This window comes from Belnapia sp., from assembly GCF_059504005.1.
Genome location: NZ_JCACHU010000166.1, coordinates 166,675 through 217,878, shown reverse-complemented (window position 1 = coordinate 217,878; position 51,204 = coordinate 166,675). Strand labels below are relative to the sequence as shown.

Here is a 51,204-nt window from a genome sequence, read left to right as displayed (position 1 = left end):
GACGGGGCGGTTGACGAAATGCGCCCCCGGCCCCTGCCGCACGCCCTCAACGGCCGCGCGGTACTCAGCTGACACCAGCGCCGCATCGGGCGGGAAGGCGGGCATGCCGCCGGCCGGCATGGCGGTGATCGCCACCACGTCGCCGGACTCCACGGTCAGCACCGGCGGCGTCGCCGCATCGAGCGAGCCCCAGACCAGCGTCTCGGGCGTTGCAGGAATTTCGTGTTGAGCAGGCATGGCGCAAACCTCGCTCTGCCTGCGCCCCGCGGCGGCAGGCTGACGCTGTCAGCCGCTACTGCATCTCTCCCCCGGCGATCATGGCCAACGGGCGCGCATCGCGCAAGCTACTGCGGCGCGCTCCAGACGAAGCGCTGCAGGTCGAGCGCGCAAAGCCCCGTCACGCCCCAATGGGCGGCATAGGCCTGCACCTGCGCCAGGTATTGCGGCTCCTCCGGGATCGCCTCGGGCCAGTAGGGCGGGTTGAAGGTGGATATGCCGTTGATCGTCGGCACGTGCCGCACCGCAGCCACCAGCATCGCCTCGGTGTTGTGGTTGTAGGGATCGGCAACCGCCTCGCCGAAGCGGCTGTCCTGCCGCGCGGCGGAGACATAGAAGGCCCGGCACGCCGCAGGCGCCGGCGGCACCGCTGCCAGCCGCCCCGCCTCCAGCGGCCGGTCGACGAAGCGGGGCGCATAGCCATTCGCCTCCTCCGCCAGCAAAAGCGCGCAGAGCAGGCCGACCGCCAGCCGCGGCAGGCGGCGCGCCTCGGCCGACAGCACCGCCATCGCCAGCACCACCACCGGCAGGGTGAGGAAGATCTGGTAGCGCGCCACCACTCGCGCCGCCTTCGCCCCCGGCACGAGGCCATAGACCAGCGACCATCCCGTCACGCCGCCGATCTGCAGGCTGAGCGCCCAGGTCGCCAGCACGGCGATAGCGAGCGCCCGCAGCATCGCCACGCGCCCCGGCGGCGCCTCGCCCCCGCCGCGCCAGAGCCAGAGCAGCGCGGCGACGAAGACCAGCAGCAGCAGCGGCGGCATTCCCGTCATCACCTCGGACCAGAAGGGAAAGCCCGGGCGGAACGCGCCGTTCATCGCCCGCACCAGCCAGCCCCACAGGTAATTCGCCTCGCCGACATGGATGATGTCGAGCGGGGAGGGGACATGCCTCAGCACATCCGCCCAGGGGTGCATCCCGGTCTCGGCCGCCTTCGGCAGGTAGAGCAAGAGGAACGGAATCTCGGCGGTCACGGCCAGAGCCGCAATCGCCGCCAGCGCCGCCGCCTGCGCCCGCATCGCACCGAGCAGCCGCCGCCGCGCCGGCCGCCCCGCGACCGCCAGCCAGGCCAGCAGCATCACCCCGCCGCACCAGGCGAAATACCAGGCCATGTAGAAGCCCGTCATCAGGCTGGCGGCGAAGCCCAGCGCGAAGCCCGCCCCCCAGCCCAGCAGCGCCCGCCGCCGCCCCTCGAGCAGCGCCGCCAGCGCGCCATGCAGCAGCAGCGCCAGCACCGGCACCAGCCCGACGCTGAAGAGCTGCGCATGGCTGCCGCGGATGAAGAGGTTGTTGCTGACCGTGAACAGCGCCGCCCCCAGCAGCGCCCAGCCCCAGCTGAGCCCGACCGCGCGACGTCCCAGCGCATAAGCGCCGAGGAAGCCGATCAGCCGCATCGCCATGTTGACCAGCTCGCCGCCGAGGAAGGGGTCCGCCCCTGCCGCCCGGAACCCGGCCTGCAGCAGGCCGAAGACGAGATAGCCGTCATTGTAGCCGAGCGTCCCTGGCACCGGATGGAAGTAGTCCGTCCGGTCCCAGGCCGAGCGCCCGGCCAGGACATTGACCCAATGCTCCAGGATCGACAGCTCGATCACCGCATCATGCCGGTCGCCCAGCAGCAGGGTGAAGCCGTCGCCGAGCTGGTTGCGGAAGACGAAACCGACCGACAGCAGCGCGACGAGGCCGACGACCAGCCCGCGCCTCACCGCGCCAGCCTCGCCTGCCAGAGGCAGAGCAGCGGCGTCACCACCAGCTCCATCACTAGCGCGGCCAGCATCGGCGTCCCCGGCACGCCCCGCACCATCAGCCCGAAGAGGCGCCCGACCCCGCCTAGCACCACGATCGCCGTCAGCAGCCGGAAGCGCCCCGCATGCCGGGCCGGATCGTCGAGCGTGCTCCAGAAGCCGAGCCCGATGCCGAGCAGCAGGCCGGAGAGGTAGCGGAAATGGCTGTCCTCATCCGCCCCCGCCTCGGCCCCGAGCATCGCCGGCCCGGCCAGCATCCCCCCGAGCCCGGCCAGCACCGGCACCAGCCCGCCCACCGCCACGGCGAGCCGGAACAGGGCCATCCCGCTCACAGGTAGCGTCCGCGTTCCAGGATCTCGAGCGTGTAGTCCTTGTAGCTCATGCCCAGCTCCTCAGCGCGGGTGAGCCGGCGAAGGGCGATCTCCCGCGGCGGCGTCTTCCAGGCGCGCTTGTGGGCCCGACGCCAGACATAACCGCGCCAGCTTTCTTCGGGGTCGAGCGGCGGGCCGCCATTGTGGCCGATGCGGGGAATGTCCATGCGCCATCGATAAGACGGGGCAGGGGGCGCGGGCAAGGCAGGGCGTGAGCGCCGGCGCGATCGCACCATCGCCCATGTTGGCAATCGTTAACGCTGCGGTAGAGGCGCCGGCAAATAGCGGGACGGCATACCGAGGCCATCGGCCAGCATCCGCCATGGCGATGATGGCAGGCGTTCAGGACGCGAAAGGTCGTCTCATGCCGCTTTCGAGGATCGCCGCAGCAGCGGCCGGGGCTCTCGTCATGGCTGGCCTGGCTTCGTCGGCGCAGGCTCAATGGGGCCCGCCTGGCTATGTCTACGCGCCGCCGCCGGGCTATTATGTCGTGCCGCCGCCGAGGGTCTACTATCCGCCGCCGGTCTACTACCGTCCGCCGGCCGTGGTCTATGCGCCGCCCCCGGTCTACTACGCACCGCCGCCGCCGGCCTTCGTCGTCCGTCCGGGCTTCAGCATAGGCTTCGGCTTCCGCTGAGGCCGGGCAAGGCTCTCTCTCGTAGCGGCCGGGACTTCCGGGATGCGGCTGGTTGGATGGCTCCGGCGGTTGGATTCGAACCAACGACCAACGGATTAACAGTCCGCTGCGCTACCGCTGCGCCACGCCGGATCAGCCAGTGGGCGGCGCCTATAGCAGGGCACCGCCGGCGATGAAAGCCCCCACGAGAGCCACCTTGGAGGTCCGGGGCGGAATTGAACCGCCGTAGCAGGTTTTGCAGACCTGTGCCTGACCACTCGGCCACCGGACCGCCGAGGCAAGCCTCGTGCGCCCCGCCTCTTTGGAGCCACAGCGGCAGCAGGTCAAGCGTGCGCCGCAACACGGCCGCTTGGCGCCGGGGGGGCGCCCCCCCTATAACCCCTCGGCCGAAAGGACCGCCCAGCGGCGGCGGCTGGAGATTGCGCCTCATGGACTACGCGGATGCGCGCAAGCGTATGGTGGACGGACAGCTTCGCCCCAACAAGGTGACCGATCCCCGCCTGCTGGAGGCGATGCGCGACCTGCCGCGGGAGCGCTTCCTGCCCCGCGCCGCCATGGCCCGGGCCTATACCGACGAGGACATCCCGCTGCCCGGCGGCCGGGCGATGATGGAGCCGATGGTGCTGGCCCGGCTCGTCCAGCTTGCCGCCCCTCGTGCCGGCGCCCGGGCCCTCGTCTCCGGCGCCGGCACCGGCTATGGCGCCGCCGTGCTGGCCCGGATGGGCGCCCGCGTCACCGCGCTGGAGACCGATGCGCCGCTGCTCGAGATCGCCCGGGCCGCGCTGCCGGCCTGCCTGCCCGCCGGCGCCGTGCGGCTGGAGCCCGCCGACCCGGCCCAGGGCTTCGCGGCAGGGGCGCCTTACGACGTCATTCTGATCGAGGGCGAGATCCCCGAGATTCCCGCCGTCCTCGCCGAACAGCTGGCCGAAGGCGGCCGGCTGGTGGCCGTGATCGGGGTCGGGCGGCGCCAGGGCAAGGCGGTGCTCGGGCAGAAGCTCGGCGGCAGCTTCAGCACGGTGACCGCCTTCGACTGCGCGACCGCGCCGCTGCCGGCCTTCGCTCGGCGCCCTGGCTTCGTCTTTTAGGCAGCCGCGACAGGCTCGCGACTGCTATAGCACCATATTAATCTTGCTCCGTAAGGATAGGCTCAAGATGAGTTCGACCCGCCTCTTTCCGGTGCTGACCGCCGCCCTGATCGTCCCAGCGGCCCTGGTGGCCCTGGCGCCGCAGGCCCGCGCCCAGACCCTGGCGGATGCCCTGGCCCAGGCCTATGCCAACAACCCGACTCTGCTCGCCGCCCGGGCCCAGCTCCGTGCGGTCGACGAGAACGTGCCCCAGGCGCTGGCCGGCTGGCGGCCGACCGTCTCGATCACCAACAGCTTCGGCTTCACGGACAGCCGGACCCGGACGCTCACTCAGGCACGAGACCCGGTAACCGGTGGCATCCGCGACGTCGGCATTTCCAACCACGTGGATCGGACGCCCGCCACCAACTCCGTCACCATCACCCAACCGATCTTCCGCGGCGGCCGCACCGTCGCCACCACCCGTCGCGCCGAGAACCAAGTGCTCGCCCAGCGCGCCCGCCTGCTGGCCACCGAGCAGCAGGTGATGCAGGACACGGTGACGGCCTATGTCGGCGTCATCCGCGACCAGGAGCTGCTGCGCCTCAATATCAACAACGAGCAGGTGCTGACCGAGCAGCTCCGCGCGACGAATGAGCGCTTCCGCGTCGGCGAGATCACCCGCACCGACGTCGCCCAGGCCGAATCGCGCCTCGCCGGCGCCCGGTCCCAGCGCGCCCAGGCCGAGGGCAACCTGCAGATCTCCCGTGCCACCTTCCAGCGCCTGGTCGGCCTGCCGCCGGGCACGCTGGTGGCGCCCCAGCCGCTCCGCGTGCCGCTCCGCACCGGCCAGGAGGTGGCCCAGGCCGCGGCCGCCAACAACCCCAATGTCGTCGCTGCCCTGTTCGATCAGGCCGGGGCGCAGGACAACGTCAACATCCAGCTCTCGGCCCTGTCGCCGACGCTCAGCGTGAACACCCAGGCCGGCCGCTCCGACAACCAGATCACCAACCACACCCGCCAGACCTTCGCCCAGGTCACGGCCAACCTCACCGTGCCGCTCTACCAGGGCGGTGCCGAGTACTCCGCTGTCCGCCAGGCCCGGCAGACCGCCCAGCAGTTCCGCCAGACGGTCGACGACCAGCGCCGCACGGTCGTCCAGCAGGCGACCGAGGCCTGGGAGCGGCTGCAGAGCTCGCGGGCCCAGGTCGACAGCGTCCGCTCGCAGATCCGCGCCGCGGAGATCGCGCTCGACGGCGTGCAGCGCGAGGCGATCGTCGGCAGCCGCACCACGCTCGACGTGCTGAATGCCGAGCAGGAGCTGCTGAACGCCCGCACCAGCCTGGTCCAGGCCCTGTCGACCGTTGTCCAGCAGTCTTACGCCCTGGCCGCCACCATCGGCCGGCTGACCGCGAGCGATCTCGGCCTTGCCGTCGAGCCCTATGACATGCGCGCCTACTACAACGAGGTGCGCAACCGCTGGATCGGCCTCGGCGACTACTCCGGCGTGGCGGAGCGCCGCTGATGGCCGAGGAGCGCCAGGCCCAGCCCGGTGGCCCGCCCGCCGATCCCAGCATGGAGGACATCCTGGCCTCCATCCGCCGCATCCTCAACGAGGACGAGCCCGGTCCGGCCGCCCAGCCGCCCGGCACCGAGCCGCTCACCCTGACAGAGGACATGTTGGTGCAGGAGCCGACTGCAGCCCCGCCGGCGCCTCCGCCGGAAGCGCCCGCCACCGCCCCGGAGCCCGAGCCGGCGCCGCCCGTCCTCGCCGTCCCGCCGCCGGAGCCCGTCCCCGACCCCCCGCCGCCGGCCGAGACGCTGGTCGCCCCCGCCGTGGCCGCCGCCGCGACGGCCGCCATCGGCAGCCTGCTGCGCGCCGTCTCCCAGGATCGCAGCGCCGCGGTCACCCGTGGCGGCCCGAGCATCGAGGATGTGGTCCGCGAGGAGCTCCGCCCCCTGTTGAAGGAATGGCTCGACCAGCACCTTCCCGGCCTGGTCGAACGGCTGGTCCGGGCGGAGATCGAGCGCGTCGTCGGCCGCGGCCTGAGCTGAACCCCGCACCGCCTTGCCTCCGGGCAGAGCGGGCGATGGAAGCCCGAAGGCGCCCTCGTCCGGGCCGATCGCGGGCCGGCCTGCGTCACCCCTTGACGGCGCCTGGCCGGCAGGGGACGGATGCGCCATGCTGGACAAGACCCTCACCCCGGGCAGTTTCGAGACCCGCCTCTACGAAGGCTGGGAGAGCTCGGGCGCCTTCGCCTGCGACCCGGCCTCGGCCGCCGCGCCCTTCACCATCATGATCCCGCCGCCGAACGTCACCGGCAGCCTCCACATGGGTCATGCGCTGACCTTCACCATCCAGGACACGCTGGTCCGCTGGCGGCGGATGCAGGGGCGCGACGCGCTCTGGCAGCCCGGCACCGACCATGCCGGCATTGCCACGCAGATGGTAGTGGAGCGCCTGCTCGCCACGGAGGGCAACCAGGACCGGCGCAGCATGGGCCGCGCCGCCTTCCTCGACCGCGTCTGGCAGTGGAAGGCCGAGAGCGGCGGCACCATCACCAAGCAGCTCCGCCGGCTGGGGGCCAGCCTCGACTGGCCGCGCGAGCGCTTCACCATGGATGAGGGCCTGTCAAAGGCCGTCCGCGAGGTCTTCGTCACCCTGCACAAGCAGGGGCTGATCTACCGGGACCGCCGCCTGGTCAACTGGGACCCCAAGCTGCAGACGGCGATCTCCGACCTCGAGGTCGAGAGCCGCGAGGTGAAGGGCAGCCTCTGGCACATCCGCTATCCCGTCGAGGGCGGCGGCGAGATCGTGGTGGCGACGACGCGCCCGGAGACCATGCTGGGCGACACCGCGGTTGCCGTCCATCCCGGGGATGACCGCTTCGCTGCCTTGGTCGGCAAGCAGGTGATTCTCCCGCTCACCGCCCGCCGCATCCCCATCATCGCCGACGAGTACTCCGACCCGGAGAAGGGCACCGGCGCGGTGAAGATCACCCCGGCGCACGACTTCAGCGATTTTGAGGTCGGAAAGCGGCACGGCCTGCCGATGCTCGACATTCTCGATGCGGAAGGGCGCATCGATCTCGGCGCGATAGGCTTTGACCTGTTCCTCGAAGGCACCGAGCGCGAGTTCCTCCAGCAGCTCGACGGCCAGGACCGGTTCGTGGCCCGGAAGGCAATTGTCGCCAAGTTGGAAGAGCTTGGTTTCCTGGTTCGGGTCGAGCCACATGTCCATCAGGTCCCGCATGGAGACCGCGGTGGCGTGCCGCTCGAGCCCAGGCTCACGGTGCAATGGTATGTCGATGCGGCGACGTTGGCGAAGCCGGCGATCGAGGCCGTGGAGTCCGGCCGCACGCAGTTCGTCCCGAAGCAGTGGGAGAACACCTTCTTCGCGTGGATGCGGGAGATCCAGCCATGGACCGTCTCGCGCCAGCTTTGGTGGGGACATCGGATCCCGGCCTGGTACGGGCCAGGCACTAGCGAGGACGGGTTCCGAGAAGTCTTCGTGGCGAGAACCGAAGCGGAGGCGCGGCAACTACTGGCTGAGAAATACGGTCCCGAATTCGCTGCCGGCTACGATCTTGAGCGCGACCCGGACGTGCTCGACACCTGGTTCAGCAGCGCCCTCTGGCCCTTCTCGACCTTGGGCTGGCCCGACAGGACGCCCGAGCTCGACCGCTACTACCCCGGCGACGTGCTGGTCACCGGCTTCGACATCATCTTCTTCTGGGTCGCCCGGATGATGATGATGGGACACCACTTCATGGGCGATGTCCCCTTCCGCCAGGTCTACATCCATGGCCTCGTCCGCGACGAGAAGGGCCAGAAGATGTCGAAGTCGAAGGGGAACGTCATGGACCCCCTGGAGCTGATCGATGCCTACGGCGCCGACGCGCTTCGCTTCACCATCTGCGCGCTCACCGGCCCCGGCCGCGACGTGAAGCTCGGCCGCAAGCGCGTCGAGGACTACCGCAGCTTCGCCACCAAGCTGTGGAATGCCGCCCGCTTCTGCGAGATGAACGGCATCGCGCCCCAGCCCGGCTGGGATCCCGCCGAGGCGCGGACGCCGCTCGCCCGCTGGCTGCTCGACGCCGCCAACACTGCCGTGGCGGAGGCGGATGCGGCCCTCGAGGCCTACCGCTTCGACGACTACGCGGCCGCCTGCTACCGCTTCGTCTGGGGCAGCTTCTGCGACTGGTTCCTCGAATTCGCCAAGCCCGTCTTCAACGGCCCGGACGGCGCCGAGAAGGACGAGGTGAAGGGCGCCGCGCAGCATGTCCTCGGCCTGATCCTCCGCCTGCTCCATCCGGCAATGCCCTTCGTCACCGAGGAGCTCTGGGACCGCTTCGGCTATGGCCCGGAGTGCAGCCTCATCCGTGCCCCCTGGCCGGCGCCGATGCCCGTCGCGGAGGCGGAGGCGGCGCGGGAGGAGCTGGACTGGATCGTCCGCCTCATCTCCGAGCTGCGTGCCGTCCGCGCCGAGGTGAACATCGCCCCCTCCATCACCACGCCGCTGCTGGTGAAGGACGCGGCGCCGGAAAACTTGGCCCGCGCCGCACGCTGGATCGAGGCGGTGCGCCGCCTGGGCCGCGTCACCGAGATCGTGCCGCTGGAGGGCGAGGTGCCAAAGGGCGTCGCCCAGGCCGTGCTCGGCGAGGCAACGCTGATCCTGCCGCTCGCCGGCGTCATCGACCTCGCCGCCGAGCGCGCCCGCCTCGCCAAGGACCGCGCCAAGGCCGAGGCCGAGGCGAGGAAGGTGGAGGCGAAGCTCGCCAATGCCGACTTCGTCGCCCGCGCCAAGGAGGAGGTGGTCGAGGAGAACCGCGAGCGCCTGGCCAATTTCCAGGCCGAGATGGCCCGCCTCGACGCCGCCATGGCGCGGCTCGCGGGGTAGCCCCTGCCGCATCGGGCCGAGGGTGCCGCCATGGCACCCTGGCCGGTGGCATCCCATGGCGTCCTATGCCAGCCTCGGGCCAACCGAGGAGGACCGCCGCCATGACCGAATGGGACAAGTCGAAGCTCCCCAGCCGCCACACCACGGTCGGCCCCGAGCGCGCCCCGCACCGCAGCTACTACTATGCCATGGGCCTAACCGAGGCCGAGATCGCCCAGCCCTTCGTCGGCGTCGCCACCTGCTGGAACGAGGCTGCGCCCTGCAACATCGACCTCCACCGCCAGGCGCAGAGCGTCAAGCAGGGCGTGAAGGCGGGCGGCGGCACGCCCCGCGAGTTCACCACCATCACCGTCACCGACGGCATCGCCATGGGCCACCAGGGGATGAAGTCCTCGCTCGCCTCGCGCGACGCCATCGCCGACACGGTGGAGCTGACGGTCCGCGGTCATTGCTACGATGCGCTGGTCGGCCTCGCCGGCTGCGACAAGTCGCTGCCGGGGATGATGATGGCGATGCTCCGGCTGAATATCCCCTCCGTCTTCATGTATGGCGGCTCGATTTTGCCGGGCACCTACAAGGGCCGCGACGTCACCGTGGTCGATGTCTTCGAGGCGGTCGGCCAGCACGCCGCCGGCAACCTCTCGGACGAGGAGCTGCACGAGCTCGAATGCGTCGCCTGCCCCTCGGCCGGCGCCTGCGGCGGCCAGTTCACCGCCAACACCATGGCGACGGTCTCGGAGGCGATCGGCCTCGCGCTCCCCGGCTCCGCCGGCACGCCGGCCCCCTTCGAGGAGCGCGACCGCTGGGCGGCGGAGTCAGGGCGGGCGGTGATGGAGCTGGTGCGCCGCAACCTCCGCCCGCGTGACATCGTCACGCTGAAGTCGCTGGAGAATGCCGCCGTCATCGTCGGCGCCACGGGCGGCAGCACCAATGCCGGGCTGCATCTGCCCGCCATCGCGCATGAGGCCGGCCTCCGCTTCACCATGGACGACGTTGTCGCCATCATGCGCCGCACGCCCTACATCGCCGACCTGAAGCCGGGCGGGAAATACGTCGCCTACGATGTCCACAAGGTCGGTGGCATCCCGGTCATCATCAAGGCGCTGCTGGATGCCGGCCTGCTGCATGGCGACTGCATGACCGTCACCGGCCGGACGCTCGCCGAGAACCACAAGGACGTCGTCTTCCCCGAGAACCAGGACGTCATCTACCCGGTGAGCCAGGCGCTCTCCCCGACCGGCGGCGTCGTCGGCCTCAAGGGCAACCTCGCCCCCGACGGCGCCATCGTGAAGGTCGCCGGGATGAAGACCCTCCGCTTCGAGGGCACCGCCCTCTGCTTCGACAGCGAGGAGGAGGCCTTCCAGGCCGTCGAGCAGCGCGCCTACAAGCCGGGCGACGTCATCGTCATCCGCTACGAGGGCCCGAAGGGCGGGCCGGGCATGCGCGAGATGCTCTCCACCACCGCCGCTATCTACGGCCAGGGCATGGGCGAGAGCGTGGCGCTCATCACCGACGGGCGGTTCAGCGGCGCCACGCGCGGCTTCTGCATCGGCCATGTCGGGCCGGAAGCGGCGGTCGGCGGCCCCATCGCCCTGCTCCGCAACGGCGACCGCATCGTCATCGACGCCGAGCGCGGCACGATCGACATGCTGGTCGAGGAGGCGGAGCTCGCCCGCCGCCGCGCCGCCTGGCAGCCCCGCCAAACGGACTACAATGCGGGCGCCCTCTGGAAATACGCCCAGTTGGTCGGCCCCGCCCATCTCGGCGCCGTCACACATCCGGGCGGCGGGGCGGAGACGCATTGCTACGCCGACCAGTAGCGCGTGCTGCGCCGGCGGGGACGCGCGGATGGCGGGAGTTTCATCGGCCATGCCCAGCTTTGGTCACAGAGTCCGCGTCTCAATTGGCGCATGTCACGAGGAATGGCCGCCATGAAACGAGCCCTGCTGCCGCTGCTGCTCCTGCCGGCGCTCGCCCTGCTGTCCGGCTGCGTCGTCGCCCCGGCCCGGCCCTACTACGCCAGGCCCTACTATTACGCGCCGCCCCCGCCGCCGCCGGCCGTCTATTACGGGCGTCCCTACGGGTACGGGTATGGCTGGCGTCGCTGGTAGGCAAGGGCAGGGATGCGGGCCTGAGCTGGCAGGCCCTAGCGCAGCTCCACCCAGACAGGCGCATGGTCGCTCGGCTGGTCCTCCGACCGGGCGACCGTGTCCACCCCGCAGCCCGCCAGCCGCTCCGCCAGCTCCGGGCTGAGCAGGGCGTGGTCGATGCGCAGCCCGCGGTTCATGTTGAAGGCCGGCCCGTAGTCCCAGTAGGTGAAGGGCGCTTCCTGCGGGTGCAGCGCCCGCAGCGAGTCCGTCATCCCGATATGGGTGATGGCACGGAAGTGGGCCCGGGTTTCGGGATGTACCAGCGCATCCGTGGCCGGCAGCGCCCCGGGCGAGAGGTCCGCCTCGGTCGGGCAGACATTAAAGTCGCCAAGCACCGCAACCGGGATGAAGGCGTCGAGCCGCGCCGCCACCCAGTCCCGCAGCCGTTCCATCCAGCGCAGTTTGTACTGGAAGCCGGCCCCGCCGCCCGAATTCCCGTTCGGCAGGTAGATCCCGGCCGCCTCCATCCCCGCCGCCCGGACGGCGACGAAGCGGGCATGGTCGTCCTCCGCCTCGCCCGGCAGGGACTCGCCCGTGACCTCGAACTCCACGCGGCCGAGCACGGCGACGCCGTTGCGCCCGCCCGGCTGCCCGATGGCCTGGATGCGGTAGCCGCTGCCCTCGAAGTCGCCCTGCGGGAACTCATCGGACCTGCATTTCAGCTCCTGCAGGAAGAGCAGGTCCGGCTGATGCCGCTCGAGGAAGCGCCGCACATGCGGCGCCCGGCGGCGGATCGAGTTCACGTTGAAGCTGGCGAGGCGAAGCATGGCCCCACCATCGCCGGAAGCGGAGCGCTTGGTAAGGGGGAAGGGGCGGCCTCTACCCGACCGCGAAGCTCACCCCGCAGCCGCAGCCCGAGACCGCCTGCGGGTTGCGCACCACGAAATGCGCCCCGATCAGCGCATCGTTCCAGTCCAGCTCGGACCCTGCCAGCAGGTCGAGCGAGACGCTGTCGACGAAGACCCGGACGCCGGCGGCCTCCACCACCAGGTCGTCCGCCGCCGGGCCCTCCTCCAGCGCGAAGCCGTACTGGAAGCCGGAGCATCCCCCGGCGCTCACCGAGACGCGAAGCCCCGCCTCCGGCCGACCCTCGCGGCGGACGATGTCGGCGACCTGGGCGGCGGCGCGTGGGGTCACACGGAAACGGGGAAGGTCAGCACCATCGGGCATGAGCAGGGTCTCGATCAGCTTCGCCCCCAAGATAAGGTCGCCGGGCCCTGATTTCCAACCTTGCCCCCGCACATGCTAGGCAGCGCCATGCCCCCCGAATCCCGCGCAGCCTGGGCCGTCGATCCCCGCCACTCCCGCGGCCGGCTGCATCCGGAGCCCGCCGATGCCCGCTCCCCCTGGCAGCGCGACCGCGACCGCATCATCCACACCGGCGCCTTCCGCCGGCTGCAATACAAAACCCAGGTCTTCATCTTCCACGAGGGCGACTACTTCCGCACCCGGCTGACCCACAGCCTCGAAGTCGCGCAGATCGCCCGCAGCCTGGCCCGCCGCCTCCGCCTCGACGAGGATCTGGCGGAGGCGCTGGCGCTGGCCCATGACCTCGGCCACCCGCCCTTCGGCCATGCCGGGGAGGAGGCGCTCGACAGCCAGATGCGCCCCTATGGCGGCTTCGACCACAACGCCCAGTCGCTGAAGGTCGTGACCACGCTCGAGGCCCGCTATGCCAGCTTCGACGGCCTCAACCTGTCCTGGGAAACGCTGGAGGGCCTGGCCAAGCACAACGGGCCGCTCCGCCGCCCCTCCGCCTTCATCGCCGAGTACGACCGCCGCCACCCGCTCGACCTCACGACACACGCCTCGGCCGAGGCGCAGGTCGCGGCGCTCGCCGACGACATCGCCTACAACAACCATGACCTCGACGACGGCATCCGTGCCCGCATCCTGACCCTCGACGACATCGCTGGCCTTCCGCTCATCGGCGACGCCTATCGGGAAGTCCTCGCCCTCCATCCCGGCCTCGCCCGCGACCGGCTGGTGACGGAGACCGTCCGGCGCGTCATCAACCTGATGATCCAGGATGTGGTGCAGGAGGCAGGCCGCCGCATCGCCGCCGTCGCCCCCCAGAGCGCCGACGACATCCGCGCCGCGGCCGAGCCGGTCATCGCCTTCTCCCGCCCCATGGCCGAGGCGAACCAGGCGATCCGCGACTTCCTCTTCACCCGCATGTACCGGCACTGGCGGGTGAACCGGGCGATGCAGAAGTCGAAGCGGGTGAGCCAGCTGCTCTTCCAGCTTCTCCATGGCGGCCCGCAGATGCTGCCGGACGACTGGCGGGCGAGGGCAGGGGAGGCGGGCAGCCCCACCTGCGCCCGCGTCGTCTGCGACTACATCGCCGGCATGACCGACCGTTACGCGCTCGAGGAGCACCGGCGGCTGACGGACCCCAATATCCCGGGCTGATCCCGCAAGGCGCATGGCAAGCCGCCCCGCCCCGCGCTAAACCGCAGCGCAGCATGACCAGCACCGACATCTTCGCGGCCCTCCGCGCCCGCACCATCGCCGCCCTGCAGGAGCTCCTGCCCGAGCTGCCCGCCGAGGCCTTCGCCAAGGTGCAGATGGAGCCGCCGCGCGACCCGGCCCATGGCGACATGGCGACCAATGCCGCCCTGGTCGCGGCGAAGCCCGCCCGTCAGCCGCCGCCGAAGCTCGCCGCCGCCCTGGCCGAGCGCCTCGCGACCCTGCCGGAGGTCGAGTCCGCCGCCCCCGCCGGCCCCGGCTTCGTCAACCTCCGCCTGCGGGAGGATTTCCTCCGCGCCCAGCTCCCGGTGATGCTGGAGGCCGCCGAGGCCTATGGCGACAGCGCCGTCGGCGCCGGCCGCCGCGCCGATGTCGAATACGTCTCCGCCAACCCGACCGGGCCGATGCATGTCGGCCATTGCCGCGGCGCCGTGGTGGGCGACGCGCTGGCCAACCTGCTCGACAAGGCCGGCTGGGCGGTCACGAAGGAGTACTACATCAACGATGCCGGGGCGCAGGTGCAAGCCCTCGCTTGGGCCGCCTACTGGCGCTACCTCCAGGCCCTCGGCACGCCGCTGACCGAGGAGGAATATGCGGCCAACACCCCCAGCGGCCTGCAATACCGCGGCGAGTACCTCATCCCCGTCGGCGAGGCGCTGAAGGCTCGCTACGGCGACGCCCTTGCCCCCGGCGCCCTCCCGGCCGACCCGGCGCTCTGGCTGGAGACCGTCCGCCCCTTCACGGTCGATGCCATGATGGCCGAGATCCGCCAGGACCTCGCCGCCCTCGGCGTCCGCCACGACGTCTTCATCAGCGAGGCGGAACTGGTCCGCGCCGGCGTCGCCGACCGCGCCATCGCCGCGCTCGCCGAGCGCGGCCTGGTCTATGAGGGCGTGCTCGAGCCGCCCAAGGGCAAGACGCCCGAGGACTGGGAGCCGCGGCCCCAGACCCTCTTCGCCTCGACCCGCTTCGGCGACGACGTGGACCGGCCGCTCCGCAAGTCGGACGGCAGCAACACCTATTTCGCCAACGACATCGGCAACCATGCCGACAAGCTGGCGCGCGGCTTCGACGAGCTGGTCCATGTCTGGGGCGCCGACCATGGCGGCTACATCAGGCGCATGCAGGCCGCCGTCGCCGCCCTCTCGGCCGACCGCCCGGTCCCGCTCGACGTGGTGCTGACCCAGATCGTCAAGGTGATGAAGGGCGGCGAGCCGGTGCGGATGAGCAAGCGCGCCGGCACCTACGTGACGCTGGCCGACCTGATCGAAGAGGTCGGGCGCGACGCCGTCCGCTTCACCATGCTGACCCGCAAGGCCGATGCGCAGATGGAGTTCGACCTCGACAAGGTGGTCGAGCAGTCGCGGGAGAATCCGGTCTTCTACGTCCAGTATGCGCATGCCCGCTGCCGCAGCGTCCTCCGCAGCGCCGGCGACCCGGCGGACCTGGCCCAGGTGCCGCTCGATTCGCTGGCGGATCCGGCCGAGCTGGCCCTGATCCGCCGCCTCACCGCCTGGCCGCGGACGGTGGAATCCGCGGCCCTGGCCCGCGAGCCGCACCGCATCGCCTTCTTTCTCCATGACTTGGCCGGCGATTTTCACGTATTGTGGAACAGGGGACGAGAGGACACGACCCTTCGCTTCATCCGGGGGGATGAGCCGGAGGCGACGCGGGCGAGGCTCGCGCTGGTTGCCGCGACGGCGACGGTCATCCGCTCGGGCCTCAGGGTGATGGGGGTCACGCCCGTCGAGGAGATGCGGTGAGCGATATCACGGTTCCATCCTGGCGCGCCCGGCCGGCCGAGCCGGGCCCGAATTGGCGCATGCTGGCGGTCGCCGGCGGCCTGCTCGGCACCCTGGCCGTGGGCGGCGCGGTCTATTGGGGCATCTCCCGCATGGGGGCCCGGGTCGTGCCGACCATCGAGGCGGATGCCCGGCCGTTGAAGATCCGCCCGGAGGCGCCGGGCGGCCTCGTCGTGCCAAACCAGGACCAGCTGGTGCTGGAGCCGCCCTCGGTCCGCCGCGCCGCCGAGCGCAACGTCACCGCGACCGCCCGGCTCGACCGCGGGCCGGAGAGCCCGGCGCTCGACCTGCTCCGCCAGCAGGCCGCCCCGCCCGCGCCCCAGGCCGCCCCGCCCGAGCCGGCCCCGTCGCCGGTCGCGCTGAACGCTGCGCCCCCGGCGCCGCTGCCCGCCCCCGTGGCCCCCGCCGCCCCGCCCTCGGTGACCGTCGCCGCGCCCGCGCCGCGCCCCGTGGCGCCGACGCCGGTCGCGGTCCCTGCGATCGCCCCGGCCGCCAGCGGGAAGGCCATGGTCCAGCTCGCCGCCCTGAGCTCCGAGGAGTCGGCCCGCGGCGAGTGGGAGCGCCTGCAGCAGCGCATCCCGGAGCTGGCCGCCTTCCAGCCCGTCATCTCCCGCATCGAGCGCGAGGGGAAGCCGCCGCTCTACCGCCTCCGTGCCGGCGGCCTGGCCAGCGCCGCCGCCGCCCGCGCCCTCTGCGCCGCGGTGCAGGCCAAGGCCGCCCCCTGCAACCCGGTCGGGGGCTGACCCAGGCATGACCCGGCCGCGCGCCGCCATCATCGGCCTCTCCGGCCATGCGCTGACGGGGGAGGAGCGGGAGCTGCTGCGCGCCGCGCCTCCCCTCGGCGTGATCCTCTTTGCCCGCAACATCGCCGATCCCGCGCAGTTGCGCGCCCTGACCGCCGCCATCTGCGAGGAGCTGGGCGAGGCCGCACCCATCCTGGTCGACCAGGAAGGCGGCCGCGTCGCCCGCCTCCGCGCCCCGCACTGGCCGGACTTCCCGCCCGCCGCCCGCTTCGAGGGCGCCGCGGAGGAGGCTGCCCGCGCCAATGCCGCGCTCCACGGCCTGATGTGCCGCGAGGCCGGCTTCGACGTGGTCTGCGCCCCGGTGCTCGACCTGCGGATGCCCGGCGCCCATGGCATCATCGGCGACCGCGCCTTCAGCGAGGACCCGGACGAGGTCGCCCGCCTCGGCCTCGCCTGGGCCGAGGGGCTGCAGCAGGCCGGCTGCATCCCGGTGCTGAAGCACATCCCCGGCCACGGCCGAGCCATGGTCGACAGCCATTACGAGCTGCCCCGCGTCACCGCCCCGCGCGAGATGCTGGTCGAGGATTGCGGTCCCTTCGCCGCGCTCGCCGACATCGCCGCCTGGGCCATGACCGCCCATATCGTCTATGAGGAGCTGGATCCGGAGCGCCCGGCCACCCTCTCCCCCGTCGTCATCGGCCAGGTGATCCGCCGCGCCATCGGCTTCCAGGGCGTGCTGGTCAGCGACGACCTCTGCATGAAGGCGCTGGAGGGCGAGCCCGGCGAGCTCGCGGCCGCCTCCATCGCCGCCGGCTGCGACCTCGTCCTGCACTGCAATGGGGTGATCGAGGACAGCGCCGCGGTCCTTGCCGGCTGCCCCTCCCTGTCCGATGCGGCCGAGGCCCGGCTGGCCGGGACCCGCGCCCGGGTGCAGGCCGCCCGCAAGGCACTCGACCCCGACGTCCTGCTCGCCCTCCTGGACGCCCGGCTCACGGCCGCCGCGTGACGGAGGGGTTTGGCTGGCTGCCGGAGCTGGCAGCCGCGGTGCTCGCCGCAATCCTGGCGATCACCCTGCATGAGGCGGCGCATGGCTATGCCGCGCTCGCCCTCGGCGACCCGACGGCGAAGCTCGCCGGCCGCCTCAGCCTCAACCCGATCCGCCATGTCGACCCGGTCGGCACCGTGCTGCTGCCCGGCATTCTGCTGCTCGGCCAGCTGCTGACCCTTGGCCGCGTCGAGTTCATGTTCGGCTGGGCAAAGCCGGTGCCGGTGAATGTTTGGGCGCTGCGCAACCCGCGCCAGGGGATGATGCTGGTCGCTGCCGCCGGCCCCCTGATGAACTTCTCCCTGGCGCTGATCGCGGGCCTCCTGGTCCATCCGCTGGTGGCGCTCAACGGCACGGCGCCGCCCGAGCTGCTGCAGTGGCTCGGCCGGTTCATCGGCAATTCCATCCTTGCCAACCTGGTCCTCGGCCTGTTCAACCTGCTGCCCGTTCCGCCGCTCGATGGCGGACGGATCGTGGCGGGCCTGCTGCCCCGGGCGCTGGCGCTGCCCTATATGCGGCTGGAGCGCTGGGGCATCCTCATCGTACTCTTCGGCGTCTTCCTGCTGCCCCGAGTCGCGGAAGGCGTCGACCCGGTCGGCTGGGCACTGCGCAACGTGATCGCCCAGGCCTTCGACCTCGTGCTGCTGCTCACGGGCAATGGGGGAGGGGGCGAATGACCCAGCTGGTCCTGCATCTCCGCCTCGACGGCTTCGAAGGCCCGCTCGACCTGCTGCTCGACCTGGCGCGGGCGCAGAAGGTCGATCTCGAGAAGATCTCCATCATCGCGCTCGTCGACCAGTTCCTCGCCGTGCTGGAGCAGGCCCGCCGCGTCCGGCTGGAGCTCGCGGCCGACTGGCTGGTGATGGCCGCCTGGCTCGCTTGGCTGAAGTCCCGCCTGCTGGTCCCGCCCGATCCGGCAGAGGAAGTCGACGCCGAGGCCCTCGCCTCCGCGCTGACCGACCGCTTGGCCGAGCTGGAGCGGATGCGCCTCGCCGCCGCCTGGCTGGCAGGGCGCTGCCAGCTCGGCCGCGAGGTCTTCGGCCGCGGCGCCGCCGAGCAGCTCAGGGTCGAGGATCGCAGCGGCCTCCATGCCGACCTGCCCGCCCTGCTCCAGGCCTATGCCGCCGCCCGCCGCCGGGCCCTGGCCCGCCGCCCCTACACCCCGAAGCACCGCAAGCTCTGGACGGTGCAGGATGCGCTGGCGCGGCTCGGCCGGCTGATCGGCGCCCTGCCGGACTGGGCGGTGCTGCACCGCTTCCTCCCCGAGGGCCTGACCGACCCCGTGGAGCAGCGCGCGGCGCTGGCCAGCACCCTGATCGCCGCCCTCGAGACCGCTCGCGGCGGCGCCATCGAGCTGCAGCAGGACCGGGCCTTCGGCCCCATCCTGGTCCGCCGCGCCGCCCCGATCGAAGCGATGCCCGATGTCCGAGCTGCCTGAGCCCGCCGAACCGCCTCCCGAGCCCTTGGCCGAGCCCATGGCCGAACCCGCCGCCGAGGCGGACCCGGCGCTCTTCGCCCATGCCCTCCGCATCGCCGAGGCGCTGATCTTCGCCAGCGACCGGCCGATCGCGCCCACGAGGCTGGCGCAAGCCCTGCCCGCCGGCATCGACCCGCGCGCCGTCATTACCTCGCTGATGGCGACGACGGCCGGCCGGCCGGTGGAGCTGGTCGAGGTCGCCGGCGGCGTCGCCTTCCGCACCGCGCCCGAGCTGGCGCCGGCCATCACCAAGGTGGTCGAGGTCCCCCGCCGCCTGCCGCGGGTGGCGATGGAGACGCTGGCCATCATCGCCTACCACCAGCCGGTCACGCGGGCCGAGATCGAGGAGATCCGCGGCGCCTCCCTCTCCCAGTCGACCCTCGAAGCCCTGCTGGAGGTGGGCCTCATCGCCCCGCGCGGCCGCAAGGAAGTCCCCGGCCGCCCGAGCCTCTGGGGCACCACGTCCCGCTTCCTCGAGCAGTTCGGCCTGAAGGCGCTGACCGACCTGCCGCGCCGCGAGGAGTTGGTGAGCGAGCCGGCCTCCCCGCTCTCGGCATGAGCCTCCGCCTCAGCGGCATCCGCCACGCCTATGGGGCGCGGGAGATCCTGCGCGGCATCGACCTCGAGGTCCCAGCCGGCGAGATCCTCTGCCTGCTCGGCCCTTCGGGCGACGGCAAGACCACGCTGCTCCGCCTCGTCGCCGGCCTTGAGCCGCTCCAGGCCGGCCGGATCGAGCTGGACGGCACCCCGCTGGCCGAGCCGGGCCGCGAGCTGCCGCCCGAAGCCCGGCGGATTGGCTTCGTCTTCCAGGACTATGCGCTCTTCCCCCATCTGACAGTCGCCGGCAACGTCGCCTTCGGCCTCGGCGCAGCCCCGCGCGGCGAGCGCGCCTGGCAGGTGGCCGAGGCCCTGGCCCGGGTCGGGCTGGAGGCGCTGGCCAATGCCTATCCCCACACCCTCTCGGGCGGCCAGCAGCAGCGGGTCGCGCTGGCCCGGGCCCTCGCGCCCCGCCCGCACGCCCTGCTGCTGGACGAGGCCTTCGCCAGCCTCGACGCCCGGCTCCGCGAGCAGGTGCGGGACGACACGCTGCATGTCCTGCAATCCGCCGGCATCCCCGCCCTCATCGTCACCCACGATGCGGAGGAGGCGATGTTCCTTGCCGACCGCATCGCGCTCCTGCAGGAGGGCAGGGTGGTCCAGCTCGGCACGCCGGAGGAGCTCTATCTCCGCCCGGCCAGCCCCTTCGTCGCCACCTTCCTCGGCGAGGTGAACCGCCTGCCCGCCCGCATCCGCGCCGGCCGGGCCGAGACCGCGCTCGGCCCGCTCCCCTCCACCCTGCCCGACGGGCCGGCCGAGCTGCTGCTGCGCCCCGAAGGCCTCCGCCTCGGCGCCGCCGAGGGCCCCCTGGCCCGCGTCGAGGCCTGCCGCCTGCTCGGCGCCACCAGCCTTGCCCATCTCGCCCTGCCGGACGGGGCGGGCGGGACGCTCCACCTGCATGCGCGGCTGCCGCCCGGCCTGCCGCTCCGGCGTGGAGAGGAGGTGAAGCTCGCGTTGGATCCCGAACGCGCCTTCGTATTTCCTGCCCCCGCTCCCTAGATTGGCGCAGGCGGTCTATCCTGCTAACGGAGGCGGCCCGCGCGACGAGGCGCGGCCGGAGACACGATGTTCGATCTAGCCTGGTCCGAGATTGCCCTGATCGGCGTGGTGGCGCTCGTCGTCATCGGCCCGAAGGACCTGCCGGAGGCCATCCGCGGCGTCGCCCGCGGCATCGCCAAGCTGCGCCGCATGGCCAGCGAATTCCAGGGCCAGGCCGACGAGCTGGTGCGCGAGGCCAATCTCGACGAAGTGCGGCAATCCATCAACGAGATCCGCCGCTTCAACGTCCGCGACGAGCTCACCCGGGCGGTGGACAAGGACGGCTCCATCCGCCGGACCTTCACCGAGGATCCGCTGAAGCCGAACTACACGCCGCCCGCCGCCCCGGCCGCCGCGCCCGAGCCGGAGAGCTTCGGCCCGCCGGCCCCGCCCGCGCCCGAGCCGGAACGCCCCGCCGCCCCGGCCTTCATCCCGCCCGGCGCCGTGCCGAAGCCCGCCGCGGAGGCCGCGCCACCGGCCCCGCCCGCCTTCGTGCCGCCAGCCGGGCCGGCCCCGGCCCAACCGACCCAACAGAGCTGAGCACCCGCACCCGTGCCGCGCGACCCGGACGATTCCATCGACGACAAGCCGATGCCGCTGCTCGACCACCTGATGGAGCTGCGCACGCGGCTCCTCTGGTCGGTCGGCGCCTTCGCCATCGCCTTCGCCGTCTGCTACTACTTCTCCGCCCAGATCTACGGCTTCCTGGCCCGGCCGCTGGCCGACATCCTGCAGGCGCAGGGCCATGGCGAGCGGCGGATGATCTTCACCGCCCTCTACGAGGCCTTCTTCACCTACTTGAAGGTCGCCTTCTTCGGCGCGGTGTTCTTCAGCTTCCCGATGTGGGCGACGCAGCTCTGGCTCTTCGTCGCGCCCGGCCTCTATCGCAGCGAGAAGCGGGCGATCACGCCCTTCCTCGTCGCCTCGCCCTTCCTCTTCGTCCTGGGCTCGGCGCTGGCCTACTACTTCATCTTCCCGCTCGCCTGGCGCTTCTTCATCACCTTCGAGACGCCGCCGGGCGAGGGCGCGCTGCCGATCCAGCTCGAGGCCAAGGTCAGCGAATACCTCTCGCTGGTCATGCAGATGATCCTCGCCTTCGGCATCGCCTTCCAGCTGCCGGTGCTGCTGACGCTGCTTTGCCGCGTCGGCATCCTCAGCGTGGAGACGCTGAAGAAGGGGCGCCGCTATGCCATCGTTGGCATGTTCATCTTCGCCGCAGTGATCACGCCGCCCGACGTCATCAGCCAGATCGGCCTCGCCGTGCCGATGATCGCCCTCTACGAGATCTCGATCCTCGCCGCGACCTGGATGGGGCGGAAGAGGGATGGCGGGACGAAGACCTGACCCATGCATGACATCCGCGCCCTCCGCGCCGACCCGGCAGGGTTCGACGCCGCCATGGCCCGCCGGGGCCTCGCCCCGGTCAGCGCCGAGCTCCTCGCGCTCGACGCCGCCCGCCGCGAGCAGGTGACGCGCCAGCAGGAGGCGCTGACCCGCCGCAACGAGCTGGCCAAGCAGATCGGCATGCTCAAGCGCAAGGGCGAGGATACGGCGGCGCTCGAGGACGAGGCCCGCGACCTCCGCCAGTTCCTCGAGGCCTTCGAGACCCAGCGCTTCGAGATCGACGACCGTCTCGCCACGCTGCCCAACATCCTCGATGGCGACGTTCCCGACGGCCGCGACGAGGCCGACAACGTCGTGCTCCACCAGCATGGCGAGCCGCCGCGGCCGAACTTCGCCCCGAAGCAGCATTTCGAGCTGGGCGAGGCGCTCGGGCTGATGGATTTCGCCGCCGCCGGCAAGCTCGCCGGCGCCCGCTTCACCGTCCTCCGCGGGGCGCTGGCCCGGCTGGAGCGCGCCCTCGGCCAGTGGATGCTGACGCTCCACACGACCGAGCATGGCTATACCGAGACGGCGGTGCCCTATCTGGTCAACGCCGCCACCATGTACGGCACCGGCCAGCTGCCGAAATTCGAGGAAGACCTCTTCAAGACGACAGATGGCCGCTACCTCATCCCGACCGCCGAGGTGCCGCTGACCAACCTGGTCCGCGACGAGATCGTCCCCGAGGCGGCGCTGCCCCTCCGCTACACCGCCCTGTCGCCGAGCTTCCGCTCGGAGGCCGGCAGCGCCGGGCGCGACACGCGCGGCATGCTGCGCCAGCACCAATTCCACAAGGTCGAGCTGGTCTCCGTCACCCACCCCGAGGACAGCGCGGCGGAGCAGGAGCGGATGACGGGCTGCGCCGAGCGGGTGCTGACCGAGCTCGGCCTCACCTGGCGCCGGGTGGTGCTCTGCGCCGGCGATACCGGCTTCGGCGCGGCCAAGACCTACGACCTCGAGGTCTGGCTGCCGGGGCAGGGGGCCTGGCGGGAGATCTCCTCCTGCTCCAACTGCCGCGACTTCCAGGCGCGGCGGATGAATGCCCGGATGAGGCCCGCAGAGGGCCCAGAGGGGAAGAAGCCCAATGTCTTCCTGCACACGCTGAACGGCAGCGGCGTCGCCGTCGGCCGCGCCCTCATCGCGGTGATGGAGACGCACCAGCAGGAGGATGGCAGCATCAAGGTGCCCGACATCCTGCGCCCCTGGATGGGCGGGCTGGAGCGGATCGCCTGACCCGGACGGTCAGGCCGGCACCCCCATCCGTCCTGCCAGGTCCTGGATGAACTGCCAGGCCACCCGCCCCGAACGCGCCCCGCGGGTGACGGACCATTCATTCGCCTGCCGCCGCAGCTCCGCCTCCTCGAGGTCGAGCCCCAAGGCTCGCGCATAGCCCTCGACCATGGCGAAGTAGGTCGGCTGGTCGCAATTGTGGAAGCCGAGCCAGAGCCCGAAGCGGTCGCTGAGCGAGACCTTCTCCTCTACCGCCTCGCCCGGGTTGATGGCGGTGCTGCGCTCATTCTCGATCATGTCGCGCGACATCAGGTGGCGCCGGTTGCTGGTGGCGTAGAACAGCACATTGGCCGGCCGCCCCTCGATCCCGCCATCGAGCACGCTCTTCAGCGCCTTGTAGTCGGCATCCTCCCGCTCGAAGGAGAGGTCGTCGCAGAAGACGAGGCAACGCCGCGGCTGCGCGCGGAGGATGTTCAGCAGCGCCGGCAGGCTGCGGATGTCCTCCCGCTGGATCTCGATCAGCGCCAGGCTGCCTGCCCGCTCGGCCAGCGCCGCGGCATGGGCGGCCTTGACGAGAGAGGACTTCCCCATCCCCCGCGCGCCCCAGAGCATCACGTTGTTGGCCGGGACGCCTCGGGCGAAGCGCAGCGTGTTCTCGAGCAGAATGCCCTTCTGCCGGTCCACCCCCTGCAGCAGCCCGATCTCGACGCGTGCCACCTTCGGCACCGGCGACAGACGCGCCACCGGCTCCGGGTGCCAGACGAAGGCATCCGCCCCCTCCAGCGAGGGCGCGGGCGGCGGCGGCGGCGCCAAGCGCTCCAGCGCCTCGGCGATGCGGGTCAGCAGGGCGGTATCCATGCGGCATTCCAGTTACAAGGGACCAGTACGGGGGAGGCTTGACGGGCGGGGGGCGAAAGCTAGTTTGCGCCCGCCGCATACGGCAAGCCGGCCCAACAAGGAAATTGCCCGGGATGCTGATCTCCCCCGCCTACGCCCAGGACGCCGGCGGCGCCGCCGCGCTCATCACGCAGATCGCGCCGCTGCTGCTCATCTTCGGCGTCTTTTACTTCCTGCTGATCCGTCCGCAGCAGAAGAAGCAGCGCGAGCACCGCGCCCTGCTCGCCTCCCTCAAGCGCGGCGACCGCGTGCTGACCGCCGGCGGCATCATCGCCAAGGTGGTCACCGTGAAGGAGGGCGTGGACGAGGTGGAGGTGGAGATCGCCCCCAATGTCCGCGTCAGCGTGCTGCGCCAGACCATCGGCGACGTGCTGAAGCCGATCGGGGCCGAGACCAAGGCGTGATCCGGCGCCGGGCGCTGGCGGCGCTGCTGCTGCCCGCCCCGGCACTCGCGGCCGAGCCGGAGGCCCGGCGCGCCGAAGGCGGCACGCTGGTGCAGCTCGCCGCCGAGCCGGCCGTCTCGCTGCCGCTGCGCGGCGCCGCCCGCGGCCGCCAGCAATCGGTCTACGAGGGCCTGCGCCTGCTCGGGCCCCCGGTCGCCCTGGTTGCCGGACGTTGGCTCGTCGGCTGGGGCAGGGAGGGCGAGCGCGGCCTCTTCCTCGCCTTCGACTGGCGGGCCGAGCAGCTCTTCCTCCTGCTGCTCATCGATGGCAAGCCGGTCTACCTCGCCCCCTCCCGCCAGTCCCGCTGGCCCGAGGGGCTGGCCGTGCCCTTCGGCCGCTTCGCCCCCGACCTTGCCCGCCCTCCGGTCTTCGCCGACTAGGGGACCGCCCCGTGCCCTCGGCAGGGGTGCGGCCGACCCCATCTTGGCATGATTCCCCAACAATCGAGGAGCCGCCGATGTCCGACCCGAAGACCCTGCTGCAGATGGCCGGCGCCCCGCTGGCCCCACCGCCGCTCGCCGATGCCGTCCTCGTCGTGGTCGACGCCCAGGGCGAGTACCGCACCGGCAAGCTTCCGCTGGAGGGGATCGAGCCCGCGCTCGAGCGCCTCGCCGCGCTCCTTCAGGCCGCCCGCGCCGCGGGCACGCCGATCATCCATGTCGCCCATAAGGGCCGCCCCGGCAGCCTCTTCGACCGCGAGGCGGAAGGCGGCGCGATCGTCGCCGAGGCCGCGCCGCGGGATGCCGAGAGGGTGATCGAGAAGCCGCTGCCCAACGCCTTCGCGCAGACCGGCCTCGCCGAGGCGCTGTCCGGCATCGGCCGCCGCGAGCTCGTCCTCGCCGGCTTCCAGACGCATATGTGCATCAGCAGCACCGCCCGCGCGGCGCTCGATCTCGGCTATCGGGTGACGATCGCGGCCGATGCCGCGGCGACGCGGGCCCTGCCGGACCCGATGGGCGGCCCCGCCCTCAGCGGCGCCGAGATCCACCACGTCGCGCTTGCCGAGCTGGCGGATCGCTTCGCCGTGGTGGTGCCGGTCTCAGCCTTGCGCTGAGACCGGGCCCCTTCCGCAGCCTCAGGCCGACTGGCCGGACTTCAGGCCGCCATTCCTCAGCAGCGTCTCGACCACTTCCCAATCGACAAGCTTGTTGAGGAAGTTGTCGAGGTAGTTCGGCCGCACGTTGCGGAAGTCGAGATAGTAGGCGTGCTCCCACACGTCGACGCCGAGGATGGGCGTGCCCTCGCCGGTCGAGACCGGGTTCGCGCCGTTCGGCGTCTTGGTCACCTTCAGCTTGCCGTCGGCGCCGACGATCAGCCAGGCCCAGCCGGAGCCGAACTGCGTGACGCCGGCCTGCTTGAACGCCTCCTTGAACTGCGCGAAGCCGCCGAGGTCCTGGTCGATCTTCGCGGCGAGCGTGCCCGGCAGCTTGTCCCCGCCGCCCTTCGGCGACATCACCTGCCAGAACAGGATGTGGTTCCAGTGCTGTCCCGCCTGGTTGAGCACCGGCAGCCCGTCAGCCCCGGCCTTGCCCGCCTCGGCGACGATGTCCTCGAGCGACTTGCCGGCCAGGCCCTTGCTCTCGATCAGGCCGTTCAGCGCGGTCACATAGGCATTGTGGTGCTTGCCATGGTGCAGCTCGAGCGTCTCCTGGCACATGCCCTGGGCGGCGAGCGCGCTGGTGTCGTATGGCAGCGGCGGCAGGCTGAAGGCCATTGGGGTCTCTCCCGTTCGTGTGGGCTATGGCACCCGGCACGCCCGGGAGCTAGGGCGAGAGCTAGGCGGCGGCTTCCCGCCCGTCAAGCAAGCGGGCATGAAGCCTGCGATGCCCAGCACGCTCTCCCCCATGGGCGCCTTCGCCCGCGCGCATGACCCGGACCGCTTCCTCTGCGCGCTCTTCGCGCCGGCGGAGCGGCGCGAGGCGCTCTTCACCCTGGTCGCCTTCAACCACGAGCTCGCCCGCGCCCGCGAGGCCGCGCGCACGCCGATGATCGCCCTGATCCGCCTGCAGTGGTGGCGCGACGCGGTGGAGGAGGCGGCGACCGGCAGGCCGCCCCGCCGCCACGAGGTCGCCGGGCCGCTGCATTCTGCGATCACCGCCGGCCTGCTCGATGCCGCCGATCTCAACGCCATGGCCGATGCCCGCGAGGCCGAGGCGGAGGAGGGCGGCATCCCGACCGAGGCCGCCTTCGCCGCCTATCTCCGCGCCAGCGCCGGCGGCTTCGCGGTCGCCGCCGGCCGCCTGCTTGGCGCCGGGGGCTCGGTGCTCGCCGTGCTGCAGGAGGCGGGCGCGGCCTTCGGCCTGGCCGGCATCCTCCGCAGCACCGCCGCCCTGGCGCGCCAGGGCCGGTGCCTCCTCCCCATGGAAGCCCTGGCCGCCGAGGGCCTGGTCGCCGAGGCCGTCATCGCCGACCCCGCCAGCGCCGCCCCGGTCGTCGCCACCCTCGCGGGGCGTGGCCTGCACCAGGCCCGCAGCCTCCGCCCCCGCCCGCCGCGCGGCGCGATCGCCGCCGCCCTGCCGCTGGTGCTCGCCCGCCGCGACCTGCACCGCCTCGCCCGCGGCGAGGCCATCCCGCCGACCCGCGGCCTTGCGGACCGCCTCGCCGTCACAGCCGCCGGCCTGCTCGGCCGCGCCTGACCTAGCGCCCGCCGAGCGCCGCGAGGGTGGCGTCGTCCGCTGGCAGGAAGGCCTCCACCGCGAGTTCCGAGAGCAGGATGTCGCGCGGAGTGCCGAAGACCATGGTCGTGCTGAGGAAGCTCAGCACCCCCGCCTCCGTTGCCAGCTGGAAGGGCACCGCGATCTCGGCCGACTGCTCCGCCCGGCGGTCGGTGCTCGGCGCCGGATAGCCCATCAGCTCCTCCAGCAGCGCCGCCAGCACCGGGTCCGCCGTCTCCGTCAGCTGCCGCCGCAGCCGCGCCAGCAGATGCGCCCGCCATTCCGGCAGGTTGGCGATGCGCGGCGCCAGCCCGCGCTCGTGCAGGCTGAGCCGCAGCACGTTGACGGGCGGCTTTAGCAGCGCCGCGTCGCAGCCGGCGAGCAGCGGCCCGACCGCCGCATTCGCCGCCAGCAGGGTCCAGTGCCGGTCGATGGCGACGGCGGGGAAGGGCGCATGCCCCGCCAGCACCCGCTCTACCATCGCCCGCACCGGGCCGAGCGCGGCGTCCTCGTAGCTCCGCTCGGGGAAGACCGGCGCGAAGCCCGCCGCCAGCAGTATCCGGTTCCGCTCGCGCAGCGGCATGTCGAGCTGCTCGGCCAGCCGCAGCACCATCTCCCGGCTGGGCCGCGCCCGCCCGGTCTCGATGAAGCTCAGATGCCGCGCCGAGATCTCGGCATCGAGGGCGAGGTCGAGCTGGCTCCGCCGCCGCGCCCGCCGCCATTCCTTCAGGATCAGTCCGAAATTCCGCTGCGTCTCCATGACGCTGAGGCTACCGGCCCCCCTGCCGCGCCGCCATGACCTCCGAGGTAAGGCGGAAACAAGGCCGTGCTGCCCCGAAACCGGCACCCCGTCGCCGCGCTCGGGTCATTGCCCGGGTTTTTCATCTCCCGCAGACGGAAGCCCGCTGTCCCACCGCCGCTCCTCCGAGGAGGTCGCCATGCCCCGCAAGCTGATGAAGATCCTGGCCCTGCTCACCCTCACCGCCAGCCTCGGCGGCTGCGTCGCCTATACCGGCGGCTACAGCTACCGTCCCTATGGCTACGGCTATGGCTATGGCGGCCCGCCCCGCTACGCCTATGGCGGCGGCTACTACAACCGCGGCTATTACGGCGGCGGCTATGGCGGGGGCTACTACCGCGGCTGGCGCTGAGCCGCTGGACGCCCGGCCCCGGTCCCGGGATCATGGCAGGGGAGGAACCCTGCCATGTCCAAGCCCGCCCCGCGCCTCGTCATCCGCCAGCCCGGTGAGGGCCCGAGCTTCTGGCAGCCCGTCCCCGCCAACGGCTTCGTCCGCTGCCTGCTCGACCCGGCCGCGACCGGGGCCGAGACCCCCTTCGCCATGGGCACGCAGACGGTCGACCCCGGCTGCCACATCCGCGAGCACCTGCACGACGCGCATGAGGAGGTGATCCTCGTGCAGGAGGGCGAGGGCGAGGCGCGCATCGCCGGCGCCGCCCATCCGATGCGCCCCGGCACCTGCCTCTTCCTGCCCCGCAACCTGCCCCACGGCTTCCACAATACGGGGGCAGGGCCTCTCACCCTGGTCTGGCTGATCCTCCCCGGCGGGCTCGAGACCTTCTTCGCCCGCATCGGCCGCCCGCGCGCCGAGGGCGAGCCGCCGCCCGCGCCCTTCCCCCGCCCGGAGAACGTCGCCCAGATCGAGGCGGAGACCGTCTTCGGCCGCCTGCCCGCGTGACTGGACGCACCCCGGCCCGCCCCGCAGACTGCCGCGGATGCCTGGAGGGTTCCGGATGCGCCTCGTCGCCGCGCTGCTCGTCGCCATGAGCCTTGCCATGCCCGCCGGCGCGCAAGGCTGGGCGACGAGCTGGGCCGCCTCCGTCCAAGGCCCGTACCCCACCGGCAACCCCTCCGCCCAGCCCGACCAGCGCTTCGCCTTTCCCGACCCGGCGCGTGGGGCGAGCGACCAGACCCTCCGCCTGGTCCTCCGCCCGAGCCTCTGGGGGAGGGAGGTGCGCCTCCGCTTCTCCAACGCCTTCGGCACCCGGCCGCTGACCCTGGACGGCGTCCATATTGGCCTCCAGCTCGGCGGCGCAGCGCTGGCGCCCGGCAGCAACCAGCCCGTCCGCTTCGGTGGGCGCGAATCGCTCACCCTGCCGCCCGGCCAGAGCGCCTGGAGCGATCCCGTCACCCTCGCTTTCGTCCCGGAGACCGGGGCCGGGACCATGCAGGGCCGGAAGCTCGCCGTCAGCCTGCATGTCGCCGGCGAGAGCGGGCCGATGACCTGGCACGCCAAGGCGCTGCAGACCTCCTACGCCACGCCCCCAGGCACGGGCTCGCTCGGCCATGAGGAGGGCGAGGGGGCCTTCCCCTTCAGCACGACGAGCTGGTTCTTCCTCGACGCGCTCGATGTCCGCGCGCCGGCCGGCACGCCGGTCGTGCTCTGCCTCGGCGACAGCATCACCGACGGCACCGCCTCCACCCTCAACGGCGACGACCGCTGGCCGGACGTGCTCGGCCGCCGCCTCCTCGCCCGCTTCGGCAACCGCGTCGCCGTGGTGAATGCCGGCATCGGCGGCAACCAGGTCGCCGGCCCCGCCGAGTACTCGCCGCAGCGGCCCTTCCCCGGCGGCCCCGCCGCGGGCCAGCGGCTGGAGCGCGACGTGCTCTCCCTCTCCGGCGTCACCACGGTGATCTGGCTGGAGGGAATCAACGACTTCAGCCGCAACGGCAATGCGAGCGTCGAGACGGTCGAGGCCGCGATGCGCGACACCGTCGCCCGCCTCCGCGCCGGCCTGCCGGGCGTGCGGGTGATCGGCGCGACGCTGACCTCCGCCCTGAGCGGCGAGGGCCAGCCCCATGGCTTCCGCGAGCAGGACGCGAAGCGCCGCGCCCTCAACGACTTCATCCGGCAGGGCGGGTTGTTCGACGCCGTCATCGACTTCGACGCCGCGACGCTCGACCCGGCGACCGGCGGCATCCGCCCGGAGATGGTGCCGGAGAGCACCACGGGCGGCCCCGGCGACCGCCTCCACCCCAACCGCGCCGGCTACTTGGCGATGGCGAACAGCATCGACCTCGCCGCCTTGTTGCCGGGCCTGCGCTAGGCCAGCCCCTTCGCCTGCAACAGCGCCACAACGGCGAGCGTCGTCGAATCGGCGACCTCGCCCTCGCGGAGCATCCGCTCGAACTCCGCGGCCGGGACGCAGCGCGTCACCAGCCCCTGCTCCTCCGCCTCCAGCGCCGCCTCGCCCCGGCTCAAGCCTTCGGCGAGGAAGACATGGCAGCCCTGGGTCGAGTAGCCGTAGCCCTGAAAGAAATGCCCGGCATAGGTCACCCGCGCCGCGGCCAGCCCGGTCTCCTCCCGCAGCTCGCCCCGCGCCACCTCCGCGGGGTCGGCGCCCGGCATCTGCTCCCAGGCGCCCTGCGGCAGCTCCCAGACCCGGCGCCCGATCGGGTAGCGGTACTGCTCCACCAGATGCACCGCGCCATCCGCCTCGCGGGCCAGGATGGCGACGAAATCGGCCTTTTCCACGACGCCGTAGATGCCCTCCGAGCCATCCGGGCGGCGGATGGCGTCCTCCCGCACCCGCATCCAGCGGTTCTCGTAGACCAGCCTGGTCCCGAGCGTGACGATCTCCGGCTGGTCGGCCATCGCCTCAGCCCTGCCGCTCGGGGATGCGGACGACCAGCCCTTCGAGCGCCGGCGTCACCGCGATCTGGCAGCAGAGCCGCCGCCCCTCCGGCACGCGGCCGATCGTGTCCTCGATCATGTCCCGCTCGTCGGGCGAGGCCTCCGGCAGACGCCCGCGCCACTCCTCCGCCACATCCACCATGCAGGTCGCGCAGGCGAGCTGCCCGCCGCATTCCGCGGGCATCCCCGACAGGTCGTGGCGGATCGCCAGATGCATCACCGTCGGCGCATCCCCCGCCTCCAGCGTCTCGGCGCGCCCGTCGGGCAGGAGGAAGGTGATCTGCGGCATCGAGGGCCCTCCTTGGCGCTCCCCGGCGGAGGGTGCACCCTGCCAGCCCAGTCCCGGGGAGGAACCAGCATGGCCTACGCGCCCTTCGACCTCACAGGCAAGGTGGCGCTCGTCACCGGCGGCAATGGCGGGATCGGCCTCGGGCTGGCGGAGGCACTCGCCCAGGCCGGCGCCGACATCGCCATCTGGGGCACCAACGAGGCGAAGAACGAGACCGCCCGCGCCCGCCTCGCCGCCACCGGCCGCCGCGTCCTGGCGCTGCGCTGCGACGTGGGTGAGGAGGCCGAGGTCGAGGCCGCCTTCGCCGAGACGCTGGCACAGCTCAGCCGCGTCGATGGCTGCTTCGCCAATGCCGGCATCTCCGGCGGCCGCTCAGGCCCCTTCGTCGAGCGGACGAAGGAGCAGTGGGACCGCGTGCTGCGCGTGAACCTCACCGGCGCCTTCCTGACCTTCCGCGCGGCTGCCCGCCACATGCGCGCCCGGGCCGAGGTGGGCGACAAGGGCGGCGTGCTGGTCGGCACCGCATCGCTCGCCGCCATCGAGGGCGCGGCCCGCAACGAGCATTACGGCGCCTCCAAGGGCGGCATGGTCTCGATGATCCGGGCACTGGCCGTCGAGCATGCCCGCCACGGCATCCGCGCCCATGCCATCCTCCCCGGCTGGATCGAGACGGAGATGACCGCCCGCTCCGTCGCCGACCCGAAATTCGCCGGCAATGTGCTGCCCCGCGTGCCGATGCGCCGCTGGGGCACGGGGGAGGATTTCGGCGGCATCGGCGTCTACCTGATGAGCGCCGCCAGCGCCTTCCACACCGGCGACAGCTTCGTCATCGACGGCGGCTACTCGCTTTTCTAGGGAGGACCACCATGCCCCGCCGCTTCATCGACATCTCCGTCCCCCTCAAGGCCGGCATTCGCTCCGACCCGCCGGAAATGCTGCCGAAGATCGACTATGTCGACCACCACATGTCCGCCCCGCGCATGGCGGCCTATATGGGCGTGCCCGTCTCCGCCCTGCCCAATGGCGAGTATGCCGCCGTCGAGCGGGTCGAGATCAGCACCCATAACGGCACGCATCTCGACGCGCCCTACCACTACTTCTCCCGCATGAACGAGCGCCTGGTCCCGGGCGGCGAGCCCTCCTGGCGCATCGACGAGGTGCCGCTGGAATGGTGCCACAACCTCGGCGTGAAGCTCGACTTCCGCCACATGGAGGACGGCTACGTCGTCCAGCCCGGCGACGTCGAGGCCGAGCTAAAGCGCATCGGCCATGAGCTGAGGCCGCTCGAGATCGTCGTCGTCAACACCGCCGCCGGCACGCGCTACGGCGAGGACGACTACATCGACCGCGGCTGCGGCATGGGCAAGGCCGCGACCCTCTGGCTGCTCGAGCGCGGCATCCGCCTGGTCGGCACCGATGCCTGGTCCTGGGATGCGCCCTTCAGCCATACGCGGCGGAAGATCGCCGAGGGCGGCGATGCCTCGCTGATCTGGGAGGGCCACCGAGCCGGACGCGAGATCGGCTACTCGCATCTCGAGAAGCTGCACAACCTCGAAAGCCTGCCCGCGGACGGCTTCCAGGTCGTCTGCTTCCCGGTGAAGGTGCATCGCGGCTCGGCCGGCTGGACGCGTGCCGTCGCCATCGTCGAGGAGTGAGGCTCAGGCCTCGCCCATCAGCGACACATGGGCGGCGACGATCCGCCAGCCCTCGTCGGGGAAGCGCACCCAGGTCTGGCTCTGCCGCCCGCGCCTCCCCGCCCTCAGGAATTCCGTATTGGCAACGGCGAAATCGCGGCCATAGGTGGTGATGACGGTGTTCTCAAGCTCGCGGGCCAGCCCCTGCGGCGAGCGCGCGCTGCGGAAGGCCGCGATCGCCTCCCACCCGTAGAGGCACTCCGCCGGCCCGTAGCGCAGCGTCCGAGGGTCGCGGCGGAACAGCGCCTGCAGCACCGGCACGTCGTTCGAGACCAGCGCCCGCTCGTACTCGGCGAAGGCCGCGTGGACCTCGGCCAGCACTTCCGGCAGATCGACCTGCATCACGCACCCTCCCTCATTGCCAGATAGGCCCGCCAGCCGCCCGTCGCCGAGATGTCCGGCATGCCGGCGGCGCCCGCCGCCTCGCAGAGGAAGCCGAGCGGCCGCGACCCGTCCGCCATCTCCACCCGGCCGAAGCCGAGCGGCGGCGGGATCTCGGCGAGGAAGGGCCCGACCGCCGCGGCGGGCAGCGCCCAGACCTCCCCGGCGACGGCGACGCCGCCCTCGCCGGCCCGCACCATCCCCGGCCGCCCGCCGAGGTCGTGCAGCCGGTAGACGGGCGCCGTCCGCGCCTCGCCGAGGAACCGCCCGCCAAGCCGCAGGATCTGCGGGTTGAGCGGCAGCCCCGCCATATGCGCCCCGATCGCCAGCAGCGGCAGCTCCGTGGCGGCGAGGGCAGGGGGCTCGGGCGCCTCCGGAACCGCCCCGCCGAGCGCCCCGAGGCCGAGGCCCGCTCTGGCATGCATCACCGCGCCCAGCCCCGCCAGCGGCGCCTCGCTGAAGGCCGGCCCCACCAGCGTCACGCCGAAGGGCCGGCCATCGCCGCGGAACCCCGCCGGGACGGCGAGTGCGGCCAGGTCGCAGATATTGACGAAGTTGGTGTAGGTCCCGAGCCGGCTGTTCGCCGCCACCGGCTCGGCGGCGAGGTCGGCGAGGCTCGGCACCCCCGGCGCCGTCGGCAGCACCAGCGCATCGACGCCCTCGATGAGCAGCCGCGCCAGCCGCCGCGCCTCGGCCGCGGCATGGAAATCCTCCCAGGCATCGAGGGTGAGCTTGCCGAACCCCGCCTCCAGGATGCCCCGCGTCACCGGATGCACGCTGCCCGGCCGCGCGGCGAGGAAACTCCGCAGCGCTGCCGTCCGCTCCGCCACCCAGGCCCCGTCATAGAGCCGCCGCGCGACATCGAGGAAGGGCGCAATGTCCACCCGCCGCACCGGGCCCAGCCGCGCCAGCGCCGCCTCGTAGAGCGCCGCGTCATCCGCCGTGTCGAGGACGAGCTGCCCGGCGAGCGGCGCCGCCAGCCGCCAGGCGGGCTGCACCGCCGGCGCCGCCCGCCAATGTGCCGGCGCCGCCCGCCCGTAACGGTCCCCCTCCGCCGGCCCGGCCATGACCTCCAGCACCGCGCAGGCATCAGCGACTGTCAGGGCGAAGACCGAGACGCAGTCAAGCGACCGGCAGGCCGGCACGACGCCCAAGGTCGGCACCAGCCCGAGGCTCGGCTTCAGCCCGACGATGTTGCAGGCCATGGCCGGCACCCGCCCCGACCCGGCCGTATCCGTGCCCAGCGAGAAGGCCGCGATCCCCGCCGCCACCGCCGCCGCCGAGCCGGAGGAGGAGCCGCCCGGGATGCAGCCCCGCGCCACCGGGTTGCGCGGCGTGCCATGCGGGCTGCGCGTGCCGTTCAGCCCAGTGGCGAACTGGTCGAGATTGGCCTTGCCCAGCAGCACCGCCCCCGCCGCCAGCAGCCTGGCGACCGCCGGCGCATCCGCCGCCGGCCGGTAGGCGAAATCCGCGCAGGCCGCGGTCGTCGGCAGGCCGGCGCAGTCGATGTTGTCCTTCACCACGAAGGGCAGGTCGAACAGCGGCTTTCCCTGCGGCCCTTCCGCCGCCAGCGCCCGGGCCCGCGCCAGCACCGCCTCATCCGGCACCCGCGCCAGGAAGAGCGCCGGATCGTCCCAATCCGCGATCCGCCCGAGCGCCGCCTCCGCGACCGCCACCGGGCTGCCGCCCGCCGCATGGAATTCGCGGAGCGCGGCGACGGTGAAGGCGGCGGGCACCATCAGCCGAACCTCAGGAGCTCGTCTGCCGCCCGCAGCAGCTCACCATCCGCTGCCTTCAACGTCTCGAGGATGCGGAAGTGGTCCGCCCCGCTCACCGGGATCAGCGCCCCCGGCGCATGCGCCTCGGCCCGCCGCGCGTGGAAGTCGCGGGACTGCCGCCGGAGCTCCGGCAGCTCCCCGGTGCCATAGGCGATGGCGAGGGGCTTCCGCACCACCGGCAGCCGCATCGGCGACAGCGCCGCCAGCTCCGCCTCGGTCAGCGACAGCTTCTCGTTGAGGTCGGTATCGCGAATCGGCGCCAGCTCGAAGATCCCGGAGATGGCGAGCCCCGCCGCCACCAGCGGGTGGCCGAGCGCCATCGCCGTCAGGTGCCCGCCCGCCGACCAGCCGGAGAGCACCACCTTCCCGGCTATCCCGTGCTCGCGCCCATGCACGGCGAGCCAGTCGAGTGCGGCCCGGATCTCAGCCACGATTTGCGTCAGCGAGGCCTCCGGCGCCAGGGTGTAGCCCGGCAGGGCGGCGGACCAGCCGCGCTCCAAGGCGCCTGCCATGAAGGCGCAGAAATCTTCCCTGCGGTTCCGCTGCCAGTAGCCGCCATGGATGAAGACGAGGCAGGGGGCCGCCGGGTCCTTCGCCGGAAAGAGGTCCCAGGCGGCCCGCTCCCCCGTGCCGTAGCGCAGGTCGAGATGCCCGGCCCGCGCCGCCCGGAAGGGCGCAGCCTCGGCGTTGCGCGCCGCGATCAGCGCGGGGCTGTCCGTCACCGCGCCGCTGTTGTCGTAGGCGGCGCTGCGCTCCGCCGGGCTGGCGCCGGCCCAGAAGGACCGCAGCGGATCATGGGCCATGGGCGGGCTTCCCCTAGTAGTGGCTGCCGAGCAGCCCCGAAAGATGCCGCCGGAGCGCGTTGAACTCCACCCCCGTCGGGTCGCGCGGCCGCGGCAGGGCGATGCGCTCATCGGCAATGATCCGGCCCGGACCGGGCGACATCACCACCACCCGGTCGGCGAGCAGGATCGCCTCCTCGATCGCATGGGTGACGAAGATGATGCTGAGCCGCGCCCTGGCCCAGATCTCCAGCAGCTCCTCCTGCAGGCGCTCGCGCGTCATCGCGTCCAGCGCGCCGAAGGGCTCGTCCATCAGCACCACCTCGGCATCGTTGGCGAGCACGCGGGCGATGGCGACCCGCTGCTTCATCCCGCCCGAGAGCTGGTGCGGATAGGCATCCGCGAAGCGCTCCAGCCCGACCATGCCAACGAAGCGCCGTGCGGTTGCCGCCGCCTCCGCCTTCGGCCGCCCGCGGGCGACGGGCCCGAAGGCGATGTTCTGGCTCACGGTGAGCCAGGGGAACAGCCCGTAATCCTGGAACACCATCCCCCGGTCCGGCCCCGGCCCGCCGATCGGCTTGCCCCACATCAGCAGCGAGCCGCTGCTCGCCGTCTCGAACCCCGCGATCAGCCGCAGCAGGGTCGACTTGCCGCAACCCGACGGCCCGATCAGGCAGACGAACTCGCCCTTCCCGATGCGCAGCGTCGCATCCAACAGCGCGGTGACCGTCTCGGTCCCGAAGGCGAAGCGCTTGTCGACCCCGCGAATGTCGAGGATCGGCAGCACCGTCCCCACCGCCGCCTTCGGCCTCGCCAGGACGTCATCCATGCTGCGGACTCCAGCGCAGCAGCCGCTGCCCGAGCAACTGCACGCCCCGGTCGGAGAGGAAGCCGAGCACCCCGATCGTCACCATCCCCGAGATAACGATCTCCGTCCGGGAGAGCTGCCGCGCCTCCATGATGATGGCGCCGAGCCCGGTCTGCACCCCCGTCATCTCGCCGACGACGATCACCACCCAGGCGAAGCCGAGCCCGAGGCGGAGCCCGGTGAAGATGGAGGGCAGGGAGGCCGGCAGCACCACCTTCCAGAACACTGCCTGCCGGCCGACGCCGAGCATCGCCGCCGCCTCGAACAGCCGCCCCTCGACGCTCCTCACGCCGAAAACCGTGTTGAGCAGGACCGGGTAGAAGGCGCCGAGGAAGACAAGGAAGAAGGCGCTCCGCGGCCCGATGCCGAAGACGATCATGGCGAGCGGCAGCCAGGCCGTCACCGGGATCGGCCGCAGGATCTGCAGCGAGGGGTCCAGCAGGTCCCGCACCACGGCGATCCGCCCGATCAGCATCCCCATCGGCAGCGCGACCAGCGCGGCAAGGACGAAGCCGCCATAGACCCGGCCTAGGCTCGCCATCGCATGGGTCCAGAGTGTCGCCGAATAGAGGTCGTCCCAGACGCCGCCGAAGGCAAGGTCCCACCATTGCACCGCGACGTCCCAGGGGGGTGGGATCAGGTGATAGCCCGGCCCGCTCGTCGCCATGTGCCAGGCGAGCAGGCCGATCGCCGGCGCCGCCACCGCCAGCAGCGCCTGGCGCGAGGCGGCGCGCCCCGCCAGCGCCGTCATGCCGACTGCTTCGCCAAATCGTCGGAGAACCTGGCATCGAAAAAGGTGGCGAAATCCGGCAGCGCGCGGATCTGCTTGAGGCTCAGCATCTGCTCGGCGTAGGTCCGGGACCGCGCCAGCATCTCCGGCGTCATCTGCCAGTTCAGCTCGACATTCGGCAGGCTGACCTCCAGCGCGTCCCGCCGCATGCCGAGCCTGGCGATGGCGGTCTCGATGGTGGCGTCGCGGTTCGCCATGCCGAACTCGCTCGCCTGCCGGTGCACCTTGAGCATCGCCCGCACCAGCTCCGGCTTCTGCGCGACGGTCTCGGGATGCGTGGCGAAGATCATGTTCAGCGAGCCCATCGGCGTCGAATACGGGTACTCGACGATCTTCCCGATGCCCGAGGCGACGGACACGCCCGGCCCCGGCTCCGCCCCGACATAGGCATCGACATCGCCGCGGGCCAGCGCGATCGGCATCTCGGAGAAGGAGACCCGCACCGACTGCACATCGCGGATCGTCATCCCCTCCATCCGCAGCCGCTCGAGGATGAAGACCTCCTGCGTCGAGCCCGGCCAGATGCCGATGCGCTTGCCGCGCAGATCGGCGAGCTTGTCGATCCCCGACTCCTTCTTCGCCACCACCGCCATGCCGCGGTCGCAGCAGGAGCCGATCACCGTCACCGGCTCCCGCGCCGCGGCACCGAGGATGCCGGCCGCGATGCCGAAGGCGCCGAAATCGACCGACCGGGTGACGACCGCATTCTTGCCCTCGGTCGGGCTCTCGAAGGGGATCACCTCGATCCGCATGCCCGCCGGCTGGAAGCGCTCGTACAGGAAGGGGGCGATAGAATGGATCAGCCGCAGCGCGCCCATCCTCACCGTGACGCCCTGCGCATGCAGCGCGGGCGCTGCGAGGGCGGCAGAGGCGGCGCCAAGCAGCGCGCGGCGGGCGATAACCATGGGAGCGATCCTCCGGGACGGGTGAGTTTCGTCCGCCCATGCAACGCCCATGCCGCCTCCGCGCGTCTCCTTGAGCCTCCCGCGCTCACGCGCCATGGCGCCAAAAGCGCCATCCCGCTCATCCGGCGCGCAACTCCCGGATCGGCCGCCCCGCCAGGAAGGCCTCGACTGCCTCCACTGCGCCGAGGAAGTACTGCGCGTAATTCTCCTCGGTGACATAGCCGAGATGGGGCGTCAGCACCGTGTTCGGCGCCGCCAGCAGCGGATGCCCGGGCGGCAGCGGCTCCCGGTCGAAGACGTCGATGCCCGCCCCGGCGATGCGCCCCTCGGTCAGCGCCGCGACCAGCGCCTCCTGGTCGATCAGCGGCCCCCGGCTGGTGTTGACGATGAAGGCCGAGCGCTTCATCCGCCCGAGCTCCTCCGCGCCTATGATCCCCCGCGACCGCTCGGAGAGGATGAGGTGCAGGCTCACCACGTCGGCTTCCTCCATCAGGCGCGCCTTCTCGACCAGCCGCGCCCCCGCCGCCTCGGCGCGCTCGGCGGTGAGGTTCTGGCTCCAGGCCATGACCTCCATCCCGAAGGCCTGCCCGACCCGGGCGACCCGGCTGCCGAGATTGCCGAGCCCCACCACCCCAAGCACCTTGCCTTCCAGGGTGGAGCCCACGCTCCCGCCCGGCGCGATCTGCCAGCCGCCCGCGCGCAGCGAGGCCTGCTGCTCCGGGATCCGGCGCATGAGGGAGAGGATCAGCCCCCAGGTCAGGTCGACGGTCGGATGCCCGAAGCCAGGCGTTCCGCAGACGGTCACGCGCCGCTCCGCCGCGGCCTCCAGGTCGATGCTCCGGTTCCGCGCCCCGGTGGTGATCAGCAGCCGGAGATTCGGCAGCCGCTCCAGCAGCGCCCTCGGAAAGGGCGTCCGCTCCCGCATGATGAGGATGGCATCGAACGGGGCAAGCCTCGCCGCCAGCGCCTCCGGATCGGTGACGGTATCCCGGAACACCTCGATGGTGAGGCTGTCGGGCAGCCGGTCCCAGGGTCCGCGGGTCAGGGCCACGCCCTGGTAGTCGTCGAGGATGGCGAGGCGGCTCAGTCCGGGCATCAGGCGTCTCCGTCATTCTTGGGCATCAGCACCCGCGTCGCTGCCTCGCGCAGCCGGGCGGGGAGGGGGGTGCTGCGCCCCTGGTCGGCCCGCGCCACATAGACATGGACGAAATGCGCCTCGGCGCTCGCCCGCTCCTCGGCATTGCGGAAGATCCCGACCTCGTAGCGGATGGAACTGGTGCCGAGCCGCCCGCACCGCAGGCCGCAGGTGACGGAATCGGGGAAGGCGATCGGCGCGAAGTACCGGCACCCCGTCTCCACCACCAGCCCGACCTCCGGACTCGTCGCCAGGTCGAGCACGCCTTGCTCGATCAGGAACTGCGCGACCGCCGTGTCGACCCAGCTGTAATAGGTGACGTTGTTCACATGGCCATAGACGTCGTTGTCCATCCAGCGGGTCGGGATGGCGGTGAACCAACGGTAGTCGGCCCGCATGCCGATGGCGGGGCGGCTCATGCCGGCGCATCCGCGACGATGGCCTCGTCGAGGCAATCCTCGAATGGCGGCCCATGGCCGATGGCACCCGGGGCCGGCATCGCCGCCCCCAGCCGGCCGAATGCATCGTGCGGAAAGCCCGGCGCCACGGCCCGGAGCCGGTTCGCCTCCGGCACATCCGCGAGGCGCCTTGCGGCCGCCGCCGCATCCGTGCTGCCCGCCGCCATCCGCCGCGCGATGCCCTCCCGCCCGGAGAACCCTTCCGCTTCGGCAAGGTGGAGGGGCGCATGGAACAGCGCCCGCAACGGCTCGATCAGGGTCTGGGGCTGCATGCCGGGCTCCATGGCTGGGCGAAACACTAGGGCCGGGCCATGCATCGCGCCAATCCGGCGCGTCGCGGCGTATTCGGGCTTCGCCCTCCGCCGCCGCGCCGCTATAGACCAGAGGGTCGCAACCCCTTCGCCGCAAGCCAGGTCCGAGAGCGCCTTGAGCAGCCAGACGCTTCCAGAAGCCTTCCGCCTCCGCGCCGGCAACTTCAACCTACTCGTCCTGCGCCTGCTGGACCCGCGGCCGGAGGCTGTGCTGCCTGCGCTCGGCGACCAGTTCCGCCGCGCGCCGGGCTTCCTCCGCTTCGCCCCCATCGTCATCGGCCTGGCCGATCTCGAGGCGGCACCGGAGGAGGTCGATTTCCGCGGCCTCGTCGAGGGGCTGCGCAAGCTGGAGATCGTGCCCATCGGCACCTCCGGCGGCAGCCAGGCCATGAAGCAGGCCGCGCAATCCGCCGGCCTGCCCCCGCTCCGCGCCGTCGGCGGCGCCGAGACCGAGCCGGCTCCGCCGCCCCCCGAAGCCGCCCCCGAGCCGCCGGCCGCGGCGACCGAGGCCGCGCCGCGCCCCGACTTCTCCGGCTCCGGCCGCGCCGCCCTGCTGGTGACGGAGCCGGTCCGGTCCGGTCAGCGGATCTATGCGCAGGGCGCCGACCTCATCGTCACCGCCACGGTGAATGCGGGGGCCGAGATCATTGCCGACGGCAACATACATGTATACGGAGCACTCCGTGGCCGCGCCGTCGCCGGCGCCGCGGATGATGCGACGGCGCGGATCTTCGCGCTGCATTTCGACCCGGAGCTCGTCGCCATCGCCGGCTACTACGCGGTGCGCGAGGGGCTCGGCGATGCGCCCATCGGCAAGCCGACGCAGGTGCGGCTCGAGGGCGAGGAGATGCGGTTCGCGCCGCTCGGGTGATGGATTGGGATTGGGGATGAGGGGGATGCGTCCATGGCGCAAGTGATCGTTGTCACCTCCGGCAAGGGAGGCGTCGGCAAGACCACGACCAGCGCCGCCTTCGCCACCGGCCTCGCGCAGCGGGGCAAGAAGACGGTGGTGATCGATTTCGACGTCGGCCTCAGGAACCTCGACCTCATCATGGGCGTCGAGCGCCGCGTGGTCTTCGACATCGTCAACGTCATCCAGGGCGAGGCGCGCCTGAACCAGGCCCTGATCCGCGACAAGCGCGTCGATACGCTGGCGATCCTCCCCGCCAGCCAGACCCGCGACAAGGACGCGCTGACCCGCGAGGGCGTGGCGACGATCATCGAGGAGCTGTCGAAGGATTTCGACTACATCCTCTGCGACAGCCCCGCCGGCATCGAGAAGGGCGCCCTCCTCGCGCTCTACTTCGCCGACCAGGCGGTGGTCGTGACCAACCCCGAGGTCTCCTCGGTGCGCGACAGCGACCGCATCCTCGGCGTGCTGCAGTCGAAGTCGCGCCGCGCCGAGGAGAAGCAGGACAAGGTGAAGGAGCACCTGCTCGTCACCCGCTACGACCCGAACCGGGTCGAGCGCGGAGAGATGCTGAAGCTCGAGGACGTGCGCGAGATCCTCGCCATCCCCCTGCTCGGCGTTATCCCGGAGAATGAGAGCGTTCTGCGCGCCTCCAACACCGGCACGCCGGTGATCATGGATACCGAGAGCGTCGCGGGTCAGGCCTACAAGGACGCGGTCGGCCGCTTCCTTGGCGAGGACCTGCCGCACCGCTTCCTCGAGCCGGACAAGAAGCCCGGCCTGTTCAGGCGCCTGTTCGGGGGGAGGGCCGCCTGATGAGCTGGCTCGATTATTTCCGCGCGACCCGCAAGGAGGAGGCGCCGCCCAGCGCCTCCGCCGCGAAGGAGCGCCTGCAGATCGTCCTTGCCCATGAGCGCATCGGCCGTACGCGCGAGGACTTCCTGCCGAAGCTCCAGCAGGAGCTGGTGGCCGTCGTCGCCCGCTACGTGGCGATCGACCCCGGCAAGGTGAAGCTCGACCTCGACCGCGGCGGTGACATGTCGACGCTCGCCATCGAGATCGAGCTGCCGGCGCCGGCCCCAGGCCGCCAGGCCGCCGCGAGCTGACGGCTGCCTGGTGCGGTCAGCGCGCCAGGCACAGCATCACATCCCCCCCGGCCATCGCCTCGGCCGGCGTGCAGCCCTGTGCCTCGCCCCGGGCCGTCAGACGCCGCAGCCGGAACTGCCCTGCCAGCCGGGCCAGGAAATCCGCCGGCGCCGCCGACCGCATGGGGTTGAAGCAGAGCAGCACCTCCACCGCCGGGTTGGCGCCGACCACCGCCTGCATCCCGGCGAAGGCTGCTTCCTCCGCCCCGCAGAGGTCGAGCTTCACCAGGTCCGGCCTCGCCGAGGCATGCCGGTCGAGCGGCCGCGTCGCCACCATCGCCGTCCCCGTGCTCTGGGTCACGGTGCCGCCGCCCGCCAGGTCTTCCGGCAGGAGATGCGCGTTCATCGGGCTGCCCTCCGGCATGGCGAAGCGCATCACCCGCCCTGAATCGGGCCCGGCCAGCGCCACCTCCTCCACCTGCGCGCGCCCCTCCATGCCGTTGAGCGCCAGGTTCCGCCGCAGCAGGGCCGCCGAGCGCGGGTGCGGCTCGAAGGCGAGGACCTTGCCGGCCGGCCCCACCAGCTCCGCCGCCAGCAGGCTGAAATAGCCGTAGCAGGCCCCGCCATCGACGAAGACCTGGCCTGGCTTGAGCCGCTCGATCAGGAAGCGCGTGGTCCACCACTCCCAGAACCCGTCCATGGCGAGATGCGGCGCATGGGTGAAGTCGCCGGCATCGACCAGCATCTTGTGGCGGCCAAGCGTGCGGCAGAGCAGCGTCTCGCCCGCCATCGGCACGGCCTGGGCGAGGGCGCGCACCGCAGCCTCGGCCGGCCCAGACGGCCCGGCCAGCCTTGCGACGGGCACCAGCCGCCGCCGCGGCCGCAGCCATTCGGCGACCCGGGTGAGGGTGGGGTTCGGGGGGACAGCGGCCTGGCCCTGCGGCATACGACTTCTCCGGCAGCGCCTGTCCTCGGCGCGCCGCCATGTAAGGGATATCCGCAGCCGCGGGAACGCGTTCCGCACCCCCTGGCGCCGTCTCCCGCGCGGCGTGGTAGCTTCGCCGCATGCCGACCCTCCCTGCCTTCGCCCCCGCCGTCGACTACGCCCTCGCGCACGAGTCCCCTTGGCCGGAGGATATCCGCGCGCACCTCGAAGGCGGCTTCTTCGAACCGCCGCCGGACAACGCCATCATCGGCCCCGTCGCCCCCCGCGGCGCCCCCAACGGGGTGATCCTCCATCACGGCCGCCGCGTCGCCGAATGGGGCGACACGCGCCGCGTCGACATGACCTTCTCGGTGGCGAAATCCTACCTCGCCCTGCTCGCCGGCCTGGCCCATGGCGACCGCCTGATCCCCGACCTCGACGCCCCGGTCCGCGCCCTGGTCGATGACGGCGGCTTCGACAGCCCGCAGAATGCGCCCATCACCTGGCGCCACCTGCTGACCAACACCTCGGAATGGGAGGGCAGCCTCTTCGGCAAGGCGGACGTCATCGACCGCGGCCGCAACCTCACCGTGGAGGGGCGGGGGCGGAAGGGCCTGCCGCGCCCTCTCCAGAAACCCGGCGAGTACTGGGAATACAACGACGTCCGCGTGAACCGGCTTTCCCTTGCGTTGCTGCGGGTCTTCCGCCGGCCGCTGCCGGAGGTCTTCGCCGAGCGCATCATGCGCCCGATCGGCGCCTCGCGGGACTGGCGCTGGCTCGGCTACGAGACCTCCTGGGTCGAGGTCGCGGGCCGCCGCGTCCAGAGCGTCTCCGGCGGCGGCCATTGGGGCGGCGGCGTCTTCATCCGTGCCGAGGATCAGGCGCTGATCGGCCAGCTCACCCTGCAGGACGGCGTCTGGGACGGCCGCCGCCTGCTGCCCGAGGGCTGGGTCGCGCAATGCGCGACGCCCTGTGCCCTCAACCCGCATTACGGGCTGTTCTGGTGGCTGAACACCGGCCGCACCCGCTGGCCCTCGGCCGGCGCGCGGAGCTGGTGCTTCTCCGGCGCCGGCGGCAACGTCACCTGGGTCGATCCCGAGGCCGGGATCACCGCCGTGCTGCGCTGGGTGGACCAGACGGAGCTCGACGGCTTCATGGCGAGGACCCTCGCCGCGCTTCAGTAGCGGTAGTAGCCGCTGCCGTAATGGGGCCGCGGCGGGGTATAGGCCCAGGGCGGCGGCCCGCCCCATTCGCGGCGATGCCACCAGGGCCGGCCGTAATAGGGCGGCGGGGGAGGGGGCGGCGGCGCATAGTAGCCGCCGCCATAGCCGTAGCCTTGGCCCCAATGGACCGGCATGGCCTGGGCCGCCGCCTGGTCCGGTGTGGCCAGCAACGCGCCCAGGCTGAGCGCACCGGCGGCGAGGAGGGGGATGAGCTTGCGCATGGCCTCTTCTGTCCTTGGCAGGTCCGAGAGCCGAACCGGTGCCATGGCCCAAGAATAGGCCCGGCCACCTAACCCCGCGGATGTCGCGCGGTGAAACCGCGCCAAAGGCGGGTTACAGGCCGGTTTCACCCTGCCACATGTCCGCCACGGGGCGGCCTTCGGCAGGACATGGCCTCAGGGCCTGGGCTGCACCGCATACCGTCCCGGCCCGATCCAGGCGAGGATCAGGAAGCCGCCGATCATCGAGAGGTTCTTGAAGAAGCTGAAGATCTGCGGCACTTGCGCCGCCCCCTCGAACTCCCAGAACCGATGCGCGATGATGCTGGTCCCGAGCGTGTAGAGGATCAGCCCGAAGGCCGCCCAGCGCGTCCACAGCCCGAGCACGATGAGCAACGGAAAGACCGTCTCTGCCAGGATCGCCAGCACGCCCCCGAGATAGGGCAGCGGCGCCTCCTGCTGCGTTAGCAGGCCGACGATGCCCGGCCAGCCCATGATCTTGAAATACCCGCTGATCGGAAACAGCACGACGAGCGCGATCCGCCCGATCAGCAGGACGAAGTCGAGATCGCCGCTTCGCGCGGCGGCAGGGCTGGTGGAGGCGGACATGAGGGTCTCCGTATCGGTCGCCGGCGAAGCTACCGGCGCCCCCCACCCGCCACAAGCGCCTAGCGCGGCGGCGACACCGCATGCTCACGGAGGCTCGCACCCGTCGCCGGGTCGACCTCGCGCAGCAGCACGTCATAGCTCCAGAGGCTCGCCAGGTGCCGCAGCACCTGCCGCGCCTCCTGCTCCTCCAGCAGCCGTCCGTCCTGCACACGATGCTCGAGGATCAGCCGGCGGTCGCCTGCCAGGTCGACATCCACCACCTGGATGTCGGGGTCCATCCAGGCCGGGTCGTACTGCTTGGCGAGCGCCCGCCGCAGCCGGCGGTAGCCGCGCTCGTCATGCATGGCATCCACCCGCAGCACCGGCTGCGCCGCATCGTCCTTCAGGTGGAAGAACTTCATCTTCCGCATCAGATGCGGGCTGAGGAATTGCAGGATGAAGCTCTCGTCGCGGAATTCCGACCAGCCATAGCGCAGCGTCGGCATCGGGTCCCCGCTGCCGGCGAAGTCGGGGAACCACTCCCGGTCCTCCTCCGTCGGCTCGCGGCAGATGCGCTCGATATCCTCCATCATGGCAAAGCCGAGCGCATAGGGGTTGATGCCCGAATAGCGCGGGTCGTCGAAATCCGGCTGCATGATGACGCTGGTATGCGAATGCAGCGCCTCCAGCAGCGCCCCGTCGCTCAGCCGGCCCTCGGCATGCAGCGTGTTGAGGATGCGGTGGTGCACATAGGTGGCGCACCCCTCGTTCATCATCTTGGTCTGCCGCTGCGGATGGAAATACTGCGCGACGTTGCGGACGATGCGGATCACCTCGCGCTGCCAGGGCGCCAGGCGCGGGGCCGACTTCTCGAGGAAGTAGAGGACGTTCTCCTGCGGCAGCTGCAGCATCGCCCGCCGCTTCTCGACCTCGTCGGCGCCGATGGCCTGGCTGGCGCGCTCCGGCAGCGTGCTCCAGAGCACGTTGTACATCTGCTCGTCATGCGCCCGGCGCTCGCGCACGCGCTGTTCCTCGGAGCGCAGGTCGATGGTCCGCCGGTGGTGCCGGTGCACGCCATAATTCATCAGCGCATGGGCCGAGTCGAGCACCCGCTCGACCGCGATCTCGCCGTACTTGTCCTCGCAATCCGCGATGTATCCCTTGGCGAATTCGAGGTAGTCCAGGATGCCCTTGGCATCCGTCCACTCGCGGAAGATGCGGTTGTTCTTGAAGAAGTGGTTGTGGCCGAAGGCCGCATGCGCGATCACCAGCGCCTGCAGGGTCGCGGTGTTCTCCTCCATCACGTAGGAGAGGCAGGGGTCGGAGTTGATGACGATCTCATAGGCCAGCCCGCGCAGCCCCTTGCGGTACAGCGCCTCGTGCTGGGCGAACTGCTTGCCGAAGGACCAATGCCGGTAGAAGAGCGGCAGGCCGGTGCTGGCATAGGCGTCCAGCATCTGCTCGGCGCTGATGATCTCGATCCGGTTCGGGTAGACGTCGAGCCCCAGGTCGCGGACTGCCACCTCCTCGCAGGCATCGTGGATGCGCATGAGGGTGGAGAAGTCCCAGTCGGCCCCCTCGTAGAGCAGGCCGCTCGTGGATACGGGCGCATTCATGCCTTGGCCTCCTCCAGCAATCCGCGCTTGGCGAAGAGCTCACGGAAGACGGGGAAGATGTCCCGCCGGTTGCGCACCTTCTTCATCGCCATCGGGGCGCCGGCGCTGACCAGCTGCTCATAGGTCCGCCACAGATCGGTGGGGCCCCGCGGGAAGCCGGGCATGCCGTGCTCGCCATCCCGCCCGACCTCGATATAGGCGTAGTACTGGCAGGCCGGCAGGACCTCGTCGATCAGCAGGCGCGCGGTGCGCTGGCTGTCGCCCGCGGCATTGTCGCCATCCGAAGCCTGGGCCGCATAGATGTTCCAGTCGCTCGGCGGGTAGCGGTCGGCGACCACCTTCCGCATCTCCTCGAGGGCGGTGGAGACCAGCGTCCCGCCCGTCTCCCGGCTGTGGAAGAAGGTCTCCTCGTCGACCTCCGCCGCCTCATGGGTATGGCGGATGAAGACGATCTCCACCTGCTTGTAGCGCCGCTGCAGGAAGATATAGAGCAGGGTGTAGAAGCGCTTGGCGAGGTCCTTCATATCCTCCGTCATGCTGCCCGAGACGTCCATGAGGCAGAACATGACGGCCCGCGCGACCGGGCGGGGGACCGGCTCGAAGCGCCGGTAGCGCACGTCGATCGGGTCGATCCAGGGGATGCTCTGGCTGCGCTTGAGCTGGACCGCCAGCTCCGCCTTCAGCTTGGCGATGCGCTCCTCGCTGCCGGGCTGACCTTCCAGCTCGGCGATCTCCGCCTCCAGCGCCGCCACCGCCTCCGGCTTCGGCCGCTTCAGCGCGATCCGCCGCGACAGGCTGTTGCGCATGGTGCGCGACAGCGAGAGGTTCGAAGGCGTCCCCGCCACCGAATAGCCCGCTCGGTGCCAGGCCGGGTCGGACCCCTCCACCAGGCGCCGCTTGGCCAGGTCCGGCAGTTCCAGGTCGTCGAGGAAGAGCGAGAGGAACTCCTCCCGCGTCAGGACGAAGCGGAAGGCATCCTCCCCTCCGCCATCGGGCGAGCCTTCGGAGCCGCCCCCGCCGCCCCCACTCGGCGGGCGCTGGATCTCGTCCCCCTCGCGGTACTCCTTGTTGCCCGGCAGCACATGGTCGCGGGTGCCGCCCCCGCCGTGGTGGAAGCTCGGCTCGCGGATGCCGTGCAGGGGGATCGAGACCTCGCCCCCCTCGTCGGCGCTGCGGATGTCCCGTTTGGCGGAGGCGTCCCGCACCGCCTCCTGCACCAGGGCTTTCGCCCGGCGCAGGAAACGCTGGCGGTTGGGCAGGCTACGGCCGCTTGGGTTCAGCCGGCGGTCCAGGATCTGCATCGAGCAGGCGCCTCGCGGTCCAGTTCTGGGTCAGCCGGCCTGCTTCACGCGCATGTACCACTCGACAAGCCGGCGGACCTGTCTCTCGGTATAGCCCCTGGAGACCATGCGTTGCACGAACTCCCCGTGCTTCTTCTCGGTCTCCCCGTCCTTCTTCGAGCCGAAGGAGATCACCGGCAGCAGGTCCTCCACCTGGCTGAACATGCGCCGCTCGATCACCTCGCGGATTTTCTCGTAGGAGGTCCAGGAGGGGTTCCGCCCGCCCCGGTTGGCTCGTGCGCGGAGGGCGAATTTCACCACCTCGTTGCGGAAGTCCTTGGGGTTGGCGATGCCGGCCGGCTTCTCGATCTTGGTGAGCTCCTGGTTCAGCAGCTCCCGGTTCATCATCTGGCCGGTATCCGGGTCCTTGAAGTCCATGTCCTCGACCCAGGCATCGGCATAGGCGACGTAACGGTCGAAGAGGTTCTGGCCGTAGTCGTTGTACGACTCGAGATAGGCCTTCTGGATCTCGTTGCCGATGAACTCGGCATAGCGTGGCGCCAGCTCGCCCTTGATGAACTCGAGGTAGCGCTTCTCGGTGTCGTCCGGCAGCTGCTCGCGCCGGATCGTCTGCTCGAGCACGTACATCAGGTGGACGGGGTCGGCCGCGATCTCGGTCGTGTCGTAGTTGAAGGCCGCCGCCAGCACCTTGAAGGCGAAGCGGGTCGAGGCCCCCTCCATCCCCTCGTCCGGCCCGGCCGCATCCCGGTACTCCTGCAGGTTTTTCGCCCGCGGATCGGTTTCCTTCAGCGACTCGCCGTCATAGACCCGCATCTTGGCGTAGATGTTGGAGTTCTCGTGCTTCTTCAGCCGCGACAGCACCGTGAACCGCGCCAGCATCTCGAGCGTGGCAGGCGCGCAGGGCGAGGCCGAGAGCTCCGAGGAGGAGACCAGCTTGTCGTAGATCTTCTGCTCCTCGGTGACCCGGAGGCAGTAGGGCACCTTGATGACGTAGATGCGGTCTATGAAGGCTTCGTTGTTCTTGTTGTTCTTGAAGCTCTGCCACTCCGACTCGTTGCTATGGGCCAGGATGATGCCTTGGAAGGGCAGGGCGCCGATATTCTCGGTCCCGATATAGTTGCCCTCCTGCGTCGCCGTCAGCAGCGGATGGAGCATCTTGATCGGCGCCTTGAACATCTCGACGAATTCCAGGACGCCCTGGTTCGCCCGGTTCAGTCCGCCCGAGAAGCTATAGGCATCCGGATCGTTCTGTCCGAACATCTCGAGCTTCCGGATATCGACCTTGCCGACGAGCGAGGAGATGTCCTGATTGTTCTCGTCGCCGGGCTCGGTCTTGGCGATGGCGATCTGGCGCAGGCGCGAGGGCCGCACCTTCACCACACGGAACTGCGAGATGTCGCCGCCGAAGGCATCCAGCCGCTTCAGTGCCCAGGGGCTCATCAGCCCGGTGAGGCGCCGGCGGGGGATGCCGTAGCGCTCCTCCAGCATCGGCCCCATCCGCTCCGGGTCGAAAAGGCCGAGCGGGCCCTCGAAGACCGGGCTCATCTCGTCGCCCGCCTTCAGGACGTAGATCGGCTCCGCCTCCATCAGCGCCTTGAGGCGCTCGGCCAGCGAAGACTTGCCGCCGCCCACGGGTCCCAGAAGGTAGAGGATCTGCTTCCGCTCCTCCAACCCCTGGGCGGCATGACGGAAGAAGCCTACGATCCGCTCGATCGTCTCCTCCATCCCGTAGAATTCGGAGAAGGCCGGATAGACGCGGATGGTCCGGTTCAGGAAGATCCGCCCCAGCCGCGCGTCCTTCGCGGTATCCACGACGGTCGGCTCGCCGATCGCCTTGAGGATGCGCTCGGGTGCACTGGCATAGAAGCCCGGATCCTTCCGGCAGCCTTCCAGATATTCCGAGATGGACATGTCTGTTTCGCGCCGGGATTCATAGGCCCGGGCATAATCGGCGAAGATGTCCTGCATGCTGTTCATCGGCCGCCCCTGCAAGCGCTGCCAGTTAGATGGCAACGCAGACAGTGTGCGGAATGGCCCGGCCGAGTGCGGTAAACTTTTATTGCTGCGGCGCACTGCGCTCCTGTAGACTGCAAATCACGGGAAGGGGAGGGCAGGGGTACCGACGCTGCCGAACCTCCTGTCGGCCAGCCGTGCCAAGTCAAAGCCGGCGCTCATCGCTGCTGCGTCAAATCGTCGCGGGGCATGGCGTCTGTGACACTTCATGATAGGCGCTCCTGGCATGAAGTGACGATTCAACAGTCTTTGCCGACTGTCAGTCACATTTCGATACCGAGGTGCACAACGGCAGTAAATCCGCCGCAGCACGGACCCATTGCATCGGCGGATGCAGCGGGAACCATTTAGCAATCCCTGCGCCACCTGCTATTCGTCCGCATTGGCCGGCGACCCGCAGGTCACCCCGCCATCGATCACGATGCTCTGCCCGGTCATGAAGCTCCCCGCCGGCGAGGCGAGGAAGACCGCCGCCCCCGCGATCTCGTCCGGCTCCCCGATCCGCTTGAGCGGCGTGTCCCGCGTCCGCTTCCTGTAGTTCGCCGGGTCCTCCCACAGCGCCCGGGCGAAGTCGGTCCTGACCAGGCCCGGGGCGATGCAGTTGACCCGGATGTTCTTCGGCCCCCATTCGCAGGCGAGGTTCCGCGCCAGCTGCAGGTCCGCCGCCTTGGTGATCGCATAGGCGCCGAGATTGACCGAGCCCCGATACCCCCCGATCGAGGAGATGATGACGATCGCCCCGCCCCCGCGCGCCTCCATGCTCGGGATGCACATATGCGACAGCCACATGTTCGACTTGATGTTGGTCGCCATCATCTTGTCGAAGACCTCGTCGGGGATGCCCATGGCCGGGCCGAAATGCGGGTTGATCGCCGCATTGCAGACCAGGATGTCGACCCCGCCCCAGCGCGCGATGGTCTCGTCCGCCAGCGCCTGCAGCTCCGGCTTCCGCCCGATGTTGCAGGCCATGGCCACCGCCTCGCCCCCCTTGGCCGTGATGCCGTCGACCACGACCTGACACGCATCGAGCTTGCGGGAGGAGACGACCACCTTCGCCCCATGCTCCGCCATCCGCTCGGCGATGGCCCGGCCGATGCCGCGCGACCCGCCGGTGACGACGGCGACCTTGCCGCTGAGGTCGAAGAGCGAAGATGAGGGCATCGGGGCATTCCTCCTTGGTTGTTGAGGGAAGTCTCCCCGCCGCTTCCGCCCCGCGTCAACCTGCTACAACCTTCCCCCACTGCCGCCGAGGAGCCGACAGATGACCGAGACCCTGCCCATCGCCATCTCCCTCGACGGCGCGTCCAACCTGCGCGACCTCGGCGGCTGGGTGATGGCCGATGGCCGCCGCCTCCGGCGCGGC

The 51,204-nt window shown here is 71.3% G+C and carries 58 protein-coding genes, 2 tRNA genes and 1 pseudogene (1 of these 61 only partly in view); 32 read left to right on the top strand and 29 right to left on the bottom strand.

What is annotated here, in order from left to right; genetic code table 11:
* The 4 genes and pseudogenes from AC5JJ1_RS26640 to AC5JJ1_RS26625 all read right to left on the bottom strand — a co-directional run.
* Positions 1-237: pseudogene (locus tag AC5JJ1_RS26640) on the bottom strand (acetamidase/formamidase family protein); the annotation flags it as partial.
* Between the two features lie 107 nt (positions 238-344).
* A complete protein-coding gene (locus tag AC5JJ1_RS26635) occupies positions 345-1,979 on the bottom strand; it encodes a hypothetical protein (protein ID WP_495788145.1) in 1,635 nt (544 codons plus the stop codon).
* Entirely contained in the window at positions 1,976-2,341 is a 366-nt protein-coding gene (locus tag AC5JJ1_RS26630; RefSeq protein WP_495788151.1) for a DUF4345 domain-containing protein, read from the bottom strand. The genes AC5JJ1_RS26635 and AC5JJ1_RS26630 overlap by 4 nt, the downstream gene beginning before the upstream one ends.
* Before the next feature lie 5 nt (positions 2,342-2,346).
* Positions 2,347-2,556 carry a hypothetical protein gene (locus tag AC5JJ1_RS26625; RefSeq protein ID WP_495788144.1) on the bottom strand — a complete coding sequence of 70 codons (210 nt, stop codon included), beginning with the start codon at positions 2,554-2,556 and terminating at the stop codon, positions 2,347-2,349.
* A gap of 242 nt (positions 2,557-2,798) precedes the next feature.
* Between AC5JJ1_RS26625 and AC5JJ1_RS26620 the strand changes: the two genes are divergently transcribed.
* The gene (locus AC5JJ1_RS26620; RefSeq protein ID WP_495788143.1) at positions 2,799-3,026 is read left to right on the top strand and encodes a hypothetical protein; all 228 of its coding nucleotides are present in this window, start codon (positions 2,799-2,801) and stop codon (positions 3,024-3,026) included.
* Positions 3,027-3,083: 57 nt separating this feature from the next.
* Here the strand turns inward: AC5JJ1_RS26620 and AC5JJ1_RS26615 are convergent.
* Both AC5JJ1_RS26615 and AC5JJ1_RS26610 read right to left on the bottom strand, forming a co-directional pair.
* Positions 3,084-3,158, bottom strand: a tRNA-Asn gene (locus AC5JJ1_RS26615).
* 65 nt (positions 3,159-3,223) lie between these two features.
* Positions 3,224-3,297 (bottom strand) — tRNA-Cys (locus tag AC5JJ1_RS26610).
* 157 nt (positions 3,298-3,454) lie between these two features.
* Here AC5JJ1_RS26610 and AC5JJ1_RS26605 point away from each other — a divergent pair.
* The 6 genes from AC5JJ1_RS26605 to AC5JJ1_RS26580 all read left to right on the top strand — a co-directional run bounded on the left by AC5JJ1_RS26605 (position 3,455) and on the right by AC5JJ1_RS26580 (position 11,101).
* On the top strand, positions 3,455-4,111 hold the full coding sequence (locus tag AC5JJ1_RS26605) for a protein-L-isoaspartate O-methyltransferase family protein (protein ID WP_495788142.1): 657 nt from the start codon (positions 3,455-3,457) through the stop codon (positions 4,109-4,111).
* 67 nt (positions 4,112-4,178) lie between these two features.
* Positions 4,179-5,615 carry a TolC family outer membrane protein gene (locus AC5JJ1_RS26600; protein ID WP_495788141.1) on the top strand — a complete coding sequence of 479 codons (1,437 nt, stop codon included), beginning with the start codon at positions 4,179-4,181 and terminating at the stop codon, positions 5,613-5,615.
* A complete protein-coding gene (locus tag AC5JJ1_RS26595) occupies positions 5,615-6,145 on the top strand; it encodes a DUF2497 domain-containing protein (RefSeq protein ID WP_495788140.1) in 531 nt (176 codons plus the stop codon). The genes AC5JJ1_RS26600 and AC5JJ1_RS26595 overlap by 1 nt, the downstream gene beginning before the upstream one ends.
* Before the next feature lie 127 nt (positions 6,146-6,272).
* Positions 6,273-8,990, top strand: a complete 2,718-nt coding sequence (locus AC5JJ1_RS26590; RefSeq protein WP_495788139.1) for a valine--tRNA ligase — start codon at positions 6,273-6,275, stop codon at positions 8,988-8,990.
* Between the two features lie 101 nt (positions 8,991-9,091).
* Positions 9,092-10,810, top strand: a complete 1,719-nt coding sequence (gene ilvD, locus AC5JJ1_RS26585) for a dihydroxy-acid dehydratase (protein ID WP_495788138.1) — start codon at positions 9,092-9,094, stop codon at positions 10,808-10,810.
* A gap of 111 nt (positions 10,811-10,921) precedes the next feature.
* Complete coding sequence (locus AC5JJ1_RS26580) at positions 10,922-11,101, top strand: hypothetical protein (RefSeq protein WP_495788137.1); 180 nt, start codon at positions 10,922-10,924, stop codon at positions 11,099-11,101.
* A 35-nt stretch (positions 11,102-11,136) separates the two neighbouring features.
* Here the strand turns inward: AC5JJ1_RS26580 and xth are convergent, their stop codons facing one another.
* Positions 11,137-11,907 carry an exodeoxyribonuclease III gene (gene xth, locus AC5JJ1_RS26575; protein ID WP_495788136.1) on the bottom strand — a complete coding sequence of 257 codons (771 nt, stop codon included), beginning with the start codon at positions 11,905-11,907 and terminating at the stop codon, positions 11,137-11,139.
* A 52-nt stretch (positions 11,908-11,959) separates the two neighbouring features.
* A complete protein-coding gene (locus AC5JJ1_RS26570; RefSeq protein ID WP_495788135.1) occupies positions 11,960-12,277 on the bottom strand; it encodes a HesB/IscA family protein in 318 nt (105 codons plus the stop codon).
* Positions 12,278-12,397: 120 nt separating this feature from the next.
* On the opposite strand from AC5JJ1_RS26570, the gene AC5JJ1_RS26565 reads away from it, so the two are divergent.
* The 11 genes from AC5JJ1_RS26565 to serS all read left to right on the top strand — a co-directional run bounded on the left by AC5JJ1_RS26565 (position 12,398) and on the right by serS (position 22,927).
* Positions 12,398-13,552, top strand: a complete 1,155-nt coding sequence (locus AC5JJ1_RS26565; protein WP_495788134.1) for a deoxyguanosinetriphosphate triphosphohydrolase — start codon at positions 12,398-12,400, stop codon at positions 13,550-13,552.
* Positions 13,553-13,605: 53 nt separating this feature from the next.
* The gene (gene argS / locus AC5JJ1_RS26560) at positions 13,606-15,372 is read left to right on the top strand and encodes an arginine--tRNA ligase (RefSeq protein ID WP_495788133.1); all 1,767 of its coding nucleotides are present in this window, start codon (positions 13,606-13,608) and stop codon (positions 15,370-15,372) included.
* Positions 15,369-16,154 (top strand): SPOR domain-containing protein, encoded by a 786-nt coding sequence (locus AC5JJ1_RS26555; RefSeq protein ID WP_495788132.1) that lies wholly within the window; start codon positions 15,369-15,371, stop codon positions 16,152-16,154. Before argS ends, AC5JJ1_RS26555 begins: the two co-directional genes overlap by 4 nt.
* A 7-nt stretch (positions 16,155-16,161) precedes the next feature.
* Complete coding sequence (gene nagZ / locus AC5JJ1_RS26550; protein WP_495788131.1) at positions 16,162-17,160, top strand: beta-N-acetylhexosaminidase; 999 nt, start codon at positions 16,162-16,164, stop codon at positions 17,158-17,160.
* Entirely contained in the window at positions 17,157-17,876 is a 720-nt protein-coding gene (locus AC5JJ1_RS26545) for a site-2 protease family protein (protein WP_495788130.1), read from the top strand. Before nagZ ends, AC5JJ1_RS26545 begins: the two co-directional genes overlap by 4 nt.
* Positions 17,873-18,637 carry a segregation and condensation protein A gene (locus AC5JJ1_RS26540; RefSeq protein ID WP_495788129.1) on the top strand — a complete coding sequence of 255 codons (765 nt, stop codon included), beginning with the start codon at positions 17,873-17,875 and terminating at the stop codon, positions 18,635-18,637. The genes AC5JJ1_RS26545 and AC5JJ1_RS26540 overlap by 4 nt, the downstream gene beginning before the upstream one ends.
* Before the next feature lie 37 nt (positions 18,638-18,674).
* Positions 18,675-19,235: an SMC-Scp complex subunit ScpB gene (gene scpB / locus AC5JJ1_RS26535; RefSeq protein WP_495788128.1), complete on the top strand. Its 561-nt coding sequence runs from the start codon at positions 18,675-18,677 to the stop codon at positions 19,233-19,235.
* Positions 19,232-20,272 (top strand): ABC transporter ATP-binding protein, encoded by a 1,041-nt coding sequence (locus AC5JJ1_RS26530; RefSeq protein WP_495788127.1) that lies wholly within the window; start codon positions 19,232-19,234, stop codon positions 20,270-20,272. The genes scpB and AC5JJ1_RS26530 overlap by 4 nt, the downstream gene beginning before the upstream one ends.
* Before the next feature lie 66 nt (positions 20,273-20,338).
* Positions 20,339-20,851 (top strand): Sec-independent protein translocase protein TatB, encoded by a 513-nt coding sequence (tatB, locus tag AC5JJ1_RS26525; RefSeq protein WP_495788126.1) that lies wholly within the window; start codon positions 20,339-20,341, stop codon positions 20,849-20,851.
* Positions 20,852-20,863: 12 nt separating this feature from the next.
* On the top strand, positions 20,864-21,655 hold the full coding sequence (tatC, locus tag AC5JJ1_RS26520; protein ID WP_495788125.1) for a twin-arginine translocase subunit TatC: 792 nt from the start codon (positions 20,864-20,866) through the stop codon (positions 21,653-21,655).
* A 3-nt stretch (positions 21,656-21,658) separates the two neighbouring features.
* Positions 21,659-22,927, top strand: coding sequence for a serine--tRNA ligase (gene serS, locus AC5JJ1_RS26515; protein WP_495788124.1), 1,269 nt, complete (start codon positions 21,659-21,661; stop codon positions 22,925-22,927).
* Between the two features lie 9 nt (positions 22,928-22,936).
* Here the strand turns inward: serS and AC5JJ1_RS26510 are convergent, their stop codons facing one another.
* Positions 22,937-23,782, bottom strand: coding sequence for an ATP-binding protein (locus tag AC5JJ1_RS26510; RefSeq protein WP_495788123.1), 846 nt, complete (start codon positions 23,780-23,782; stop codon positions 22,937-22,939).
* A gap of 113 nt (positions 23,783-23,895) precedes the next feature.
* On the opposite strand from AC5JJ1_RS26510, the gene yajC reads away from it, so the two are divergent.
* From yajC to AC5JJ1_RS26495, 3 genes are all read left to right on the top strand, one after another.
* A complete protein-coding gene (yajC, locus tag AC5JJ1_RS26505; protein ID WP_495788122.1) occupies positions 23,896-24,225 on the top strand; it encodes a preprotein translocase subunit YajC in 330 nt (109 codons plus the stop codon).
* On the top strand, positions 24,222-24,644 hold the full coding sequence (locus tag AC5JJ1_RS26500; protein ID WP_495788121.1) for a hypothetical protein: 423 nt from the start codon (positions 24,222-24,224) through the stop codon (positions 24,642-24,644). The genes yajC and AC5JJ1_RS26500 overlap by 4 nt, the downstream gene beginning before the upstream one ends.
* Positions 24,645-24,721: 77 nt before the next feature.
* Positions 24,722-25,318 (top strand): isochorismatase family protein, encoded by a 597-nt coding sequence (locus AC5JJ1_RS26495; RefSeq protein WP_495788120.1) that lies wholly within the window; start codon positions 24,722-24,724, stop codon positions 25,316-25,318.
* A gap of 21 nt (positions 25,319-25,339) precedes the next feature.
* Here AC5JJ1_RS26495 and AC5JJ1_RS26490 read toward each other — a convergent pair whose 3' ends face one another.
* Positions 25,340-25,978, bottom strand: coding sequence for a superoxide dismutase (locus AC5JJ1_RS26490; RefSeq protein ID WP_495788119.1), 639 nt, complete (start codon positions 25,976-25,978; stop codon positions 25,340-25,342).
* Positions 25,979-26,087: 109 nt separating this feature from the next.
* Between AC5JJ1_RS26490 and AC5JJ1_RS26485 the strand changes: the two genes are divergently transcribed.
* A complete protein-coding gene (locus AC5JJ1_RS26485; RefSeq protein ID WP_495788118.1) occupies positions 26,088-26,900 on the top strand; it encodes a squalene/phytoene synthase family protein in 813 nt (270 codons plus the stop codon).
* Between the two features lies 1 nt (position 26,901).
* Here AC5JJ1_RS26485 and AC5JJ1_RS26480 read toward each other — a convergent pair whose 3' ends face one another.
* Positions 26,902-27,678, bottom strand: a complete 777-nt coding sequence (locus AC5JJ1_RS26480; protein WP_495788117.1) for a helix-turn-helix domain-containing protein — start codon at positions 27,676-27,678, stop codon at positions 26,902-26,904.
* A gap of 178 nt (positions 27,679-27,856) precedes the next feature.
* Here AC5JJ1_RS26480 and AC5JJ1_RS26475 point away from each other — a divergent pair, with 178 nt between their 5' ends.
* From AC5JJ1_RS26475 to AC5JJ1_RS26465, 3 genes are read left to right on the top strand one after another with little or no spacing between them, the layout of a single operon-like run.
* Complete coding sequence (locus AC5JJ1_RS26475; RefSeq protein WP_495788116.1) at positions 27,857-28,069, top strand: hypothetical protein; 213 nt, start codon at positions 27,857-27,859, stop codon at positions 28,067-28,069.
* Positions 28,070-28,123: 54 nt separating this feature from the next.
* Positions 28,124-28,615 (top strand): cupin domain-containing protein, encoded by a 492-nt coding sequence (locus AC5JJ1_RS26470; RefSeq protein WP_495788115.1) that lies wholly within the window; start codon positions 28,124-28,126, stop codon positions 28,613-28,615.
* A 55-nt stretch (positions 28,616-28,670) separates the two neighbouring features.
* Entirely contained in the window at positions 28,671-29,984 is a 1,314-nt protein-coding gene (locus AC5JJ1_RS26465) for a GDSL-type esterase/lipase family protein (RefSeq protein ID WP_495788114.1), read from the top strand.
* On the opposite strand, the gene AC5JJ1_RS26460 is transcribed toward AC5JJ1_RS26465, so the two are convergent.
* Positions 29,981-30,532 carry an NUDIX domain-containing protein gene (locus tag AC5JJ1_RS26460; protein ID WP_495788113.1) on the bottom strand — a complete coding sequence of 184 codons (552 nt, stop codon included), beginning with the start codon at positions 30,530-30,532 and terminating at the stop codon, positions 29,981-29,983. The genes AC5JJ1_RS26465 and AC5JJ1_RS26460 overlap by 4 nt on opposite strands.
* 4 nt (positions 30,533-30,536) lie before the next feature.
* Positions 30,537-30,860, bottom strand: coding sequence for a 2Fe-2S iron-sulfur cluster-binding protein (locus AC5JJ1_RS26455; protein WP_495788112.1), 324 nt, complete (start codon positions 30,858-30,860; stop codon positions 30,537-30,539).
* A gap of 69 nt (positions 30,861-30,929) precedes the next feature.
* Between AC5JJ1_RS26455 and AC5JJ1_RS26450 the strand changes: the two genes are divergently transcribed.
* Positions 30,930-31,715 carry an SDR family NAD(P)-dependent oxidoreductase gene (locus AC5JJ1_RS26450; protein WP_495788111.1) on the top strand — a complete coding sequence of 262 codons (786 nt, stop codon included), beginning with the start codon at positions 30,930-30,932 and terminating at the stop codon, positions 31,713-31,715.
* An 11-nt stretch (positions 31,716-31,726) separates the two neighbouring features.
* Positions 31,727-32,515 carry a cyclase family protein gene (locus AC5JJ1_RS26445; RefSeq protein WP_495788110.1) on the top strand — a complete coding sequence of 263 codons (789 nt, stop codon included), beginning with the start codon at positions 31,727-31,729 and terminating at the stop codon, positions 32,513-32,515.
* A gap of 3 nt (positions 32,516-32,518) precedes the next feature.
* On the opposite strand, the gene hpxZ is transcribed toward AC5JJ1_RS26445, so the two are convergent.
* From hpxZ to AC5JJ1_RS26400, 9 genes are all read right to left on the bottom strand, one after another.
* Entirely contained in the window at positions 32,519-32,896 is a 378-nt protein-coding gene (gene hpxZ, locus AC5JJ1_RS26440; RefSeq protein WP_495788109.1) for an oxalurate catabolism protein HpxZ, read from the bottom strand.
* A complete protein-coding gene (gene atzF, locus AC5JJ1_RS26435; protein ID WP_495788108.1) occupies positions 32,896-34,674 on the bottom strand; it encodes an allophanate hydrolase in 1,779 nt (592 codons plus the stop codon). Before atzF ends, hpxZ begins: the two co-directional genes overlap by 1 nt.
* Positions 34,674-35,516 (bottom strand): alpha/beta hydrolase, encoded by an 843-nt coding sequence (locus AC5JJ1_RS26430; protein ID WP_495788107.1) that lies wholly within the window; start codon positions 35,514-35,516, stop codon positions 34,674-34,676. Before AC5JJ1_RS26430 ends, atzF begins: the two co-directional genes overlap by 1 nt.
* A 13-nt stretch (positions 35,517-35,529) precedes the next feature.
* Positions 35,530-36,324, bottom strand: a complete 795-nt coding sequence (locus AC5JJ1_RS26425; RefSeq protein ID WP_495788106.1) for an ABC transporter ATP-binding protein — start codon at positions 36,322-36,324, stop codon at positions 35,530-35,532.
* Positions 36,317-37,114, bottom strand: a complete 798-nt coding sequence (locus AC5JJ1_RS26420; protein WP_495788105.1) for an ABC transporter permease — start codon at positions 37,112-37,114, stop codon at positions 36,317-36,319. The genes AC5JJ1_RS26425 and AC5JJ1_RS26420 overlap by 8 nt, the downstream gene beginning before the upstream one ends.
* Positions 37,111-38,058: an ABC transporter substrate-binding protein gene (locus tag AC5JJ1_RS26415; protein WP_495788104.1), complete on the bottom strand. Its 948-nt coding sequence runs from the start codon at positions 38,056-38,058 to the stop codon at positions 37,111-37,113. The genes AC5JJ1_RS26420 and AC5JJ1_RS26415 overlap by 4 nt, the downstream gene beginning before the upstream one ends.
* A gap of 118 nt (positions 38,059-38,176) precedes the next feature.
* Positions 38,177-39,154: a D-2-hydroxyacid dehydrogenase family protein gene (locus tag AC5JJ1_RS26410; RefSeq protein WP_495788103.1), complete on the bottom strand. Its 978-nt coding sequence runs from the start codon at positions 39,152-39,154 to the stop codon at positions 38,177-38,179.
* A complete protein-coding gene (locus AC5JJ1_RS26405; protein ID WP_495788102.1) occupies positions 39,154-39,612 on the bottom strand; it encodes an acyl-CoA thioesterase in 459 nt (152 codons plus the stop codon). The genes AC5JJ1_RS26410 and AC5JJ1_RS26405 overlap by 1 nt, the downstream gene beginning before the upstream one ends.
* Positions 39,609-39,923: a hypothetical protein gene (locus AC5JJ1_RS26400; protein WP_495788101.1), complete on the bottom strand. Its 315-nt coding sequence runs from the start codon at positions 39,921-39,923 to the stop codon at positions 39,609-39,611. Before AC5JJ1_RS26400 ends, AC5JJ1_RS26405 begins: the two co-directional genes overlap by 4 nt.
* Before the next feature lie 154 nt (positions 39,924-40,077).
* Between AC5JJ1_RS26400 and minC the strand changes: the two genes are divergently transcribed.
* From minC to minE, 3 genes are read left to right on the top strand one after another with little or no spacing between them, the layout of a single operon-like run.
* On the top strand, positions 40,078-40,833 hold the full coding sequence (minC, locus tag AC5JJ1_RS26395; RefSeq protein WP_495788100.1) for a septum site-determining protein MinC: 756 nt from the start codon (positions 40,078-40,080) through the stop codon (positions 40,831-40,833).
* A 33-nt stretch (positions 40,834-40,866) separates the two neighbouring features.
* On the top strand, positions 40,867-41,688 hold the full coding sequence (gene minD / locus AC5JJ1_RS26390) for a septum site-determining protein MinD (protein WP_495747255.1): 822 nt from the start codon (positions 40,867-40,869) through the stop codon (positions 41,686-41,688).
* On the top strand, positions 41,688-41,978 hold the full coding sequence (gene minE, locus AC5JJ1_RS26385) for a cell division topological specificity factor MinE (protein ID WP_495788099.1): 291 nt from the start codon (positions 41,688-41,690) through the stop codon (positions 41,976-41,978). Before minD ends, minE begins: the two co-directional genes overlap by 1 nt.
* 16 nt (positions 41,979-41,994) lie before the next feature.
* Here the strand turns inward: minE and AC5JJ1_RS26380 are convergent, their stop codons facing one another.
* Positions 41,995-42,903, bottom strand: a complete 909-nt coding sequence (locus AC5JJ1_RS26380) for an FkbM family methyltransferase (protein WP_495788098.1) — start codon at positions 42,901-42,903, stop codon at positions 41,995-41,997.
* Positions 42,904-43,022: 119 nt separating this feature from the next.
* Here AC5JJ1_RS26380 and AC5JJ1_RS26375 point away from each other — a divergent pair, with 119 nt between their 5' ends.
* Positions 43,023-44,066: a serine hydrolase domain-containing protein gene (locus tag AC5JJ1_RS26375; RefSeq protein ID WP_495788097.1), complete on the top strand. Its 1,044-nt coding sequence runs from the start codon at positions 43,023-43,025 to the stop codon at positions 44,064-44,066.
* Here the strand turns inward: AC5JJ1_RS26375 and AC5JJ1_RS26370 are convergent.
* From AC5JJ1_RS26370 to AC5JJ1_RS26345, 6 genes are all read right to left on the bottom strand, one after another.
* Positions 44,060-44,326 carry a hypothetical protein gene (locus tag AC5JJ1_RS26370; RefSeq protein ID WP_495788096.1) on the bottom strand — a complete coding sequence of 89 codons (267 nt, stop codon included), beginning with the start codon at positions 44,324-44,326 and terminating at the stop codon, positions 44,060-44,062. The two genes, AC5JJ1_RS26375 and AC5JJ1_RS26370, sit on opposite strands and share 7 nt — an antisense overlap.
* Before the next feature lie 174 nt (positions 44,327-44,500).
* Entirely contained in the window at positions 44,501-44,932 is a 432-nt protein-coding gene (locus AC5JJ1_RS26365) for a DoxX family protein (protein WP_495788095.1), read from the bottom strand.
* 59 nt (positions 44,933-44,991) lie between these two features.
* Positions 44,992-46,527, bottom strand: coding sequence for a SpoVR family protein (locus AC5JJ1_RS26360; protein WP_495788094.1), 1,536 nt, complete (start codon positions 46,525-46,527; stop codon positions 44,992-44,994).
* Complete coding sequence (locus AC5JJ1_RS26355) at positions 46,524-47,828, bottom strand: YeaH/YhbH family protein (protein ID WP_495788093.1); 1,305 nt, start codon at positions 47,826-47,828, stop codon at positions 46,524-46,526. Before AC5JJ1_RS26355 ends, AC5JJ1_RS26360 begins: the two co-directional genes overlap by 4 nt.
* Before the next feature lie 30 nt (positions 47,829-47,858).
* Positions 47,859-49,805 carry a PrkA family serine protein kinase gene (locus AC5JJ1_RS26350; protein WP_495788092.1) on the bottom strand — a complete coding sequence of 649 codons (1,947 nt, stop codon included), beginning with the start codon at positions 49,803-49,805 and terminating at the stop codon, positions 47,859-47,861.
* A 405-nt stretch (positions 49,806-50,210) separates the two neighbouring features.
* Positions 50,211-51,002, bottom strand: coding sequence for an SDR family NAD(P)-dependent oxidoreductase (locus AC5JJ1_RS26345; protein WP_495788091.1), 792 nt, complete (start codon positions 51,000-51,002; stop codon positions 50,211-50,213).
* Positions 51,003-51,102: 100 nt separating this feature from the next.
* Here AC5JJ1_RS26345 and AC5JJ1_RS26340 point away from each other — a divergent pair, with 100 nt between their 5' ends.
* Positions 51,103-51,204, top strand: partial view of a tyrosine-protein phosphatase gene (locus AC5JJ1_RS26340; protein ID WP_495788090.1) — the 5' end (the start) only. The gene runs 648 nt beyond the window's last position; only the first 102 of its 750 coding nucleotides appear in the window; the start codon lies at positions 51,103-51,105; its stop codon lies off the right edge, out of view.

Coding starts and splice junctions, on each gene's coding strand:
- AC5JJ1_RS26630 (WP_495788151.1), bottom strand. CDS start 2,341: ATGGCCCTGTTCCGGCTCGCCGTGGCGGTGGGCGGGCTGGTGCCGGTG.
- AC5JJ1_RS26625 (WP_495788144.1), bottom strand. CDS start 2,556: ATGGACATTCCCCGCATCGGCCACAATGGCGGCCCGCCGCTCGACCCC.
- AC5JJ1_RS26620 (WP_495788143.1), top strand. CDS start 2,799: ATGGCTGGCCTGGCTTCGTCGGCGCAGGCTCAATGGGGCCCGCCTGGC.
- AC5JJ1_RS26605 (WP_495788142.1), top strand. CDS start 3,455: ATGGACTACGCGGATGCGCGCAAGCGTATGGTGGACGGACAGCTTCGC.
- AC5JJ1_RS26600 (WP_495788141.1), top strand. CDS start 4,179: ATGAGTTCGACCCGCCTCTTTCCGGTGCTGACCGCCGCCCTGATCGTC.
- AC5JJ1_RS26595 (WP_495788140.1), top strand. CDS start 5,615: ATGGCCGAGGAGCGCCAGGCCCAGCCCGGTGGCCCGCCCGCCGATCCC.
- AC5JJ1_RS26590 (WP_495788139.1), top strand. CDS start 6,273: ATGCTGGACAAGACCCTCACCCCGGGCAGTTTCGAGACCCGCCTCTAC.
- ilvD (WP_495788138.1), top strand. CDS start 9,092: ATGACCGAATGGGACAAGTCGAAGCTCCCCAGCCGCCACACCACGGTC.
- AC5JJ1_RS26580 (WP_495788137.1), top strand. CDS start 10,922: ATGAAACGAGCCCTGCTGCCGCTGCTGCTCCTGCCGGCGCTCGCCCTG.
- xth (WP_495788136.1), bottom strand. CDS start 11,907: ATGCTTCGCCTCGCCAGCTTCAACGTGAACTCGATCCGCCGCCGGGCG.
- AC5JJ1_RS26565 (WP_495788134.1), top strand. CDS start 12,398: ATGCCCCCCGAATCCCGCGCAGCCTGGGCCGTCGATCCCCGCCACTCC.
- argS (WP_495788133.1), top strand. CDS start 13,606: ATGACCAGCACCGACATCTTCGCGGCCCTCCGCGCCCGCACCATCGCC.
- nagZ (WP_495788131.1), top strand. CDS start 16,162: ATGACCCGGCCGCGCGCCGCCATCATCGGCCTCTCCGGCCATGCGCTG.
- AC5JJ1_RS26540 (WP_495788129.1), top strand. CDS start 17,873: ATGACCCAGCTGGTCCTGCATCTCCGCCTCGACGGCTTCGAAGGCCCG.
- scpB (WP_495788128.1), top strand. CDS start 18,675: ATGGCCGAACCCGCCGCCGAGGCGGACCCGGCGCTCTTCGCCCATGCC.
- AC5JJ1_RS26530 (WP_495788127.1), top strand. CDS start 19,232: ATGAGCCTCCGCCTCAGCGGCATCCGCCACGCCTATGGGGCGCGGGAG.
- tatB (WP_495788126.1), top strand. CDS start 20,339: ATGTTCGATCTAGCCTGGTCCGAGATTGCCCTGATCGGCGTGGTGGCG.
- serS (WP_495788124.1), top strand. CDS start 21,659: ATGCATGACATCCGCGCCCTCCGCGCCGACCCGGCAGGGTTCGACGCC.
- AC5JJ1_RS26510 (WP_495788123.1), bottom strand. CDS start 23,782: ATGGATACCGCCCTGCTGACCCGCATCGCCGAGGCGCTGGAGCGCTTG.
- yajC (WP_495788122.1), top strand. CDS start 23,896: ATGCTGATCTCCCCCGCCTACGCCCAGGACGCCGGCGGCGCCGCCGCG.
- AC5JJ1_RS26495 (WP_495788120.1), top strand. CDS start 24,722: ATGTCCGACCCGAAGACCCTGCTGCAGATGGCCGGCGCCCCGCTGGCC.
- AC5JJ1_RS26490 (WP_495788119.1), bottom strand. CDS start 25,978: ATGGCCTTCAGCCTGCCGCCGCTGCCATACGACACCAGCGCGCTCGCC.
- AC5JJ1_RS26485 (WP_495788118.1), top strand. CDS start 26,088: ATGCCCAGCACGCTCTCCCCCATGGGCGCCTTCGCCCGCGCGCATGAC.
- AC5JJ1_RS26480 (WP_495788117.1), bottom strand. CDS start 27,678: ATGGAGACGCAGCGGAATTTCGGACTGATCCTGAAGGAATGGCGGCGG.
- AC5JJ1_RS26475 (WP_495788116.1), top strand. CDS start 27,857: ATGCCCCGCAAGCTGATGAAGATCCTGGCCCTGCTCACCCTCACCGCC.
- AC5JJ1_RS26470 (WP_495788115.1), top strand. CDS start 28,124: ATGTCCAAGCCCGCCCCGCGCCTCGTCATCCGCCAGCCCGGTGAGGGC.
- AC5JJ1_RS26465 (WP_495788114.1), top strand. CDS start 28,671: ATGCGCCTCGTCGCCGCGCTGCTCGTCGCCATGAGCCTTGCCATGCCC.
- AC5JJ1_RS26460 (WP_495788113.1), bottom strand. CDS start 30,532: ATGGCCGACCAGCCGGAGATCGTCACGCTCGGGACCAGGCTGGTCTAC.
- AC5JJ1_RS26455 (WP_495788112.1), bottom strand. CDS start 30,860: ATGCCGCAGATCACCTTCCTCCTGCCCGACGGGCGCGCCGAGACGCTG.
- AC5JJ1_RS26450 (WP_495788111.1), top strand. CDS start 30,930: ATGGCCTACGCGCCCTTCGACCTCACAGGCAAGGTGGCGCTCGTCACC.
- AC5JJ1_RS26445 (WP_495788110.1), top strand. CDS start 31,727: ATGCCCCGCCGCTTCATCGACATCTCCGTCCCCCTCAAGGCCGGCATT.
- hpxZ (WP_495788109.1), bottom strand. CDS start 32,896: ATGCAGGTCGATCTGCCGGAAGTGCTGGCCGAGGTCCACGCGGCCTTC.
- atzF (WP_495788108.1), bottom strand. CDS start 34,674: ATGGTGCCCGCCGCCTTCACCGTCGCCGCGCTCCGCGAATTCCATGCG.
- AC5JJ1_RS26430 (WP_495788107.1), bottom strand. CDS start 35,516: ATGGCCCATGATCCGCTGCGGTCCTTCTGGGCCGGCGCCAGCCCGGCG.
- AC5JJ1_RS26425 (WP_495788106.1), bottom strand. CDS start 36,324: ATGGATGACGTCCTGGCGAGGCCGAAGGCGGCGGTGGGGACGGTGCTG.
- AC5JJ1_RS26420 (WP_495788105.1), bottom strand. CDS start 37,114: ATGACGGCGCTGGCGGGGCGCGCCGCCTCGCGCCAGGCGCTGCTGGCG.
- AC5JJ1_RS26415 (WP_495788104.1), bottom strand. CDS start 38,058: ATGGTTATCGCCCGCCGCGCGCTGCTTGGCGCCGCCTCTGCCGCCCTC.
- AC5JJ1_RS26410 (WP_495788103.1), bottom strand. CDS start 39,154: ATGCCCGGACTGAGCCGCCTCGCCATCCTCGACGACTACCAGGGCGTG.
- AC5JJ1_RS26405 (WP_495788102.1), bottom strand. CDS start 39,612: ATGAGCCGCCCCGCCATCGGCATGCGGGCCGACTACCGTTGGTTCACC.
- AC5JJ1_RS26400 (WP_495788101.1), bottom strand. CDS start 39,923: ATGCAGCCCCAGACCCTGATCGAGCCGTTGCGGGCGCTGTTCCATGCG.
- minD (WP_495747255.1), top strand. CDS start 40,867: ATGGCGCAAGTGATCGTTGTCACCTCCGGCAAGGGAGGCGTCGGCAAG.
- minE (WP_495788099.1), top strand. CDS start 41,688: ATGAGCTGGCTCGATTATTTCCGCGCGACCCGCAAGGAGGAGGCGCCG.
- AC5JJ1_RS26380 (WP_495788098.1), bottom strand. CDS start 42,903: ATGCCGCAGGGCCAGGCCGCTGTCCCCCCGAACCCCACCCTCACCCGG.
- AC5JJ1_RS26375 (WP_495788097.1), top strand. CDS start 43,023: ATGCCGACCCTCCCTGCCTTCGCCCCCGCCGTCGACTACGCCCTCGCG.
- AC5JJ1_RS26370 (WP_495788096.1), bottom strand. CDS start 44,326: ATGCGCAAGCTCATCCCCCTCCTCGCCGCCGGTGCGCTCAGCCTGGGC.
- AC5JJ1_RS26365 (WP_495788095.1), bottom strand. CDS start 44,932: ATGTCCGCCTCCACCAGCCCTGCCGCCGCGCGAAGCGGCGATCTCGAC.
- AC5JJ1_RS26360 (WP_495788094.1), bottom strand. CDS start 46,527: ATGAATGCGCCCGTATCCACGAGCGGCCTGCTCTACGAGGGGGCCGAC.
- AC5JJ1_RS26355 (WP_495788093.1), bottom strand. CDS start 47,828: ATGCAGATCCTGGACCGCCGGCTGAACCCAAGCGGCCGTAGCCTGCCC.
- AC5JJ1_RS26350 (WP_495788092.1), bottom strand. CDS start 49,805: ATGAACAGCATGCAGGACATCTTCGCCGATTATGCCCGGGCCTATGAA.
- AC5JJ1_RS26345 (WP_495788091.1), bottom strand. CDS start 51,002: ATGCCCTCATCTTCGCTCTTCGACCTCAGCGGCAAGGTCGCCGTCGTC.